This is a genomic window from Xanthomonas sp. LF07-6, from assembly GCF_034105445.1.
Classification (GTDB): domain Bacteria; phylum Pseudomonadota; class Gammaproteobacteria; order Xanthomonadales; family Xanthomonadaceae; genus Xanthomonas_A; species Xanthomonas_A sontii.
The window spans coordinates 1-47,038 of the sequence record NZ_JAXGGI010000022.1; the positions used below are offsets into that span (position 1 = coordinate 1).

The 47,038-nt window shown below is 70.1% G+C and carries 36 protein-coding genes and 1 tRNA gene; 16 read left to right on the plus strand and 21 right to left on the minus strand.

What is annotated here, in order from left to right; translation table 11 throughout:
* The first annotated feature begins 813 nt into the window (after positions 1 to 813).
* On the plus strand, positions 814 to 1,266 hold the full coding sequence (locus SLW56_RS20090; protein ID WP_320695376.1) for a hypothetical protein: 453 nt from the start codon (positions 814 to 816) through the stop codon (positions 1,264 to 1,266).
* 18 nt (positions 1,267 to 1,284) lie between these two features.
* On the opposite strand, the gene SLW56_RS20095 is transcribed toward SLW56_RS20090, so the two are convergent.
* From SLW56_RS20095 to SLW56_RS20105, 3 genes are read right to left on the minus strand one after another with little or no spacing between them, the layout of a single operon-like run.
* Entirely contained in the window at positions 1,285 to 1,839 is a 555-nt protein-coding gene (locus SLW56_RS20095) for a DUF4865 family protein (RefSeq protein WP_295915355.1), read from the minus strand.
* Positions 1,836 to 2,234 (minus strand): tautomerase family protein, encoded by a 399-nt coding sequence (locus tag SLW56_RS20100; RefSeq protein WP_267100430.1) that lies wholly within the window; start codon positions 2,232 to 2,234, stop codon positions 1,836 to 1,838. The genes SLW56_RS20095 and SLW56_RS20100 overlap by 4 nt, the downstream gene beginning before the upstream one ends.
* Positions 2,234 to 2,584, minus strand: coding sequence for a carboxymuconolactone decarboxylase family protein (locus SLW56_RS20105; RefSeq protein WP_267104043.1), 351 nt, complete (start codon positions 2,582 to 2,584; stop codon positions 2,234 to 2,236). The genes SLW56_RS20100 and SLW56_RS20105 overlap by 1 nt, the downstream gene beginning before the upstream one ends.
* 101 nt (positions 2,585 to 2,685) lie before the next feature.
* Here SLW56_RS20105 and SLW56_RS20110 point away from each other — a divergent pair, with 101 nt between their 5' ends.
* The gene (locus SLW56_RS20110) at positions 2,686 to 3,594 is read left to right on the plus strand and encodes a LysR substrate-binding domain-containing protein (RefSeq protein ID WP_320695377.1); all 909 of its coding nucleotides are present in this window, start codon (positions 2,686 to 2,688) and stop codon (positions 3,592 to 3,594) included.
* 150 nt (positions 3,595 to 3,744) lie between these two features.
* Here SLW56_RS20110 and SLW56_RS20115 read toward each other — a convergent pair whose 3' ends face one another.
* On the minus strand, positions 3,745 to 4,860 hold the full coding sequence (locus SLW56_RS20115; protein ID WP_320695378.1) for an acyltransferase: 1,116 nt from the start codon (positions 4,858 to 4,860) through the stop codon (positions 3,745 to 3,747).
* 203 nt (positions 4,861 to 5,063) lie between these two features.
* Positions 5,064 to 6,953 (minus strand): arginine decarboxylase, encoded by a 1,890-nt coding sequence (speA, locus tag SLW56_RS20120; RefSeq protein ID WP_295847726.1) that lies wholly within the window; start codon positions 6,951 to 6,953, stop codon positions 5,064 to 5,066.
* A 351-nt stretch (positions 6,954 to 7,304) separates the two neighbouring features.
* Between speA and speE the strand changes: the two genes are divergently transcribed.
* Both speE and SLW56_RS20130 read left to right on the plus strand, forming a co-directional pair.
* Entirely contained in the window at positions 7,305 to 8,156 is an 852-nt protein-coding gene (gene speE / locus SLW56_RS20125; protein WP_017908019.1) for a polyamine aminopropyltransferase, read from the plus strand.
* 252 nt (positions 8,157 to 8,408) lie between these two features.
* Positions 8,409 to 9,140, plus strand: a complete 732-nt coding sequence (locus SLW56_RS20130; RefSeq protein ID WP_295847729.1) for a hypothetical protein — start codon at positions 8,409 to 8,411, stop codon at positions 9,138 to 9,140.
* A gap of 162 nt (positions 9,141 to 9,302) precedes the next feature.
* Here the strand turns inward: SLW56_RS20130 and SLW56_RS20135 are convergent, their stop codons facing one another.
* Positions 9,303 to 9,641, minus strand: coding sequence for a P-II family nitrogen regulator (locus tag SLW56_RS20135; RefSeq protein WP_010341856.1), 339 nt, complete (start codon positions 9,639 to 9,641; stop codon positions 9,303 to 9,305).
* Between the two features lie 176 nt (positions 9,642 to 9,817).
* On the opposite strand from SLW56_RS20135, the gene SLW56_RS20140 reads away from it, so the two are divergent.
* Both SLW56_RS20140 and SLW56_RS20145 read left to right on the plus strand, forming a co-directional pair.
* Complete coding sequence (locus tag SLW56_RS20140) at positions 9,818 to 10,087, plus strand: accessory factor UbiK family protein (protein ID WP_017908021.1); 270 nt, start codon at positions 9,818 to 9,820, stop codon at positions 10,085 to 10,087.
* 13 nt (positions 10,088 to 10,100) lie between these two features.
* A complete protein-coding gene (locus SLW56_RS20145; RefSeq protein ID WP_152238803.1) occupies positions 10,101 to 11,624 on the plus strand; it encodes a YifB family Mg chelatase-like AAA ATPase in 1,524 nt (507 codons plus the stop codon).
* A 491-nt stretch (positions 11,625 to 12,115) separates the two neighbouring features.
* On the opposite strand, the gene SLW56_RS20150 is transcribed toward SLW56_RS20145, so the two are convergent.
* The 8 genes from SLW56_RS20150 to SLW56_RS20185 form a co-directional block, all read right to left on the minus strand.
* A complete protein-coding gene (locus SLW56_RS20150) occupies positions 12,116 to 13,159 on the minus strand; it encodes a lipocalin-like domain-containing protein (protein ID WP_267102970.1) in 1,044 nt (347 codons plus the stop codon).
* 111 nt (positions 13,160 to 13,270) lie between these two features.
* The gene (locus SLW56_RS20155) at positions 13,271 to 14,359 is read right to left on the minus strand and encodes a carotenoid 1,2-hydratase (RefSeq protein ID WP_226977771.1); all 1,089 of its coding nucleotides are present in this window, start codon (positions 14,357 to 14,359) and stop codon (positions 13,271 to 13,273) included.
* A gap of 398 nt (positions 14,360 to 14,757) precedes the next feature.
* A complete protein-coding gene (locus tag SLW56_RS20160) occupies positions 14,758 to 15,600 on the minus strand; it encodes an alpha/beta fold hydrolase (protein ID WP_267102971.1) in 843 nt (280 codons plus the stop codon).
* 542 nt (positions 15,601 to 16,142) lie between these two features.
* A complete protein-coding gene (locus SLW56_RS20165) occupies positions 16,143 to 22,415 on the minus strand; it encodes a YDG domain-containing protein (RefSeq protein WP_320695379.1) in 6,273 nt (2,090 codons plus the stop codon).
* A gap of 34 nt (positions 22,416 to 22,449) precedes the next feature.
* Positions 22,450 to 24,177, minus strand: coding sequence for a ShlB/FhaC/HecB family hemolysin secretion/activation protein (locus SLW56_RS20170; RefSeq protein WP_226975057.1), 1,728 nt, complete (start codon positions 24,175 to 24,177; stop codon positions 22,450 to 22,452).
* A 305-nt stretch (positions 24,178 to 24,482) separates the two neighbouring features.
* On the minus strand, positions 24,483 to 25,148 hold the full coding sequence (locus SLW56_RS20175; RefSeq protein WP_226977772.1) for a response regulator transcription factor: 666 nt from the start codon (positions 25,146 to 25,148) through the stop codon (positions 24,483 to 24,485).
* A gap of 75 nt (positions 25,149 to 25,223) precedes the next feature.
* On the minus strand, positions 25,224 to 27,272 hold the full coding sequence (locus tag SLW56_RS20180) for a sensor histidine kinase (protein WP_152237308.1): 2,049 nt from the start codon (positions 27,270 to 27,272) through the stop codon (positions 25,224 to 25,226).
* A 506-nt stretch (positions 27,273 to 27,778) separates the two neighbouring features.
* Positions 27,779 to 27,855, minus strand: a tRNA-Arg gene (locus SLW56_RS20185).
* Between the two features lie 257 nt (positions 27,856 to 28,112).
* Between SLW56_RS20185 and ubiA the strand changes: the two genes are divergently transcribed.
* Positions 28,113 to 29,015 carry a 4-hydroxybenzoate octaprenyltransferase gene (gene ubiA / locus SLW56_RS20190; RefSeq protein WP_267097737.1) on the plus strand — a complete coding sequence of 301 codons (903 nt, stop codon included), beginning with the start codon at positions 28,113 to 28,115 and terminating at the stop codon, positions 29,013 to 29,015.
* A 110-nt stretch (positions 29,016 to 29,125) separates the two neighbouring features.
* On the opposite strand, the gene SLW56_RS20195 is transcribed toward ubiA, so the two are convergent.
* Entirely contained in the window at positions 29,126 to 29,857 is a 732-nt protein-coding gene (locus SLW56_RS20195; protein WP_320695380.1) for a ComF family protein, read from the minus strand.
* Between the two features lie 49 nt (positions 29,858 to 29,906).
* On the opposite strand from SLW56_RS20195, the gene bioB reads away from it, so the two are divergent.
* The 6 genes from bioB to bioC all read left to right on the plus strand — a co-directional run bounded on the left by bioB (position 29,907) and on the right by bioC (position 35,746).
* On the plus strand, positions 29,907 to 30,950 hold the full coding sequence (gene bioB / locus SLW56_RS20200; protein WP_267085568.1) for a biotin synthase BioB: 1,044 nt from the start codon (positions 29,907 to 29,909) through the stop codon (positions 30,948 to 30,950).
* A gap of 101 nt (positions 30,951 to 31,051) precedes the next feature.
* Positions 31,052 to 32,257, plus strand: coding sequence for an 8-amino-7-oxononanoate synthase (gene bioF / locus SLW56_RS20205; protein ID WP_320695381.1), 1,206 nt, complete (start codon positions 31,052 to 31,054; stop codon positions 32,255 to 32,257).
* Positions 32,254 to 32,607, plus strand: a complete 354-nt coding sequence (locus SLW56_RS20210) for a hypothetical protein (RefSeq protein WP_017916790.1) — start codon at positions 32,254 to 32,256, stop codon at positions 32,605 to 32,607. The genes bioF and SLW56_RS20210 overlap by 4 nt, the downstream gene beginning before the upstream one ends.
* A gap of 49 nt (positions 32,608 to 32,656) precedes the next feature.
* Complete coding sequence (gene bioH, locus SLW56_RS20215) at positions 32,657 to 33,418, plus strand: pimeloyl-ACP methyl ester esterase BioH (RefSeq protein ID WP_017916789.1); 762 nt, start codon at positions 32,657 to 32,659, stop codon at positions 33,416 to 33,418.
* Positions 33,419 to 33,948: 530 nt separating this feature from the next.
* Positions 33,949 to 34,731 carry an SDR family oxidoreductase gene (locus SLW56_RS20220; RefSeq protein WP_267093368.1) on the plus strand — a complete coding sequence of 261 codons (783 nt, stop codon included), beginning with the start codon at positions 33,949 to 33,951 and terminating at the stop codon, positions 34,729 to 34,731.
* Positions 34,732 to 34,855: 124 nt separating this feature from the next.
* Entirely contained in the window at positions 34,856 to 35,746 is an 891-nt protein-coding gene (bioC, locus tag SLW56_RS20225) for a malonyl-ACP O-methyltransferase BioC (RefSeq protein WP_295928946.1), read from the plus strand.
* Here bioC and SLW56_RS20230 read toward each other — a convergent pair.
* Both SLW56_RS20230 and SLW56_RS20235 read right to left on the minus strand, forming a co-directional pair.
* On the minus strand, positions 35,714 to 37,228 hold the full coding sequence (locus SLW56_RS20230; protein ID WP_267097731.1) for a glycosyltransferase family 39 protein: 1,515 nt from the start codon (positions 37,226 to 37,228) through the stop codon (positions 35,714 to 35,716). The two genes, bioC and SLW56_RS20230, sit on opposite strands and share 33 nt — an antisense overlap.
* A 116-nt stretch (positions 37,229 to 37,344) precedes the next feature.
* Positions 37,345 to 37,773, minus strand: a complete 429-nt coding sequence (locus SLW56_RS20235; RefSeq protein WP_267086883.1) for a ketosteroid isomerase-related protein — start codon at positions 37,771 to 37,773, stop codon at positions 37,345 to 37,347.
* A gap of 350 nt (positions 37,774 to 38,123) precedes the next feature.
* Between SLW56_RS20235 and SLW56_RS20240 the strand changes: the two genes are divergently transcribed.
* A complete protein-coding gene (locus tag SLW56_RS20240; protein ID WP_043094302.1) occupies positions 38,124 to 39,014 on the plus strand; it encodes an N-acetylmuramoyl-L-alanine amidase in 891 nt (296 codons plus the stop codon).
* 452 nt (positions 39,015 to 39,466) lie between these two features.
* Here SLW56_RS20240 and SLW56_RS20245 read toward each other — a convergent pair whose 3' ends face one another.
* On the minus strand, positions 39,467 to 40,081 hold the full coding sequence (locus SLW56_RS20245; protein ID WP_017916239.1) for a YdcF family protein: 615 nt from the start codon (positions 40,079 to 40,081) through the stop codon (positions 39,467 to 39,469).
* Positions 40,066 to 41,025, minus strand: coding sequence for a pyridoxal-phosphate dependent enzyme (locus SLW56_RS20250; RefSeq protein WP_267097730.1), 960 nt, complete (start codon positions 41,023 to 41,025; stop codon positions 40,066 to 40,068). Before SLW56_RS20250 ends, SLW56_RS20245 begins: the two co-directional genes overlap by 16 nt.
* Before the next feature lie 164 nt (positions 41,026 to 41,189).
* On the opposite strand from SLW56_RS20250, the gene SLW56_RS20255 reads away from it, so the two are divergent.
* On the plus strand, positions 41,190 to 41,714 hold the full coding sequence (locus SLW56_RS20255; RefSeq protein ID WP_320695382.1) for a hypothetical protein: 525 nt from the start codon (positions 41,190 to 41,192) through the stop codon (positions 41,712 to 41,714).
* A 509-nt stretch (positions 41,715 to 42,223) separates the two neighbouring features.
* Positions 42,224 to 44,113: a tRNA uridine-5-carboxymethylaminomethyl(34) synthesis enzyme MnmG gene (gene mnmG, locus SLW56_RS20260; protein WP_267085562.1), complete on the plus strand. Its 1,890-nt coding sequence runs from the start codon at positions 42,224 to 42,226 to the stop codon at positions 44,111 to 44,113.
* Between the two features lie 347 nt (positions 44,114 to 44,460).
* On the opposite strand, the gene SLW56_RS20265 is transcribed toward mnmG, so the two are convergent.
* Both SLW56_RS20265 and SLW56_RS20270 read right to left on the minus strand, forming a co-directional pair.
* Positions 44,461 to 45,420: an alpha/beta hydrolase gene (locus SLW56_RS20265; RefSeq protein WP_267085561.1), complete on the minus strand. Its 960-nt coding sequence runs from the start codon at positions 45,418 to 45,420 to the stop codon at positions 44,461 to 44,463.
* A 269-nt stretch (positions 45,421 to 45,689) separates the two neighbouring features.
* The gene (locus SLW56_RS20270) at positions 45,690 to 46,547 is read right to left on the minus strand and encodes a PA4780 family RIO1-like protein kinase (RefSeq protein WP_267085560.1); all 858 of its coding nucleotides are present in this window, start codon (positions 46,545 to 46,547) and stop codon (positions 45,690 to 45,692) included.
* Between the last annotated feature and the right edge of the window lie 491 nt (positions 46,548 to 47,038).

Here is a 47,038-nt window from a genome sequence, read left to right on the forward strand (position 1 = left end):
GCTTCACCGGGAACGCCCCTGTCGCGGCTGAAGCCGCTCCTAACGGACACCTCCCAGGGGAGATGAGAGGTGCCCTGTCACGGTGCTGCCTGGCCAAGGACGACCGTAAGTGGCCGGACGCGGCGTCCGCCGCGCTGTGGTACGGTTCCAGGCGTCGCCAGCCTTCGCGCAAGCCTCCCGCTCGTTCACAGGAGTGCTTTGCGATGATCTCTCCCGCTTCGCTCGACCACGGCGTCTTCCGCTTCCGGGAGACATCGCCATGACCGACTTCGTCACCGATGCGGCGCAGCTGCAGGACTGCGTGGGCCGCCTGCCCGGTCCGCGCGACCTGAAGGTGATCGACCACCTGGACGCGCATGCGCTGCGCTGGCTGGCCGCCAGCCCCTTGCTGTTCGCCGGCGTCGCCGGCCAGCGCCTGGCATTGAGTGCGGGCAGCCGTGCACCCGGCTTCGCGCGCGGCGATACGCCGCATCTGCTGTCGATCCCGCTGCAGGCACTGGACACCGCCCACGCGCACGTCGGCGCCGGCTTCGGTTCGCTGTTCCTGGTGCCCGGATTAGGCGAAACCCTGCGGATCAATGGCCGCATCGCCGGCGACGACGGCACGCGCGTGTTCGTTGCCGTCGAGGAATGCTATCTGCACTGCGCCAAGGCCCTGCTGCGCGCCGACTGGTGGCACGCGGAGGCACAGACCAGCGCCACGCCGCCGGAGACGCCGGAAGGATTGCTCGCCAGTTGCCGACTGCTGATCCTGGCCACCGCCGATGCCGAGGGCCGCGTCGATGTCAGTCCGCGCGGGGATCGCGCGGGGCCTTGCTGCAAGCCCACCGCGACGCCTGGTGGTTCGCCGACCGGCCGGGCAATCGCCGCGTCGACAGCCTGGGCAACCTGCTGGCGCGGCCGCAGCTCGCGCTGCTGGCACTGCGCCCCGGCAGCGCGCGCTGCGTGTGCATCGAGGGGCTCGCCCGCCCCAGCACCGACGAGGCGATCCGCAACGCGCTCGCCGTCGATGGACGCGTTCCGCATCTGGCGGTGCGGGTGCTGCCGGCGCTCATGGAGGAGACGCACAGCCGCGCGCTCGGTCGTTTCGACCGTTGGCCGCCCGCCGCCATCGCACACGACCTGGACCCGCCGACGATCTTCCGCGACCACGTCCGGCTCAGCGGCGCGCGCGGCGCCCAGGCCACGCTGATGCGCGCGGCGGTCTCGGTGCCCGGCGTGGTGCGCAAAGGGCTGCAGGCCGACTACAAGAAGAACATGTACTGAGCATCCAACGCCACCGGCTCACCCGGCGGCGTCGGTCACGCCGGGCACGCTGAGGTGATGCACGGCATAGCAGTGCGCGGCGGCGTCTTCCGGCGGCAGATCGCGCCACAGATGAAAACGCAGCCGCGTCCATCCCTGCGGTTCGTAGCCGCACACCGTGGCCAGCACGCGTTCGTCAGGCACGTCCATGTCGGCGGTGTCGTTTCCGCAGGCAGGCGATGGCGCCGGAAGCGCGCGGGTGGCGTAGCGCGCCGAGCGCAGCGCCGCGGACGTCCACGCCGTACCGACCATCCACGCCTGCACGGTCGGGCGTCCGAAGGCCTCGCACAGCGCGGCGAACGCGGGGCCGGCGAGGAACGCGTGCATCGCCGCCGCATCGCGCCATAGATAGAACGGCGCATACAGGTTCTGCCGGCCGGGCAGCAGCGGATCGCTGCGATCGGCGACCAGGTAGGCCTTGAACTGCAGCCCCGGCAGCGTGTCGAGCAACGGGCCTTTGTCGGCGATGCGGCGGCGGATGATCGCCATGTCGTAGTCCGCCGGCAACGCGATGCTGTATTGCATGGCGATCATGCCGGCACTCCGCGGGCTGTGATGCCGGCGCGGCCGCCGCCGAACGACCAGTCCTGCGCCGCGGTGGTGACGATGGTGACCATCACGTCCTCCGGCGGAATTCCAGGCGCGATCGCCAGCAGCTCGACCAGGCGCCGATAGAACGCCTGCTTGCAGGCAGCGCTGCGTTCGCGGCCGGCGGTGATGGCGATCAGCACGAAACGATCCGAGCGCGGGCCGCCCAGGTAATGGCGGTCGAACACCAGTTCGTCCGGGTCGTGCTGATGGATGACCTGGAAGCAGTCGCCGGCCGGCACCTCGAAGGCGTCGTGCATGGCCTGGTAAAGGCTGGCCGACAGCGCACGCAGGTAGGCGGGCGCGTGGCCGCGCAGCAGCGAGATACGGGCGTACGGCATCAGCGCGGCTCCGTCATGGACGGCCGCGCCGCGGCAGCGGTGCGCAGCAACGGCAGCGCGGACGCCGCACACGGCCAGCCGGCGTAGAACGCCAGGTGGGTGATGGCCTCGGCCAGGGTGTCGCGGTCCAGACCGTTCTCCAGTGCGCGCGCCAGGTGCAGCGGCAACTGCTCCAGTCGCGACAGGGCTACCAGTGCCGCCACCGTGACCAGGCTGCGCTCGCGCGGCGACAGCCCAGGGCGCTGCCACATCTCGGCGAACAGCACCTCGTCGGTGAGGCGGGCGAAGGCCGGCGCGATGTCGCCGAACGCGGCCTGCGGGGAAGGAAACGGCGTGGATGGGCCGGACATCGGAAGGTCTCGCAGGGGGAACGGGCACAGCCTAGTCGCGCACAACCTTTCGAAAAATCGGAAAATATCGAAACGACCGTCCGGTAAATCAGGATCGACCGATGCGCCCCACCACCTTCGACCTCGACGCGCTGCGCAGCTTCGTCGCCGGCGTGGAGTTGGGCAGCTTCGCCAAGGCGGCCGAGCGCCGCGGGCGCTCCACCTCGGCGATCAGCGCACAGCTGAAGAAGCTGGAGGAGCAGGCCGGGCAGCCGGTGCTGCGCCGCCAGGGCCGCGGCCTGGCCCTGACCGAGGCCGGCGAAGCCTTGCTGGGCTACGCGCGGCGGCTGCTCGAGCTCAACGACGAGGCGGTCGTGGCCCTGCAGGACACGGCACTGCAGGGCTGGGTGCGGCTGGGGCTGCAGGAGGACTTCGGCGAGTACATGCTGCCGGACGTGCTCGGGCGTTTCGCCCGCGCCCACCCGCAGGTGCGGATCGAAGCGCGCATCGCCCGCCACCAGGAGCTGCTGGCGCGGGTGGAGGCCGGGCAACTGGATCTGGCCCTGGCCTGGGACTCCGGCGCGGCCTCGGCGCATCGGCAGGCGCAAGCGGCGTGGCCGCTGCGCTGGATCGCCGCAGGCGGCCGCAGCGCGCCGGACGTGGCCGACTGGAGCGGCGCGGCGCCATTGCCATTGGTGATGCTGGAAGCCCCCTGCCTGCTGCGCACGGCCGCGACCACCGCACTGGACCGCGCCGGCATCCCATGGCGCATCGCCTTCACCAGCGCCAGCCTCGGCGGCGTATGGGCGGCGGTCCGCGCCGGATTGGGCATCACCCTGCGCACCCCCGCCGGGGTGCCGGCCGGACTGGCCCTGCTCCCGCCCGGCGCCGGCGGCCTGCCAGCGTTGCCGGCGCTAGGGCTGAGCCTGCATCGCGTGGCCGCCGTGCCGCCGCCGGCGGTGGCGCGGCTGGCGGAGATCCTGCAACAGCGCCTGCAGGCGGCGCATGCAGCGCTGGTCGGGGATGGCTGAGACGTCCCGCGCGCTTACCTGCCGCCCTTGCAGGGCATCCTCCTGGCGATCAGGACGCCGGCGAGCATGTGGCGCCGCCGCTGGCCACGGTCTTGAAGGATTGCCATCGCTCTTCACCGGGACGTGCCGCGCGGATCGGAAACCGTGCGTTCAACCATGCGCGGTCGCGACAGCCGCGGCGCTGCGCCGCTCGCGCAGGCGCAGGAACGGCCGCTCCACCGCGTAGTGCAGGACAGCCGCGAACAGCAGCGCCATGCCGGCATAGACGGCGAAGGCGAGCGGTCCACGCCCGTCCAGCAGCGCGCCGAACCACGCCTGGGTCAGATGGAACGCCGCCTTGTGGCTCAGGTACAGGCTATAGGACACCGCGGCCAGCCAGGCCGCGCCCGGCACCCGGCAGCGCCCCAGCCATCCCTGGGTGGAGGCGCCGGCGCCGACCAGCAGCGCCAGTCCCAACGACAGCACCGGCCAGCCGATGGCATTGCCGAGCAGGCCGGTGCGGTCGCGGAACAGCCACATCGCCAGCGCACAGACCACGATGCCGGCAAGCGCCACGACGCTGGCGTTACGCTGCAGCCGCTGCCAGTGCTGCGGCCGGAAGGTCTTCAGCACTGCCAACGCCACCCCCGCCAGCAGGCCGTCCAGGCGGTTCCAGGTCGGATAGTAGAGATCCTCGATGAACCAGTTGCGCTGCAGCCCGGCACCGATGCGATCCAGCGCGCTGTCGTGCACCCAGATCGCACTGCGCAGGGCGATGCCGGCCAGCACCACGGCCACGCACAGCGCCACGAAACGCGGCGCCGATGGCCGCCGCAGCATCCACGCCGCCAGCAGCGGAAACACCAGGTAGAAGTGCTCTTCCACGCACAGCGACCAGGCATGCGAGAACGCCTGCTGGTTGGCGTAGTCGATGCCCAGGTTGAGGGTGAAACTGGCGAACAGCCACCACGGCGCGATCCCGGGCGCTTCGCGGAACCCGGGCCATGCCAGGTACAACGCCAGCACCACCGCGTACGCCGGCAGGATGCGGTAGGCGCGGCGCCGGTAGAACTCGCCGTAGCGCAGCGGCTCGCCGCGGGCCAGCGGCGCCAGCACCTGGCCGCCGATCAAAAAGCCGCTGAGCACGAAGAACAGATCCACGCCCATCCAGCCATAGCGCGACAGCCACTCCCAATCCGGGCCCAGCCCACCGACCACGAAGGAGTGGAACAACATCACCCAGACGATGGCGATGGCGCGCAGCAGGTCGAGGCCGGGATAGCGCATCGCAGGGGTTGGCGGTGGGGAGCGCGCAGCTTACTGGCTGCATCGCCGGTTGCGGCGGCAGCCGTCTATCGACGCCCAAGCGATCGCGCCTGGAAGATGCAAGCCGCGGCGCCAGACGGCCAACCCCAAGATTGCGTGCACGGGCGTACCCTCACCCCAACCCCTCTCCCGGGGGGAGAGGGGCTTGAGTGGGTCGCGCGCTGTCAGCCCAGCGGTTCGTCCGACAGGTAGGTGTAGCCGGTCAGGCCGGCCTCGAGCGCGTCGGCCAGTTCCGTGGCCTGCGCGGCCGGCAACTGCGCGGCGGCGACGCGTTCGGCGTAGGCGGCGCGCAGGTCGTCCAAGCGGTAGCCGACGTAGTCCAGCATCACGTCGGTGGTGTCGCCGCGGCGCTGCTGGGCGATGCGGTAGCCGTCTCCATCCACCGCCACTTCCACCGCGTCGGTGTCGCCGAACAGGTTGTGGATGTCGCCGAGGATCTCCTGGTAGGCGCCGACCAGGAAGAAGCCGATGCGGTAGCTTTCGCCCGGGCGCAGCGCGTGCAGCGGCAGCGAGCTGTCCAGGCTTTCGTTCTCGACGTAGGTCTTGACCATGCCGTCGGAATCGCAGGTCATGTCGCAGACCACGCCGCGCCGTGCCGGCGCCTCGTTCAGGCGTTCGATCGGCACGATCGGGAATACCTGGTCGATCGCCCACACGTCGGGAATCGATTCGAACACGCTGAAGTTGACGAAGTACTTGTCGACCAGGCGCTCGTTGAGCTCGTCCAGCACCGGGCGGTGGCTCTTTTCCTCGTGGCTCAGCCGGGCCCGCACGCCATGGGCGATGGCATAGAACAGGTCGTCGATGCGCGCGCGATGGGTCAGGTCGATCTGGCCCAGGGCGTAGCCGCTGAGGCCTTCGGCGTGGAAATGCTGCGCCTCCTGGAACAGTTCCACCGCCGGGCGCTGGTCCAGTTCGGCATGGATCTCGCGCAGGTGGCGAATAGCCGCCGGTTCGTCGTCGTGCGCGTCGGGCACGCGGCCTTCCGGCGCCTGCTCCACCTCGGACACGTTGGCGATCAGCACCGCGTGGTGCGCGGTCATCGCACGCCCGCACTCGGTGACGATGCGCGGCGGCGGCAGGCCGTGCTCCTCGCAGGCGCTGGCCAGCGGCTGCACGATGTTGCTGGCGTAGGAGTGCAGGCCGTAGTTGATCGAGCAGTAGCTGCGCGAGCGGGTGCCTTCGTAGTCGATGCCCAGGCCGCCGCCGACGTCGACGTGGCTGATCTTCGCGCCCAGCTTGGACAGCTCGACGAAATAGCGGGTGGCCTCGCGCATGCCGTTGGCGATGTCGCGCACGTTGGAGATCTGCGACCCCATGTGGAAGTGCAGCAGGTTCAGCGCGTCGGCGTATTCGGTGTCGCGCAGGGTCTTCCACAGGTCCAGCACCTGCCGCGGCGACAGCCCGAACTTGGCCTTGTCGCCACCGCTGTTCTGCCACTTGCCCGCGCCCAGCGAGGCCAGGCGCATGCGCACGCCCAGGCCCGGCTTCACGTCCAGCGCGCGCGCCTCCTCCAGCACCAGCTTCAGCTCCGACGGCTTCTCGATGACGATGAAGGTCTGCAGGCCGAGCTTGCGCCCGATCAGCGCCAGACGGATGTACTCGCGGTCCTTGTAGCCGTTGCACACGATCAGCCCGCCCGGACGCGACAGCGCCAGCACCGCCATCAGTTCCGGCTTGCTGCCCGCCTCCAGGCCGAAGCCCTCGCCCTGGTGGCTGGCCAGGGTGCCGGCCACGCCGCGGTGCTGGTTGACCTTGATCGGGTACACCGCGGTGTAGCCGCCGGCATAGTCCCAGTCGGCCTGAGCCTGGGCGAAGGCCGATTGCAGCTTGCCCAGGCGCTCGCCGAGGATGTCGGGGAAGCGCACCAGCATCGGCAGCTTGGCCCCGGCCGCGCGCGCGGCGTCCACCACCTCCGGCAGCGCGATCGCCACGCCGTCGGCGCCCTGCGGCCGCACCACCACCCGGCCGGCCGCGTCCACGTCGAAGTACCCGTCGGCCCAGTGCGGGATCGAATAGGTCTTGCGGGCTTGGTCGAGGGACCAATCGCTCATCGTGGCGGCTCGGCTGAGGGAAAAAGGGCGTGGATTGTAACCCCTGCTACGCGTGGGGTCCGTTACAATCCGCGCCGTTCCGACGCCCTCGGCTCCTGGTGGAGCCGGGCCGGGTTCGCGGGCGCCTGGCGTGGCTTGAGTGCGCGAGGCCGCGTCCGGAGGGTGCGGCGACAGCATCGGGTAGCTCGGCTGCACGTGCTGCGCCCGACCCTCATCCGGGGAGGTGTCGTAACAGCCTCGTGTGACCTGGCTGCATGAGGCTGCGCCCGACCCTCATCCGGCGCTTCGCGCCACCTTCTCCCGGGGGGGAGAAGGAAACGCTGCATTCTTTTTGCTTTCCTAGGACATTCCATGAGCGCCAACGACAACTGGTACATCGAACACTTCCAGCCCACCGGCTCGGCCATCGGCTACCGCATCACCGGCAAGCTGGACGAGGTGCAGTCGCCGTTCCAGAAGATCGAGATCTACGACACCACCGACTGGGGCAAGCTGATGGTGATCGACGGCGCGGTGATGCTGACCACACGCGACAACTTCTTCTACCACGAGATGATCAGCCATCCGGCGCTGTTCACCCACGCCGCGCCCAAGCGCGTGGTGATCATCGGCGGCGGCGACTGCGGCACCCTGCGCGAAGTGCTCAAGCACCCGGGCGTGGAAAGCGCCACCCAGTGCGACATCGACGAGCAGGTCACGCGCATGGCCGAGAAGTACTTCCCGGAACTGTGCGACTCCAACAACGACCCGCGCGCCGAGCTGCTGTTCGACGATGGCGTGGCCTACATGGCCAACTGCCCGGCCGGCAGCGTGGACATCGTCATCGTCGACTCCACCGACCCGGTCGGCCCGGCCGAAGGCCTGTTCAACAAGGCCTTCTACGAGAGTTGCTTCAAGGCGCTGAAGGACGACGGCATCCTGGTGCAGCAGTCCGAGTCGCCGCTGGCGCTGCTGGACCTGATCAAGGAAATGCGCACGGAAATGGGCAAGGCCGGCTTCGCCAGCTTCCACACCGTGCCGTTCCCGCAGCCGTGCTACCCGACCGGCTGGTGGAGCGTGACCATGGCGCGCAAGCAGGGCGGCTTCGACTTCCGCCAGGACGACGCCGCGGCCAAGCCGTTCGCCACCCGCTACTACAGCGCGCACCTGCACACCGGCACCCAGGTGCTGCCGCCGTTCGTGGCCGAGGCGCTGGGCGGCTAAGCCCCCGGTTCTCTTCGGCATCGGCGCGCGCCTGACGTGCGCCGATGCCGCGGATCGTCGGCGCTGTCGGGGCCCTCGGTAAGGCCGGCCCCCAACGCGTGCGCATCCGAATCGACAGGCGCGCTGCATCGCGCATGGCATCGCCTCGCCGGTTGCCGCGATCGCGCGCTGTAGGCGCCAAACGATGCCGCACGCCATGGCCGGCGCGTGCGACGATGCGCTGGCCTCCATCGCACACACCGCGAGCCTGCCATGCGCTCCCAGACGACGTCGCCGTGGACCCTGTGCGCGCTGGCCGCGATCGGCTTCGTCGTCGCCTGCGTCGCCCACGAAGCGGTAGGCCATGGCCTGGCCTGCCTGGGCAGCGGCGGCACCGTTCGCTGGCTCACGTCGGTGTACTTCCGCTGCCAGCCTGGGCAACCCTTCGTGGATGCCGCCGGGCCGCTGGCGAATCTGTGCGTGGCCGCAGTGTGCATCCTGGCGGCACGCCGCCGTCGCGCGGACACGCCGCGCCTGGCGCTCGCGCTGATCGCCGCCTTCAACGGACTGTGGGGCGCCGGCTACCTGCTGTTCTCCGCGGTCACCAATGACGGAGACCTCGCCTTCGTCCTGCGCGATCTCGCCCTGCAGCCGGCCTGGGCCTGGCGGCTGGGGATGGGACTGGCCGGCGCCTGGCTGTATCTGCAGGTGCTGCGCGCCATCGCCCCGTGGCTGCCGAAAGGCAGGCCAATGCTGGCGGCCTACGCCACTGCCGGCACGGTGGCCTGCGTGAGCGTGCTGTTCCATGCCGGGCCGGTGCTGCCGGCACTGCGCGAGGCGGCGCAGGAAGGCCTGTTGGCACCGATCGGCCTGGTGGTCGTTGCGCTGTCGCGCCGGTCGCGCGCGCCACTGCCGCTACCGTCCAGCCGCGCCACGGTCGTCGTGGCGGTGCTGGTGGTGGCGACGTTCTGGCTCACCCTCGGCCGCGGCTACGGCGGCGTCTGAGTCGGCGACTGACTCGCAGCGTGCCTGACCTATCCAACTGGCCCGCCACGCCTGTAGGGGCGGTTTCAGCCGCGACAGGTTCTATCGGGAACGCCCATCGCGGCTGAAACCGCTCCTACACGACACCATCCATGCCACGGCGATGCAGGCGCGGTGACTGCGTTACAGCGCGTCCGCGTCCAGTTCGCCGGTGCGGATCCGCACCACCGTGCCCAGGTCGTAGACGAACACCTTGCCGTCGCCGATCTTGCCGGTGGCGGCGGCCTTGACGATGGCCTCGACCACGCGCTCGACCTGATCCTCGCTGACCGCCACTTCCAGCTTCACCTTGGGCAGGAAATCGACCACGTACTCGGCGCCGCGATACAGCTCGGTGTGGCCCTTCTGCCGGCCGAAGCCCTTGACCTCGGTGACGGTGATGCCGGCCACGCCCTGCGCGGCGAGCGCCTCGCGCACGTCGTCGAGCTTGAACGGCTTGATCACGGCCATGATCATCTTCATGCGGCGTTCTCCAATCACAATGGCCTCAGGATAGCGCGGTTGCACGATCGACGGCCGTCGGGTTCAATGTCCGCGCGCCCCCAACGCCGGAATTTTCCGACAGCGCGCCGCGTCCGATCCCGATGGTCCCGACCTTTCCGGTGCCGCAATCTGACGCCACCTGCCGGAGCACAGCCATGATCGACCTCAACCATCTCGACGACCTCGCCCGCCGCCTCAGCGATCTGGTGCCGCCGGGCCTGCGCCAATCCCGTGACGAACTGCAGAGCACCTTCAAGAGCGCGCTGCAGGCCGGGCTGGGCAAGCTCGACCTGGTCACCCGCGAGGAATTCGAAGTGCAGCGCGCGGTGCTGCTGCGCACCCGCGAGAAGCTCGAAGCGCTGGAGCGCAGCGTCGCCGCGCTGGAAGCGGCACGCAGCGGGCAGTCGCCCAGTCCCACCGCCTGATCCACCCGCCACCATGAGCCTGGCGCTGGTGCACAGCCGTGCCCGCGCGGGGGTGCTTGCGCCTCCGGTTCGGGTCGAAGTCCATCTGTCCGGCGGCCTGCCGACCACGCAGATCGTCGGCCTGCCCGAGGCGGCGGTACGCGAATCGCGCGACCGCGTCCGCGCCGCCCTGCTCTGCGCGCAGTACGAGTTCCCGGCACGGCGGATCACGGTCAACCTGGCCCCGGCCGACCTGCCCAAGGAGGGCGGCCGCTTCGACCTGCCGATCGCGCTGGGCATCCTCGCCGCCGCCGGCCAGCTTGACCCGCAGGTGCTCGGCCAGTACGAATTCCTCGGCGAACTGGCCTTGACCGGCGAACTGCGTCCGGTCGACGGCGTGCTGCCGGCCGCACTGGCCGCCGCCCAGGCTGGGCGCACCCTGATCGTCCCGGCCGACAACGGCGCCGAGGCCGCGTTGGCGCAACACGTGCAGGCCTACACCGCACGCACCCTGCTGGAAGTCTGCGGCCTGCTCAACGGCAGCAAGACCCTGCCCGCGGCCACCGCGCCGCCCACGGTCGCCGCGCCCTTTCCCGACCTGAGCGACGTGCGCGGCCAGGCGCAGGCGCGGCGCGCCCTGGAGATCGCCGCGGCCGGGCATCACCACCTGTTGCTGATCGGCAGCCCCGGCTGCGGCAAGACCCTGCTGGCCTCGCGCCTGCCCGGGATCCTGCCCGCGGCCAGCGAAGCCGAGGCCCTGGAGAGCGCGGCCATCGCTTCGGTCAGCGGCCGCGGCGTGGATCCGGCACGCTGGCGGCAACGCCCCTACCGCGCACCGCACCACACCGCCAGCGCGGTGTCGCTGGTCGGCGGCGGCACTCATCCGCGCCCGGGCGAGATCTCGCTGGCGCACCACGGCGTGCTGTTCCTGGACGAACTGCCGGAGTGGAACCGGCATGCGCTGGAAGTGCTGCGCGAGCCGCTGGAATCGGGCCAGGTGACCGTGTCGCGCGCGGCGCGCAGCGCCGAGTTTCCCGCGCGCTTCCAACTGGTGGCGGCGATGAATCCCTGCCCCTGCGGCTGGGCCGGCGACCCCAGCGGTCGCTGCCGCTGCAGCGAGGACGCGGTGCGGCGATACCGCGCGCGCATCTCCGGCCCGCTGCTGGACCGCATCGACCTGCACGTGGAAGTGCCGCGGCTGCCGCCACAGGCGCTGCGCGCCGATGCCCCGCCCGGCGAAGCCAGCGCCACGGTGCGCGCCCGCGTCGAACAGGCGCGGCAACGGCAACAGCGCCGCGCCGGCCGGCCCAACGGCCAGCTCGGCCACAGCGAGACCCTGCGCGACTGCCGGCTGCAGCCGCACGATGAAGCGTTGCTGGAACACGCGATCGAGCGCCTGCGGCTGTCGGCGCGCTCGCTGCACCGTATCCTGCGCGTGGCGCGCACCATCGCCGACCTGGACGCCAGCGACGCCATCGCCACCGCGCACCTGACCGAGGCCATCGCCTACCGGCAACTGGATCGCGGCGAACCGGCCCCGGTGGCGCGTAGCGCCTAGGACCGCCGCCACCGCTGGTCTGTGGATCGAACGGATGCGGGCCATGTTGGAGCGCCGCCCGCACCACCTCCGACGCACTCACTCCTCTGCGAGCTTGAGCCGCAGGACGGTGGCCTGTCGTGTGGGTGCGGCTTCGGGGAACCGCCAATAACGACGGGAAGTAGTTTGCAGGAGCGGCTTCAGCCGCGACGGGGCCTTCCCGGCGAAGCCTGTCGCGGCTGACGCCGCTTCTACAAACGACCCGACCAATCCGCAGCCGGCGAACCCTCCCGCAGGAACGCGGCGGGCACCGCGCTCCTGCGGGATGGCGCGCGTGCCCCCTGGCGCGACGCTGCGCCTATCCCGCCCAACCGCGAGGCGGCGGCGGCCTCCTCGGGCCAATCGGCGCGGCCGTCGCCGCGCCGTGCACCACCGCTGCCCACGTCACACACACCGTTGTTCCAGGCGACTATCTCCGCCTGGAACAAGGTTGCTGCGATACGCCGCCTCGTTCAGGGCAGCGACGTGTACGGCTGTCGCCACGGATTGACTTCGACGTAGCTGCGGCCGGTCACGGCAGCGCCGTTGAGCGTGCCGACCACTTGCGAAGCGCCTTCCCAATACGTGCGGTGCCCGGTCCAGAGCATCTCCTGGTCGTCGACCAGCGGCGTGATGAGCAGGTTGCCTTCCGGCAGGATCACGTTCCACTTGGACTCGTAGGTGTAACCGGAGTTCGGACTCGTCCAGGTCGCCAGCCGTTGCAGATCCATCTGGTCGCCGGAGACGGGGGTCGCCACGCCCTTGGACACGCGCGTGCCGTACTTGTTGGTAATGGCGCCAGTGTTGGGGTCCTGAAGGTAATACAGCATGTACTGGGTGTCGTTATCCATCTGGATGGCGAACCAGTTCCAGCCGCCGCCGAAGAAGGAGCCGTTCTCGTCGGAGGCCATGCCTTTCACGAACCACTGCCGGTCCTGCCACGAGGTACCGATGATCTTGATCGGCACGCCGTTGTCGTAGACCGTGCCTTCGGTGTCCAGCGCCGTGGAAGAGTAGTACGCCGAGGTCTTGGCGATGGGACGGTAGTCCACCACGCCGTTGCCGTTATGCAGCACGAACGGCATGTCGCTGCTGGTCTTGAGGTCGATGGCGAAGCGCCCATCGCTCAGTGCGCCCTTGATCGCGTAATTCTGCTGCGACCCGCTGATCGACCAGCCGTTGTTGGCGAAGTTGAAAGAGCCCTTCTGATCGGGAATCTGATCGGTGACGACGCGCTCCTCCACCTTGTGCAGCTTGTTGTTCACGTCGGTGACCGCGAAGTGCCAGGAATAGGTGGCAGGCCCGGACCCGATCGGCCACAACTGGAACACGGTGACCTCGTAGCCGAATTCGCGCTGGGCGCCGCTGGGGTCCACGCCATACAGATGGCCGACGAAATACCACCATTCCAACTGACTGTGGTGCGGACCCTCGTCGCGCGGCAATTGCACCGGCGTGGGTTCTTCGAACACCTGCGCAGCCACGGGTGCGGACGAGAAGCCGCACGCGATGACCATGGCAGCAGCGAGCCAGCCGCGGAAGCGGCTAAACGTTTTTGTTGACAGACGCATTGTGATCCCCTGCAAGATGATGATGGATGTCGTACTGATTGGATGCGACTGGGCACTTCACGGCAGGACGCGCATCCCCCAATCCACGCCCCACGGGTTCATTTCGGCGAATGCCCTGCCGGTGATCGATTTCCCCGCCACCGTGCCGACCACCTTGGCAGGACCCTCGAAATAGAACTTCTGCGTGGCCGGCGCATACAGCTCGGCGTTCTGCAGCGTCGGCGTGATCGTGATCGCGCCGTCCGGCAAGGTGACCTTCCATTGCGCCGGATAGGTGTAGCCGGTGTTGGGGCTCGTCCAGCTGCCGATCCGTTCGAGCTTGAGCGCACTGGGATCGAGCGGGGTGTAGTGACCTTCGGCGGTCTTGACGGCGAGCGCCTGATCGACCGTACCGTCGCCCTTCATGAAGAAACTGATGTTGTATTGGCTGTTGTCGTCCAACGACACGCCGAACCAGGTCCACCCGCTGTTGGCGTCGCCCGGGATGCCGTTGGCCCATTCGTGGTCGTACCAGGAAGTGCCGGTGACCTTGACCGGCACGCCGTGATCCCAGACGGTGCCGCTGGTTGCATTGACGTTGAAGGAATAATACGGCGAGATGAATCCGCCATAGGTTTCCACGCCATTGGTTCCGTTCAAGGTCGGTTTCTGCAGCGCCTGGGTACTGAGGTCGATGGCATAATCCAGATCGACAGGCGCGGCCTTGGCATAATAACTGCCCATCGAACCGCCCATCTGGAAGCCGGCGACGTCCAGATCGAAACGATCCGTCGACGTGGTGAACGGCCCGGTCACCACCTGCTTCTTGAAACGGAAATCGCCGCGATCCAGATCCGAGATCGCGAAATGCGCGTCGTAGATCGGTGCGGTATTGGCGACACCAACGATCTGAAATACCACCATTTCATACGCGTATGAGTGTTTTCCCCCAGATGGATCGGTGCCGTCCAGAAAACCGGTCATGTACCACCATTCGGCCGGCTGGCGATGCGACGCTTCGTCGTGTGGGAGCGAGATGCTTGTTTCGATGGGTGGAAATGTCCCGATCGCCTGCGCGGACGCGGCGGGCGCAAGCAGCGTCGCGGGAAACGCGAGAGCGGCGATCGCGAAGGCATGCACGAGTTCGTGCATCCGAATCATTTTCATGACGGAATCCCCTGAGTAGCATTAAGTGAGTACCGACTGCAGCTGTCGGGCTTGCGTGGAACGCGATGACGTTTTGTGCAGTGCAGCGATGTCGCGTTCGATTCAAATCTATTGCCGCCGTTGTGGCTGTCAATGATTCAATTTTAAATTTTTCAATCCTGCAACGCAGGTCTCATCATGACAGCGCATGACGCTCAATCGGCGTCGGCGGCAGCGGGATTTATAACCAATTTCCGACAATCACCGCAGACGATGCGCAAATCGCAGAAAATTTCCCCATACTTATTTTCCGCAATGCGCACGGACGTTCCGTGCATAGAAATCCGCCGGTCACGCTTCCTGTCCAAATAATCGTCCAGTGCAAAATGTTCCACGCCGCGGCATCCGCGAGCAGAGCCTCAAAGCATCCGGTCGGCCGCGGCCACCGCATCGGCGATCAAGCCGTTGCAGCGGCGCGCATGCGTGAAGGTCATGCCATGGGAGGCGCCGGCGAGTACCTCATGGCGCACCTGCGGCAGCCAGGCCGCCAGGGCGGCGGCGTTGTCGCGGTACTGGGCCGGACTGCGTTCGCCGGCGACCAGCAACACCGGCATCGCCAGGGTGGCGGCCTGCTCGGGCCGGTACGCCGGCAGCACGTCGGCGATCTGCGGCACCAGGGTCTGCGCGTTGTCGCGAACCATCTGCCGAAAGCTTGCGCTGCTGCGCGCCCAGGCGCCGGGCTGGCTGACCGAATCGACGAAGCATTCCAGGCCGGCCTCCACCTGGCCACCCTGCAGCAACGCGATCGCTTGCGCGCGGACCGCCTGAACGTCGGCCGGCAGGCCCTGCCGCTGCGGGCCACCCGGATCGAACAGGGTCAGGCTGGCGATGGCATCCGGCCGCAACAGCGCCGCCTGCCAGGCCACGGCGGCACCACGGGAATGGCCGACCAGATGCACCGGCCGCGCTTCCTCGGCGATGAAGGCGGCGAGCTGCTGCGCATGCCAGCGCCAGCCGAACGCATGCCGCGACGCCGACGGCAGCCGCGGGTAGTACTGGCCCAGGCTCAGCGCGCTGAGCTGGAAGCGGTCGGCTAGGTCGCGCAGTTGTGGCGCCCAGTAGCGGTAGTCGCACAGGGCCCCATGCACCAGCAGCACCGGCGCGCCCTCGCCCACCCGCAGATAGGCCAGCGCATCGTCCGCGCCGAGCCGGCGGACGGCCGGCTTGGGCAGGGGCGTGCGCGAACTGCTCGTCGCGATCATGCGTGCGACACCGCGACTACCGCCAGCGACGCCGACAGCCAGCGGCCAACAACACCATCGCCGCGCAAGCAACACGCCGTTTGCGTCGAAAGGGAAGTGGGGAAGCGCTCGGCATCCCGATACGATAGCCGTATCGCCCCGGCGCGGCGACACTGCAGCGATGGGCGGCACAGCATCGCGCTGGCCGCGCGGCACACGCACCGGAACGGCGGCGGCAGCCTCCCACCCACAAGGCTGCCAGAGCACACTCCCGCATGAGGGCTTGTGCGACGCAGGGTCGCGCCGTGTCGCACCCTGCATGCATCAGGCAATGACACCTACAGAATGTGGCGCGTCCGCGGCGCGACGATGGCGAGGCGATGACCTTGATCTCACCGCAAGGGTGCTCCGCGCTTGCCACCATCGCACCGCGGACGCCGCTGCCTCCGCCTCAGGCGCATCACCCGCGCCGAGACGGTCGAACCCGGCCTGGCCTTTCCCCCGATCAGCCAGGCCGCCGGGACGCAGAGGCGGCAGCCACCCCTGTGTCCCTCGCCACTGCGTCAGTCGACGAAGCTCAGCACCAGCGCGCGCACCTGCTGCACCGACACGCCCGCCTGCTGTTTCAGCGCGCCGAGCGCGTAGGCGCTGAGCGTTTCGCGGTCCATGCGTGCGGCCGAACGCGGCGCCACCACGTGGAGCGTGCCGTCTTCCAGCAGGGACAGGCGCAGCGTAGCGTTCTCGTCCGCATCGACGGCCACACTGGTCTGGGCGCTGGCGCGGACGTTCTGCTGCAGGTTCGGTGCGGTCGGCGCGCTGCCGTCCAGCGGGTGCAGCGCCAGGCTGCTGCCCAGGTCTTCCACCCGCAGGCGGCCCAGCGCACGGCCTTCGCCGTCGAACACCGTCAGCACCGCCACTTCAGGCTGCGCCAGGGTCTCGCCACCGGTAGCGAGGCTCACGCCGGCACCGTTGCGCAGCACCTGCTCCATCGCCACATCGCCCGGGGCACCGCCGCGCTGGCCGGCACCCTGGCTTGCGGCGCCAGCACCGCCCTGGGCATCGGCGACGTTGCCTGCGCCGTTGCCACCGGCATTGGCGCCCGCCGAGCCGGTGGCACCGTCGGCCGCGGTGGTCCCGGTGCCCGTGCCGATCGCAGCGCCGACAGTGCCGCCGGCACCGCCCGAACCACCGGCGCCGCCGCCAAGGCCGCTGCCGCTGCCACCGGCGCCGCCACCCGATACCGTGCTGCCGGTGCCGGTCGGATCGAGCGAGGTTCCACCCAGCCGCGGTTGCGCCGATGCGCCCAGTTCCCCCATCGCGACGGCCGCTGCCGAAATCGCGCCCGCCGCCGTCAACGAATTGCCGTCGGCGGTGCCGCCCGGCTGCGTGCCGTTGCCCCCCATGCTCGGCTGCGAAACCGCGTCCACCGCGTTGCGGCCCGGCAGGTCCTCGATGCCGGCGACGGTCTGCTGACGCGCGTCGGTCAGGCGGTAGTTGCCAGCGTCGGCACCGCTCAGGGCCAGTGCGATCTGCACCGTCTTGCCCGCCGCGGCCGAGGCATTGTCGTACTGACCCCGACCCTGCAGCGCGACCTCGTCGCCAGCGACCACGCCACGCAGCGGCGGCAGTACCAGCACCGCGTCGCTGCCGCCGTCGAAGCGCTTGTCCAGCACGGCCACATTGCCGACGGTCAGTGCCTTCGCCGCCACGTCGCCGCGCGACTGCAGGCTGGTGTTGACCAGGCGATAGTTGCCGGCATCGCCACCGCGCAGGTCCGCGGTCACGTCCACGCGCTTGCCGGTGCCGGAGTTCTTGGTGTCGTAAAGGCCCTGCAAGATCAACGCCACGTCGTCCCCACCGACCGTGCCGACCAGGCCGCTGCTACCGACGGTGGCGGTCCGGTTGCCGTCGTACACCTTGGCGGTCACGCTCAGCGTGCCGGCGTCGATCGTCTTGGGCGTGATGTCGCCGCTGGACTGCAGGCGCGTCGCGAGCAACTGGTAGTTGCCGGCGTCGCCACCGCGCAAGCCCGCGGTCACGTCCACCCGCTTGCCCGTGCCGGCGTTCTTGTCGTCGTACTGGCCCTGCAGGACCAGTGCCACGTCGTCCCCGCTCAGCGTGCCGACCGGGTCGTTGCTGCCGACGTTGGCGGTGCGGTTGCCGTCGTACACCTTGGCCGTCACGCTCAGCGTGCCGGCGTCGATCGTCTTGGGCGTGATCGAGGCGGTACTGCCGCGCGGCGTCGAGGTGGCCACGTCCATGACGTAGTTGTCGGCATCGGTGCCGCCGAGTTGTGCGGCGACCACGACGCTCTTGTTGTCGCCGACGTTCTTGTCGACGAACGCAGCCTGGGTGGCGACGGACACATCGTCGCCGACGACGGCATTGCCGAGCGTGGCGTTGCGCACCTGCGCGCCGATCCCGCCGTCGTACACCTTGCCGGCGATGTCGACCGCCACCGTCAGCGTGCGCTTGGCGATGTCGGCATAGGCCGTGCTGTCGACCAGGTAGTTGCCTGCATCGTTGCCGCCGAGCGCGATGCCGGACACGGTGACCTGCTTGTTGACGCCGGCGCGCTTGTCGGCGAACACCGCGCCGGATGCACCGGCGAAGCGCACGTCGTCGCCGCTCACCACGCCGCTCAGGGCCGCCGACCCCAGGCTGGCGATTGTGGTGCCGTCGTAGACCTTGCCCTGGATCGAGCCGGCCCCCAGCTGCAGCGTCTTCTGGCTGATCGTACCGATGTTGGCACTGGCGCTGGTGCTGGCCAGACCGTAGCCGTACACGCGCACCGCGCCGTTGCCGGCGTGGTCCACGCTCAGGCCGTCGACGGTGACCGCCTTGCCGTGGCCGACGTTCTTGCTGTCGTAGTGCGCGGCGGTGCCGGTGACGACGACCGTATCGCCGTCGATCGCACCGCTGCTGGCCGTGTAGCCGATCCCGCCCAGTGCGGCAGCGGCATTGCCGTCATAGGTCTTGCTGGCTGCGCCGGTGAGGGCGACGGCAACGGTCGGAGCGACGCGGTAAAGGAAACCGCTGCCCGCATCCAGCACGGTGCTGCCGGTGCCGGCGTTGTACTGCTTGAACTGCGGCGTCAGACCGCCGCGGGTGTCATTGAGCGGCGAGATGGAATACACCAGCCAGCGGCCATTGCCGGTGCTTACGGCGCTGCTGCCTGCCTGATTGATGAAGTTGCGGCCGGCCGCCAGCAGCACGCCGGTCTGTCGCTGCGCGGCATTGCCCGCGCTCACCGCCTGTTGCAGCGTCAGGTCCGCGCTGGCGCCGGTCAGGCGCACGTCCACCGCGCCGGTGGAGGCGATGCCGGCGAGGCCATCGACACTGCCGACCAGCAGGCTGCCGTTGTTGCGGAAAGTCAGGTCGCCGCTCTGTGCCGCGATCGCGTTCACCAGGGTACTGGCGGAGGTCAGCGACACCGCGCCGCTGGAGCGCAGCGCCAGTGCCGCGGCGGTCAACGCGCCGCTGCCCTGGATGCCGGTGCCGGCGACGTCGTTGAGCGACAGCGTCTGCGCGGCGCTGATGCCGTGGTTCAGGCTCAGGCCGCCCTGCGCGGCGCTGAGATAGAGGCTGCCGCCGCTCACGCCGACGTCGTCGGTCTGCTGCAAACGACGCGCCTGCACCTGCATGCGGTTGCCGACGGCGACGTTGAACGCCCCCATCGTCACGTCGTTGCCCGACGCATCCACGCGCAACGTGCTCACGCCGTTGAAGCGCGACAGCATGCTGCCGCTCAGGACAGTGCTGCTGCCGCCGAACGCGAACGGGTTGCCGCCGGACACGGCGAAGGCCACGGTAGCTGCCGTCTGATTGCTCAGCGTGGTGCTGGCCCCATCGAAACCGGTGCCGGCAGTGGCGGCGAGGGTGGCGGCGCTGTTGTTGAAGTTGATCGCGCTGTTCAGGCCCAAGGTTCCTGTCGCGTTCAACCCCACCGTCCCGGTGGTGCCGGCGCGCACATTCAAGCCGGTCAGTGTGTCGGCGAGACCCAGGCCCCAAGTGGCGCTGGAACTGGCGATCTGGGTGGCGCCGCCCACGTCCAGCGCCAGCGTGGTGAAGTTGAAGGTACTGTCGCTGAGGGTGGCGCCAGCGCCGGCGGTGACCGCCAGTTTGGCCGCAGATACGCCGCCGTTGACTCCCAAGACGCGTTGGCCGCTCTTCAGGCTCACGGTGCTGGCGCCAGTGACGATGTCGCTGTCGAACACCAGGTCGCCGCCGTCGCTGCGGCCCACTTCCAGCGTGGCCGCGTTGACCTGGCCGATCGTCGCGTTGCTGAGCCCGGTGCCCAGATGCAGGGCGTTGGCCGCGGTCATCTGCCGGATCGTGACCTTGCCGTTGCCGCCGTTGGCGGTGACATGCTGGCTGAGGTTGATGGTGTCGCCGGTCAGGATCACGTCGCCGGTGCTGTTGCTGAGGCTGCCGGCGGTGATGTCCAGGGTCTTGTCGAGCAGTTCGAAGCTGCCGCTGGCGTTGAAGTTGTAGTTGCCGGAGACGCTGATGGTGCCGGTGCCGTCGGCGCGGCCGATGGTCAGGTTGCGGATGCCCGGCAACTTGTTCAGCGTCGCCGCAGAGGCGAAGCCGTTGGCGTCGCCCAGCACCATGTTGACCGAAGGGTCGTACGGCTCCAAGCGCATCGACGCGGTGCTGAGGTTGTTGAGAGTCGACGAGCCCCAGTCGATCTTGTTGGCGCGCAGCACCAGCACGCCACTACCGGTATCGAGATTGACCGGTACGTTGCCGAACACGATGTTGCCGCTGGTGTAGATGCTGGCGCCGCCCTTCATGGTGAAGGCGGTATCGATGTTGAAGTCGCCACTGGCGTCGATCAGGCCGTTGAGGATCTTCTCGCCGCTGGTGTAGCTGCCATCGGCCTTGAACAGCACGCGCCCGGCGCCGAGGGTCATGTTGGAGTTCAGTGTCACCGCGCCCTGCCCGGTGGACAGGTACACGTTGCCGCCATTGCTGAAGATCGGCGAGTTCAGGGTCAGGTCGCCGCCACCCATGTTGTCCGAGTCGCCCCAGATGCGCACGTAGCCGCCATTGGTGGTCAGCGCGCCGCTGACCGAGATGCCGTCGGCGCCGTACAGGGTGATCGAGCCGGCGCCCGGGGTACCGTTGCCGTTCTGGGTGACGTCGTGGGTCGGCAGCGTGCCGGGATTGGTGCCGGGGCCATGTGCGATCAGGTTGCCGATGCTGCTCAGGAAGCCGGTGTTGGTGCGTCCGCTCTGCATGTAGATGCTGCCGGTCCCGAACACTTCCACCGTATTGGTCGGATTGGCGAAGCTGATGGTGCCGTTGGTGTTCTCCAGACGCAGGCTGACATTGTTGGCCATGCTCAGGCGGCCGTTGCCGCCGTTCAGCGACAGGTCGCCGAAGGTGATGCCATTGTCGGCCACCAGCATCACGTTGGCGTTCTGCGCCTGCAGGTCCCGCACGTATACCGTGCTTCCGCCCAGGGAACCGATGCCGGTGCCGCCGCCTTGGATGCTGATGGTGTCCGGATCCAGCAGCAGGTCGCCCATCGCGCCGTTGGCCGCGCTGGCATCGGTGCGGCCGCTGTAGGCGAGTTGCTGCTTGCCGGAGACTTCGGCGCGGCCGCCGTTGCCGCCTTGCGCGCCACCGCGCACGGCGATGCTGCCGGCGAACCGGGTGTCGCCGTCGGACCAGACCACCGCTTCGCCGCCGTTGCCGCTGCTGCCGGCGCTGGCGTCGAGCGCGACGCTGGCATCGGCCTCCACGTGGGTGGCGTTACGCAACGCCGGATCGTGCCCCTGCCAACCGCCGCCGACGTGGATGGCGCCACCGCCGGTCGCGCCGCTGGCATCCAGGCGCGCGCCGCCGTCCAGGCGTAGCTGCTGGCCTAGCACGTCGATGCGGCCGCCCTGGCCGGTCGCCGAACTGGCGTCGAGGCGGCCGCTGACGTGGACCTGGCCGGCGTCGCCGCCGTCGAGCAGGATGCGACCGCCATGCGCGCCCAGCGAGGTCGCTTCGACCACGCCATCCATGTTGATGACGCTGGAGCGCAGCGCGCTGGCGCCGGCGGCGCTGAGCACCACGTTGTTGCCGCGGATGGTGCCGCTCTGCGCCAGTTCCGCCTTCAGCGCGTCCTGGGCGACCGCCAGCGACAGCAGGCCGTCGCTGCCGAAGTCCACCGCAACGCGATCGCCTGCGGCCAGGCCGACCCGGCCCGCCGCGATGCTGCCGGTGTTGCTCACCGCCGGCGCCAGCAATGCCACCACGCCGCCGTTGGCGCGGATCGCGCCGTCGTTGCGCACCGCGCCGGCCGCACCGCTGGCGACGAAGCGCGCGTGGCCGCCCAGGAAGTCGCTGTCGCTGATGCCAAGCGAGCTGACCAGCAGCCCGCCCACGTCCACCTGCGCGCCCTTGCCGAAGTACACGCCGTTGGGATTGACCAGCCAGACCTGGCCGTTGCCGCTCAGTTCGCCCAGCACCTGGCTGGGCGTACCACCGAGCACGCGGTTCAGCGCGATGGCGGTGCTGTCGGGCTGCTCGAAGCGCACGCTGGCCTGGTTGCCGATGTCGAAGCTGTTCCAGTTCAGGATCAGCCGCTGGCTGTCCTGATGCACGGTCAGGTTGGCGCCGTGCTGGTCCAGGTGCGCATTGCCGGCGGCGATCTGCGCGCCGTCGGGCAATGCGCCAGGATCCACGGCATAGGCCGACAGCGGCACGCTGCCGATGGCGATCGCGGCGGCGGCAGCGCGCACCACGGTGCCGCTGCGCTTGCCGCGGCGGCGGGAAATCTCGGCGGCGACCACGTAGGCGCCACGCAGTTCGTCCCAGATCAAACGGTAGATGTGATTCATGCGAATCGTCCTCAGAAGGCGTGGAGTGGCGGCGTCAGAAGCGCAGGCTGGCCTGCAGCCACAGGTAGTGGTCGTCGCGCAAGCCGTCGGCGTTCAGGCCGGCGGCGCTGCGGCCGGGGTTGTCGCCCAGCCGGTGCGCCCAGGCACCGCGCAGCGACCAGCGCTCGCCTTGCAGGTTCAGGCCGATACCAGCGCTGGACAGGTCATACGCATTGCCCGACCACGGCATCACCGATCCCGCCCACGGATCGATGTGCTGACGCACGTGGCCGTGATCGGCGAACAACAGCGCCTGCGCACGCACGTGCCTGGCGACGAGGAAATCGCGGCGCAGCTCGGCATTGACCAGCCAGCCGTTGTCGCCGCTGCCTTCGCCGACCGCATGCCCGCGCACCCCGGACGGGCCGCCGAGCAGGAACTTCTCCGATGAATCCAGGTTCTTGCTGGCGAACTGGCCATTGGCACCCACGTACAGACCCCAGTTGCTCAAGCCGCCCAGGCTCTGATTGCGCTCCACGCGCCAGACCAGCTTGTTGTAGCTGCCGCGGGTGCGCGCGCTCAGCCCGTCGGCGATGCGGTCGGCCGCGTTGTCCAACTCCACACGGCCGGCGACCCAGCCCAGGCTGGCGCCGAAGTAACCGCCGCCCCACCAACCGTCCCAGGCGTTGCCGCTGAGCATGGTGGTGAGCCGGTCCAGATTGCGCTCGCGCAGGACCTGGCCCAGCGCCTTGTCGACCAGCTCGCGACGCTCGGCGTCCATGCTGATCCACAGGCTGCGCTTGCGCGTGCGCAACAGCGGATAGCTGAGGCCGGCGCTGACGGTACGCGCGCTGCCGCGCAGGTCCAGCGGCTTGAACTCGGCGCCAACCGCGTAGTGCATCGACGAGGCGGCGACGTTGGCGCGCAGACCCGACGGGGTCAGGCCGATGGCGTAGTTCAGACCCAGCAGATCACTGCCGCTGCTGTGGCTGAGGTTCACGCCGAGCAGGTCCTCGTGCTCGAACGGCCGATTCACCGCGCCCCAGGCGCTGCTGCGCCACGCGCCGGTGTAGCGGTTGGCGAAGTTGTCCACGCTCGCGCCGCCGATCCACGCCGGCGCACTATCGGCACGGATCAGCAGGCGGCTGCTGCCGGGCTCGGCGCCCTTTTCCAGCGTCGCACGCGCGCTCACGCCTGGCACGTCGTTGATCAACAGCAGCGCGCGCTCCAACTGGTCGTTGCGCACCGGCCCTTCGGGCAAGGCCGCATCGGCGATGCCGGTCGCGCGGGCGCGCAGCGCGGCATCGTCGGACAGCACCTGCACGCGGCCGGGCGCGTTCTGCAGACGCCCGATCATGATCGCGATCTCCAGCTCGCCGTTGCTCAGGTCCTGCCGCGGCAGATAGGCGCGCGCCAGCAGATAACCCTGCGCCTGCAGCGCGGCACTGACCCGCTGCGCCAGCGCCTGCAACTGCGCGTGGGTCAGCGACTTGCCCAGCGCATCGGCAACCACCGCCTGCAGCGCCTGCGTGTCGATCGCGCCCTCGGCTCCGCTGAAGCGGACGCGGTCGATGCGTGCGCTGAAGCCGCCATCCGGCGCATCGGGCAACGGCGCCTGCAGCAACGCGGCCGCATCGTCGGCCGGCGGCTGCAACCGTTCCTGGCGCTGCTGCTGGTTGAGCAGCGAACCCGCGTCCGGCGGCGCCGTCTGCGCAAGAGCCAAATTGACAGCGAGTGGCAACGAGCCGAGGCCAAGAAGCTTGGCCAGCCGCGTGGTATTCATGCAATGTCCCCGTGTGGTGCGCAGAACGCGCCCTTGTTGATCGGCGCCATTCTGGAGATCACGAGGGTGTGAAAACTTACGAGTTCTGACACGCCCGCGTAACGTCAGAAGACCGCATACGCATCCCGCTCGCGCCGCAGAATTGCAGGCTTTTTCGGCGGATTTTTGGCGCACTCAAACGGTCGGCGCCCGGCACGCCACCCTCATCGGCGGCGGAATTCTGACGCGCATCGCCGGCGCCACAGCGTGCGCGCACTCGATTGCGCAAGATCGCCATCGCACGCTCGCCTTACGGTGTGGCGCAGTCACTCCACGCGCACGGGCTCGGTCGTCAGGTAGCCGCGCGCGTGCTCGGTGCGGATCGGCAGTTCTTGGCGGCAGGCGTCGCGGCAGCGCCGACGCAGCCGGCTGATCAAGGTGTCGAGGCGACGCTGGTCGAAGGACATCCAGTCCCAGCCCAGCGCCTCGGCCACCTCGCGGCGGCCGGCCATCTCGCCGGCGCGCACGGCCAGCACCCGCAACAGCGCGAACTCGCGCGCGCTCAGTTCCAGACGCGCATCCTCCGGCGTGTACAGGCAGCATTCGCTGGCGACCAGACGCCAGCCGCGCGGCAGCCGCCGCAACAGCGCACGCACGTGCGCCGCCAGTTCCGCCAGGCGCACCGGCTTGACCAGATAGTGGTCGGCCCCGTTCTCCAGGCCATGGATGCGGTCCTCGCTGGCACCGCGTGCGGTCAACATGATGATGCCGACGCCCGGGGAGGCGCTGCGCAGGCGCTCCACGATCTCCAGGCCATCGGCATCGGGGAGCCCGCGATCGAGGATCACCACGTCGAAGCGCAGCCCGGCACTTGCGGCGAAGAAGGCCGCGGCCGAGCCAGCGGATACCACGCGGTGTCCGGCGCCGACCAGATAACTCTGCAGTTCCTCGCACAGATCCACTTCGTCTTCGAGCAGACCGATCAATGCCATGTCAGCGTGCCTCCCCGGCGCGGCGGCGGCGCGCGACGCCATGCCGTGCGCCGCATGTGCGGTGCGTGCGCATGCTCACCGCCCCTCCGCGGCGACGGCCTGGGGCAGGCGCAGGCTGAAGGTCGCGCCGCGGCCGTCGCTGTCCAGGGTCAATTCGCCGCCCAATCGCAGGGCGATGCGCTTGACCAGGTACAGCCCCAGCCCCGCGCCGGCAGTCCCGCCGCTGCCGCTGCCGCGCGCGAACTTGCGGAAGATCCCGGTGTGCTCGTGCTGCGGAATGCCGGGACCCTGATCGGCGACGCCGAGGATCAGGGTCTGCGCCTGCGCCGTGGCCGTCAGCCGTACCGGTTGTCCCGGCCCGGAGTACTTCAGGGCGTTGCCCAACAGATTGTCCAGGGCGATCCGCAGCAGGCCGCGGTCGCAATCCACCCGCAGCGGCGCCTGCGCCAGTTCGACCCGCACGCGCTCGCGTGACGGATCGAGCGCGTCCAGCACCTCGTCGATGAGCGCGGGCAACGCAAACACCTCGCGCTTGAGCGCGCCTTCGTCCGAGAGCACCTGTTCATCGTCGAGGAAACGTTCGATCAACTCGGACATGCGCTCCACCGATCGCTGGATCTTCTCGATGCGGCGGCGTCCTGCCGGCTGCAGCGCGGTCTCCGTGTCCTGCAGCATCTGGCCACTGGCATGGATGATCGACAAGGGCGTGCGGAACTCGTGCGACAGCAACGTCACGAATTCGCGCTGCTCCTCGCGCAGCCGCTGCTCGGCGACCAGTGCCTGCCGCAATTGCGTCTTGCTTTCGCGCAGGCGCTGCTCGGTGGCCTGGCGCTGCACGATTTCCTCGGCCAGTTCGCGGGTGCGTTCGCGCACCTTGTGCTCCAGCGATGCCTCGGACTGCTGCGAGAGTTCCAGCGCCAGGGCCAATGCGTCTTGGCGCTGCTTCTCCAGCGCGTAGAAGCGTTGCGCGAAACTGAAGGTCAGCAACAGCAGGTGCAGGGTCAGGCCCACCGCCAGCGGCGCGCCATTGCGCAGCCACGGCGTGTTCGGCAGCAGGCCAAGGTTGATCAGGAAGCCGCGGAAGAATGCGATGTACAGCACCAGGAACGCCACCAGGTACAGCTTGGCCATGGCCTGGCCGCGCCAGCTCAGGTAAGCCGCCACCAGCAGCAGCAACGGTACGCTGACCAGGCTCAGCCCCTGCACGAACGGCATCACCGTGCCGAACCTGCCAAGCAGGAATCCGCTGCAGGCGACGCCGATCACCAGCCACACGAAGGTTTCGTAGGCGCGCGACAGCCGCGGGAAATGCGTGTGCAAAGCCATCAACCGCACGCTGAAGGACACGGCGATGGCCACGCTGAGCGCCAGCACCACGCCGAGTACGGTGTCGCCGCCATCGTGCGTGTCCAGACGAAAGAACGGGCCGACCAGGCCCCGGGTCTTGTACACGCTGTAGCCGCTGGTGGCGATGTAGGCGACATACCAGCGCACCGGCCCCACACCGCTGCGTCGCCAGATGAAGGTGCCGGCCATGCACAGCGCGAGGATGAAGCCCAGGAAGATGCTGTCCTGGCTGGCGGACAAGGCCTCGTGGGCGAGCAGCGCCTGCGGCTCCCACAGCTTCAGCGCCACCGTCATCGCGTTGCGCTCGGTCAGGCGCAGGTAGACCTCCGGATAGCGTCCATCCGGCGCTTCCAACTGGAACACCGGCGTCCGCAGCAGGTAGGGGTACTCGCGCTGCGACACGTCCTCGCCGCGGCGCAGTTCGCGGAAGCCACCGCCAGGCTGCGGCACGTATAGGCGCACGGTATCGGCCAGCGGCGCGTCCACCTGCAACATCAGCACCCGAGGCAGGCGGGTCATGCGATCCAGGCGCAGGCGCAGCCAGACCGCATCAGGGATGTAGCCGAGACTGAACTCCGGCGACGCCGGCTGCAGGTCGCCGCGCGCCGCCACCGCGTGCACGTCGAGCGTGCCGGCACGGTCGCGCAGCATCTGTACGTGCCCGTCCAGGGCAATGGAGCGGCGGCCCTGCTCGGAGACCGACTGGATCCCGCCGCACCCGCCAAGCAACAGGACGATCAGGAGCAACAGGGGCGTGAGCGTCGAGCGGCGGCGCATGAAGAACCCGGCGTTGTATCCGAACGTGTGCGTATGCAGGTGGCGGGCGTCACTGAAAGCACTGCGAGCGGCATCCCCATGCCGGCCCTGTGGCGGACACTACCCTGGCCGCTTCGAAATTCTACACAGGGAGACATGTAATGTGAAATTCATCAACCTATGACGTTGCGCAACACCTCGTTCCGTGCGTTCCGGCGCACGTCCCGTCTCCGAACACGCACGCAGCCAGTACCACGCCTGGCGCCCTGCTCGGACACCGCGCAGACGGCTCCAGCAGAGCACGCCGCGTACCATGCTTCTGGGAGCGGATGGGACGCTGACCAAGCGCTGGGACAAGGTCGGGGTCGCGCGGGCATGACGCATCGGCGCCACAGCGCCCGGCAGCGAGCAACGCATGCGTTCGCACGGCCGCAGGGCGGCGGAAGCGAAAGAGTAAAGAGGAGCCAGCGCAGATGGCGGACAGGACGCGGGCGATGCCAGACAGGATCGGCATGCACGGCGGGGGATGGCGCGCCCGGAGGGATTCGAACCCCCGACCAATGGCTTCGGAAGCCACTACTCTATCCGGCTGAGCTACGGGCGCAACGGACGCGCATTCTAACGGCATTCGTGGTCCGCGTCTCCCCCATTCGCACGGCCCGGCGACCGCGCGCGCCGTGGGCATGCGGCCGCCGCCGTCCGCTCACCGGCACCTTGCGTCGACATGCGGCGCGGCGGCCACCTCGCCGTGGACGCCTGGCGCCCGTCCGCGTCCTGCGGCGCTCGGCCAACCAACGCAGGACACGGCGCATCCACCTCCGCGACGCGCCGCCGGCACCACGCGGCTGCTACCCTTACGCGATGGGTTACGAACGCTACGAAACGCCTGCCGCGCTGCCGCCGCGCGCGCGCCTGGGCCAGTATTGGAAACTGCTGCGCGGCGACCGGCCGATCGGCGTGCTGCTGCTGCTGTGGCCGACCTGGTGGGCGCTGTGGCTGGCCGCCGATGGGATACCGCCGCTGTGGACCTTGTTCGTGTTCACCGCCGGGGTGTGGCTGACCCGCTCGGCCGGCTGCGTGATCAACGACTACGCCGACCGCTGGCTGGACCCGCAGGTCGAGCGCACCCGCAGCCGGCCGCTGGCCACCGGCGCGGTCAGCGGCCGCGAAGCGCTGGCGGTGTTCGCGGTGCTGATGCTGGTGGCGTTCGCACTGGTGCTGACCATGAACGCGCTGACCATCGGCCTGAGCGTGGTCGGGCTGTTCCTGGCCGCCAGCTATCCCTACCTGAAGCGCTACACCTACCTGCCGCAGGTCTACCTGGGCATGGCTTTCGGCTGGGGCATTCCGATGGCCTTCGCCGCGGTGCGCGGCGAGGTGCCGGCGCTGGGCTGGCTGCTGTACGCGGTCAATATCCTGTGGGCCACCGCCTACGACACCTGGTATGCGATGGTCGACCGCGAGGACGACCTGCGCGCCGGCTCCAAGTCCACCGCCATCCTGTTCGGCGAACTCGACCTGGTCATCCAGGGCGTGCTGTACGCGCTGATGTTCGTCGCTCTCGCCTTCGTCGGGCATCGCGCGGACCTGGGCGTGTGGTACTGGGCCGGGCTGGGCGTGGCGGCGTTGCTGGTCGTCGTCGAATTCCGCATGGCCCGGCACCGCGACCGCGCCGCGTGCTTCCGCGCCTTCCTGCACAACAACTGGGTCGGCCTGGCCATCTTTGCCGGCATCGCCGCGGCGCTGGCGCTGCGCGCCGGCTGACACCGACGCGGTTCGGCAGCCCGCTTCGGCGGCGCGCAACAAAACCCTGGCCACAGGCCACGCGATAGGCACGGGTCCGCCATGCGGTGCAGGCACAGCCGGTGCAGCGCTCACGGCACCCGCGCCACCACCCACGCATCGACCCGTTCCACGCCGGCACGGCGCAGCGCCTTTGCCGCGGCGTGCAGGGTCGCGCCAGTGGTCATCACGTCATCGATCAGCGCCACATGTGCCGGCAATACTGCCGAATCCGGCACCGCGAACGCGCCGCGCAGATTGCGTCGGCGCGCGCGGGCATCCAGTTCGGATTGCGCCTCGGTCGCCCGCACCCGCTGCAGGTCCAGGCACAGCGGCAGCGCCAGCGCACGCGCCAGTGGCCGCGCCAGTTCCAGCGCCTGGTCGTAGCCGCGCTGGCGCAGCCGGGCCGGATGCAGCGGCACCGGCAGCAGCGCCTGCGGCCGCGGCAAGGCCGCGCAGCGTGTCTGCAGCAATGCGGCGAGCAGGCGCCCGGCCGCCAGATCCTGGTGGAACTTGAAGCGGCGCAACAGGCCATCGACCGGCGCGGCGTACACGTAGGCGCTGGCGACCCGTTCCAGCAACGGCGGCCGACGCTGGCACGCGCCGCAGACCTGCTCGGCATCCAGCGCCGGCAGCGGCAGTGCACAGCGGCAGCAGGCCGCCGCATTCCATGGCAGGCCACCGCGACAGGCGGCACACAGGTCCAGGCCTGGCACACCTGGCTCGCCGCACACCAGGCAGCGTTCCGGCAGCAGGCGGCGCTGCAGCCAGCGCCAGCCGCCGTCAACCAAACCAGCCTTCATGAAGTTGACAGGACTTTGCATGCTCACCAGACTGCCCGCTTTCCCAGCCGCTGACCGTCAGGAAACCCCCATGTCCGCTGTCGTCCGACACGACTGGCAACGCCAGGAATTGCTCGCCCTGTTCGACCTGCCGTTCCCGGAACTGCTGCACCGCGCCGGCGCCGTGCACCGCGAACACTTCGATCCGGCGCAGGTGCAGGTGTCCACGCTGCTGTCGGTGAAGACCGGCGGTTGCCCGGAAGACTGCGCGTACTGCCCGCAGGCGCAGCGCTACGCCACCGGCGTGGAGGCGCAGAAGCTGATGAGCACCGAGGCGGTGCTGGACAAGGCGCGCCAGGCCAAGGCGGCCGGCGCCTCGCGGTTCTGCATGGGCGCGGCCTGGCGCTCGCCCAAGGACCGCGACATCCCGAAGGTGGCGGAGATGATCCGCGAGGTGAAGGCGCTGGGCCTGGAGACCTGCGCCACCCTGGGGATGCTCGACGGCACCCAGGCGCAGGCGCTGAAGTCCGCCGGGCTGGACTACTACAACCACAATCTGGACACCGCGCCGGATTTCTACGACTCGATCATCCACACCCGCCAGTACCAGGACCGCCTGGACACCCTGACCCACGTGCGCGACGCCGGCCTGAAGACCTGCTGCGGCGGCATCGTCGGCATGGGCGAGTCGCGCGACCAGCGCGCCGGCCTGCTGCAGGCGCTGGCCAACCTGCCGGTGCATCCGGACTCGGTGCCGATCAACCGCCTGGTGCAGGTCGCCGGCACCCCGCTGCACGGCACGGTCGAGCTGGATCCGTTCGAGTTCGTGCGCACGATCGCCGTCGCCCGCATCGCGATGCCGCGGGCGATGGTGCGGCTGTCGGCCGGGCGCGAGAGCATGAGCGACGAACTGCAGGCGCTGTGCTTCTGCGCCGGCGCCAACTCGATCTTCTACGGTGAGAAACTGCTGACCACCGGCAACCCGGACACCGAGCGCGACCAGGCGCTGTTCGCGCGGCTGGGGCTGCGGCCGATGCAGGTGATGGTGGATGCCGACGCGCACGACCATCCCGGCACCGTGCACGCGGACATCACCGCCCAGCCCACACCGGCGATCGCCGCCGCGCTGGTCTGAGCCTGGGGCGTCCGTCCGCCGATCCGGCCGTCCATCGCCGGCGGCGCCCGGCCCGGCCGGGGACGCGCTACGCTAGCCCGCCAGATGCCCGTCCCGCGCCCATGGCCCGTCCCGACCTGCACGACCGCATCCAGTCCGCGCGCGCCTTGCGCGAAGCGCAGGGGCGCCTGCGCGTGCGCCGCAGCGTCGGCCGCCGCGACGGCGTGCGCCTGGAAGTGGACGGCCGCTGGCTGACCGGCTTCTGCAGCAATGACTATCTGGGCCTGGCGCAGCAGTTCGAAGTGGTCGCCGCCCTGCAGGACGCCGCCGCGCGCGAGGGCGCCGGCGCCACCGCCTCGCACCTGGTGTGCGGCCACCACGCGCTGCACGAGACGCTGGAACGCGAGATCGCCGACTGGCTCGGCTATCCGCAGGCGCTGCTGTTCGGCAGCGGCTTCATCGCCAACCTGGCGGTGCAGCAGGCGCTGCTGAGCGAGGAAGAGGACGTGTGCGTGCAGGACCGGCTCAACCACGCCAGCCTGCTCGACGCCAGCCGCCTGGCCGGCTGCCGCCTGCGTCGCTACCCGCACCTGGATGCCGAAGGCGCGATGCGCCAGCTCAAGCACGCCGCCGACGGCGCGGCGATGCTGGCCACCGATGGCGTGTTCAGCATGGACGGCGACGTCGCCCCGCTGCGCTCGCTGGCGCTGGTGGCGCGCACGCAACAGGCGCTGCTGTACGTGGACGACGCGCACGGCGTCGGCGTGGTCGGCCCGCAGGGGCGCGGCAGCGTCGCCGAGGCCGGGCTGGGTGTCGACGACGTTCCGCTGCAACTGGTGACCCTGGGCAAGGCACTGGGCGGCTACGGCGCCGCAGTGGTCGGCGATACCACGCTGATCCGGCATCTGGCCGAAACCGCGCGGCCGTATCTGTACACCACCGCGCTGCCGCCGGCGCAGGCCGCGGCCTCGCTGGCGGCGGTCAAGCTGGCGCGGCGCGACCAGTGGCGGCGCGAGCGGCTGGTCGAGCTGATCGCCCTGTTCCGCGGCGGCGCCCGCCGTCATGGCCTGGAGCTGATGGCCTCGGACACGCCGATCCAGCCGCTGCTGTGCGGCGAGGAGCGCACCGCACTGGCGTGGTCGGCGGCGCTGGAACAGGCCGGCTACCTGGTCTCGGCGATCCGCCCGCCGACCGTGCCGGAGGGCAAGTCGCGGCTGCGCGTGACCCTGTCGGCGCTGCACACGCCGGCGCAGGTGCAGGCGCTGCTGGATGCCCTGGCGCTGGCCCGCGATCGCGTGGCCGCGCACTCGCCCGGCGTGCCGGCGTGAGCGCGACCGGCCTCGCCGCGCGACGCGCGGTGTGGGACGCGCTGGCCGAGCTGTACCTGGACGATGCGGTCGACGCGCGGCATGCGCAGATCGCCGCGGTACTCGCCGCCTCGCCGTTCGCCACCGACACGCTGTGGCAGATGCTGCGCGAGGACGTGCATCCGCGGCTGGCGCCGAACCTGCTGACCACGGCTGGCGCCTGGCAGGGCATCGACGGCGACTGGCTGAGCGCGGCGATCCAGCAGCGCCGTGGTGCGCATCGCGTGTCCGCCTGGCGCACCCGCGACTATCCGCGCCGACAGTGGCGCCTGCTGCTGCCGCAGGTGCTGGCGCAGCGCGCGGCGCACTGACGCGGCAGCCGACGCTGCCTTTCCTGTTCCTTCGCAACGACGGACGACGATGCATATCGACACCCTGGGGCAGGGCCCCGATCTGGTCCTGCTGCACGGCTGGGCGTTGAACGGCGGCATCTTCGCGCCCTTGGTCGAGCGCCTGTCGGCGCAGTACCGCCTGCACTTGGTGGACCTGCCCGGGCACGGCCACAGCCGCGGCGACGACACGCCGCTGGCATTGCCGCACGTGGTCAGCGCGATCGCCGCGGCCACGCCGCCGGCCGTGTGGCTGGGCTGGTCGCTGGGCGGGCTGTTCGCGCTGCACGCCGCCGCCACGCAACCGCAGGTGCGCGGGCTGGCGATGCTCGCGGCGACGCCGCGCTTCGTACGCGGCAGCGACTGGCCGCACGCGGTGGAGCCGCAGGTGTTCGAACAGTTCGGCCGCGATCTGGCCGAAGACTATCGCGGCACCCTCGAGCGCTTCCTGGCGCTGGATACGCTCGGCTCGGCGCACGCGCGCGCCGAACTGCGCACGCTGCGCGAGGCGCTCGACGCCCGCGGCGCGCCCGACCCGCACGTGCTGCAGGACGGCCTGACCCTGCTGGAACGCACCGACCTGCGCCGCGCCCTGCCCGGCCTGCGCGTGCCCAGCCTGTGGATCGGCGGCCAGCGCGACCGCCTGGTCCCACCCGCAGGCATGGAGGCCGCCGCGGCGCTGGCGCCGAACGCGCGCGCGCTGATCGTCGCCGGTGGCGGCCACGCCCCGTTCCTCGGCCATGCCGATACGGTCGCCGAGGCGCTGCGTGGATTTATGGCGACGCTGGACTAGCGGCGTCGCGCCGCGCGTTCCACGGTGCTGTCGTAGCAGCGGCTTCAGCCGCGACACGCCCGTTGCGTCGGGTCGCGGCTGAAGCCGCTCTACAAGCGCTTGCGTCGAGCCCGCCGGGTGCACTGTGGGAGGGACTTCAGTCCCGACGCATTGCGCCATCGGAAAGCGCACACCGTCTCGCGCGTCGCACGCTGCATGACAGTTGACTCCCACAAGGCATCACGCGACCCGCACCGACGTCAGAAAGGCGCAAGCGGCTCCGCCGTGGGACTCAACTGTCGTGCCGCCGCGACAAGCGAAGCCGGAAGCCGACCGACACCCTCCGTCGTCGGGACTGAAGTCCCTCCCACAAGGATGCCGGCCACCCGTGTGGGAGCGACTTCAGTCGCGACGCAGGCAGCAAAACGCTGCGCAGCGAAGCCGCTCCTGCACCTGCCGTACGTGCCAGTGTCCTCAACGTCGCGGAGCGAGGCTGGCCGCCACTGCGCCGATGTCCGATCATCGCGGTTCCTTCGAACGAGAACGCAAGCATGGACCTTGGAATCGCCGGCAAATGGGCGCTGGTCTGCGCCGCGAGCAAGGGGCTGGGACTGGGCTGCGCGCAGGCGCTGGCCCGCGAAGGCGTGCATGTGGTGATCGTGGCGCGCGGCCAGGCCGCGCTGGAGGCGGCCGCGGCGCAGCTGCGCGCGCTCGATGGCGGTGGCGAGGTGGTCGCGGTGGCGGCGGACATCGCCACCGAGGCCGGCCGCGCCGCCGCATTGGCCGCCTGCCCGCAGGTCGACATCCTGATCAACAACGCAGGCGGACCGCCGCCCGGCGATTTCCGCGACTGGGAACGCGAGGACTGGCTGCGCGCGCTCGACGCCAACATGCTGGCACCGATCGCGTTGATCCGCGCCACCGTCGATGCGATGCAGGCGCGCGGCTTCGGCCGCATCGTCAACATCACCTCGGCCGCGGTGAAGGCGCCGATCGACAGCCTGGGGCTGTCCAACGGCGCGCGCGCCGGCCTCACCGGCTTCGTCGCCGGGCTGGCGCGGCGCACGGTGGCGCACAACGTGACCATCAACAACCTGCTGCCCGGGCAGTTCGACACCGACCGGCTGCGCGGCAACATCGCCCACGCCGCGCAGCGCGAGGGCATCGATCCCGCCGACCTGGCCGAACGCAAGCGCCGGCAGATTCCGGCCGGGCGCTTCGGCACCGCGGAAGAGTTCGGCGCGGCCTGCGCCTTCCTGTGCAGCGCGCAGGCCGGCTACCTGAGCGGGCAGAACCTGCTGCTGGATGGCGGCAGCTATCCGGGGACGTTCTGAGAAGCCGGGAGTGGGGATTGGGGAGTGGGGATTGGTAAGCCGAGATTGGCGACGCGTGCGCAGAACGCGGTGATGCAGGTGGCGCTGCTGGCCGCGGCACAACGCGGGCGGCGATAATGCGCGGATGGATCCTTCCGCGTTCGACTCCCAGCACATCCGCCGCGCCTTCGCGCGTGCCGCCGCCAGTTACGATGCCGCCGCGGCGCTGCAGCGCGAGGTGCAGGGGCGCTTGCTGGAATCGCTGGACTACCTCGGCGACCGCGTCCCGCAGGTGGTGCTGGACGTGGGCAGCGGTCCGGCGCATGCCGCCGCGGCGATGAAGAAGCGCTGGCCGCGCGCGCAGGTGATCGCGCTCGACCAGGCGCTGCCGATGCTGCAGCAGGCCAAGCGCCAGGCCGGCTGGTGGAAGCCGTTCGGCCGCGTCTGCGCCGATGCGCGCGCGCTGCCGCTGGCCGAGCACAGCGTCGATGTGATCTTCAGCAATCTGTGCCTGCAGTGGGTCGAGGACCTGCCGGCGGTGTTCGCCGGATTCCGCCGCGTGCTGCGCCCCGGCGGCCTGCTGCTGTGTTCCAGCTTCGGCCCGGACACCCTGATCGAACTGCGCGAGGCCTTCGCCCAGGCCGACCGGACCACGCCGCACGTGAGCCGCTTCGCGCCGATCGCGCAGTTCGGCGATGCGCTGATGCTGTCGGGCTTCCGCGATCCGGTGCTGGACCGCGACGTGTTCAACCTGACCTATCCGGACCTTGCCGCGCTGATGCGCGAACTGCGCGCGATCGGCGCCACCAACGCGCTGCAGGCGCGCCGCCACACCCTCACCGGCCGCGGCCGCTTCGCCGCTGCCGCGGCGGCCTACGAGCCGCTGCGCGGCGCCGACGGCACCCTGCCCAGCACCTGGGAAGTGATCTACGCGCACGCCTGGGCGCCGCCGCCGGGCGCGCCGATCCGCGAGGGCGGCGGCGAGATCGCCGCGGTGCCGCTGTCAGCGATCCCGATCCGCCGCCGCGGCGACTGAGCCGGGCAGCACCCGGAACAGCACCCGACCCTGGTAGGGCGTGCCCAACACCTGCGCCTGCGCCCCCTGCGCGGCGATGCGCGCGGCGACCTGCGGCCAGGCCTCCTGCTTGCACACCCACACCCGCCCGGCGCGCGGTTGCCGCAACACCGTGAGCAGATCGGCGTCGTATTCGGGACCGAAACGCGGCGCGTCGCGCACTGGGTCCAGGCGGATCTTGCGTACCTGCGCGCCCAGCTCCAGGCGCAGGCCGTAACGCGCCATGTCCTCGACGAACACCACTTCGCGCACCGGCGCATCGGCGCGCTGCGCGATCGCCTGCGCCCAGGCGCCGGCATCCTTGTGCGTGGGCAGCAGCGCCACGGCCAGTTCGAGCGCCAGCAGCAATCCGCACCAGCCCAGCAGCCACGGCCAGCGCCACGGCGCCCGGCCCTCCTGCGCGCGCTGCCACGCCGCCAGCAACGCCAGCGGCACGAACAGCGGCAGCACGTACAGCGGCAGCCGTGAGCGCGATAGGCACAACACCAGCAGCGGCAGCAGCAGCCACAGGGTCAGCAGCAGCGGCGCGGCCTGCTGCAGGCGCAACGCCGGATCGCGCCACCACTGCCGCAGCTGCCGCGGCAATTGCCAGGCCCAGCGCGCCAGCGCCGGCGTCCACGGCAGCGTGCCCAGGACCAGGATCGGCGCATACGCCACCGCCCAGCCGTACCACTGCGCGTTGCGCCCGAACGCATCGCTGGCCACGCGCTTGACCACCTCGTCGCCGACGAAGTACTGCAGCAATCCGGGATGGCCGTGGATCACCGCCAGGTACCAGGGCAGCGCCAGCACCACGAACAGGGCGATGCCGGAGAGCTGCAGCGCGCGCCGCGGCGGCCCCGGCGTCACCGCGTTGAACAGCAGCAGCGCCGGCAGCGGCAGCAGGCCAGGCGGACCCTTGGTCATGAACGCCAGGGCGAAGCCGGCCCACATCGCCGCGATCCAGCGCTTGCCCTGTCCGGGCGGATGCGCCCGCGCTTCGACGAAGGCCCACACCGCCAGGGTCTCGCAGGCGGCGAGCAGGAAGTCGGTGGAAATCCATTGCGCCGCGCCGAACGGGGCCAGCATGGTCGCGTACAGCAGCGCCGCCTGCGCCGGCAGCTCAGGGCGTTCGGGAAACAGCCGCGCGGCCAGGCGCCACACCAGCAGCACGCACAGCAGGTAGGACAGCGCCGACGGCAACCGCGCCGCCCAGGGCGACGGCCCGAACACGGCGACGCTGGCGGCGATCGCCCAGTAGGTCAACGGCGGCTTGGTCCAGTGCGCCACGTCCTCGCTGCGGCGGGGCGTGAGCCAGTCGCCGCTGTGCAGCATGTTCAGCGCGACATTGGAGTAGCGGCCCTCGTCGGCATCCCAGATGCCGCGGGCGCCCAGCAGGGCCAGCGCGAGGGTGCAGGCCAGCAGCGCCACCGCGACGGCCGGGGAACGAAGCAGCGCGCGCATCGGCAGTCCTCTCGGTCGACGCGGCGACCTTAGTCACCGCGCCTGTGGCCGCAGATGACGGCCGGCGGACAGTTGTGCGACAGCGCGAACGCGCCGGCCTCAGGCCGGCGCGTGGCTCAGGCGGAGACCTGCGCGATCCAGTCTTCCAGGTTGTAGTAGTTGCTCACCCGGGCGATCCTGCCGTCGCGGATGTCGAAGAACGCCCCGCCCGGCAGCACGTAGCGCTGGCCGCGCGCCTCCGGCAGGCCGGTGTCGGTGTGGTGGTATTCGCCATGCACCACGTACTCGGCGGCGGCACGGCCGCCGTCCTGCGCGGCCAGCACCACGATATCGTGCAACTGCTCGCGGTAGCTGGCGTTCATGCGCTGCAGGAAGGCGGCGAAGACCTCCTTGCCGGTCTCGCGCGCGCCCTGGTTGAGATCGTGGGCGACATCGTCGGTGAGCATGCCCAGCATGCCGTCCCAGTCGCCGCGGTTGAACGCGGCGTAATAGGCCTGCACCAGGGCGATGGCCTGGTCCTGCGCAGGAACTCCGTGGTTGCTCATGGCTGCCTCCCTCGGGCCGTGGAAAGGCCCATCATACGGCGCGGCACAGCCCTGCGGCGGGCAGCCACCGGCGGCGGCGATGGAGGCACTGGACCTTCTGCAGCCGCAAGCGCCAACGGGGTCGGACACAGCGCGCCAGGCCCGCGATCTTTCGCGACTCGGGACGGCACTGCCACGGGGGGGGCACCAAGGCTGCGCGCGCGCTGCGTGGGCGCGCTCCATCAGCCGCGCAGTGCGCGCCTGTTTTGGGCGCCGCCCCATGGGAGCGCCTCCGATGCGACGGCAAACTCGCTTGCACATCCCTCGCAGTCGACACACCCGGCGCTGCGCAACCAATCGGAGGAGTGTGCATGTCTCGCACTGTGGTCCTGTCGCTGTCGCTGTCGCTGCTGCTCGCTGGCTGCTCGTCTGTCCGCTCACCGCCCCAGACTCCAGCCACTGCGGCACCATCGCCCCCGACACTCCTGGACCGCGGCAGTTACGACGTATCGGTGCAAACGCCCTCCCTGGCGCAAAACGAACGCGTCCGTTTCATCGTCCTGCATTACACCGCGCTCAATGACGCCCGTTCACTGAAGGTGCTGTCAGGCCCGGATGTCAGCGCCCATTACCTGGTGCCGGCGCGCCCGGCGCTGGTGGATGGAAAGCCGGTCGTCCTGCAACTGGTGGCCGAACAGAAACGGGCGTGGCACGCTGGCGTGAGCGCCTGGAATGGCCGCAGCAATCTGAACGATACGTCCATCGGTGTGGAGATCGTCAATCTCGGCTTTGCACAGGGCAAGGCCGGCAATCGGCAGTGGTACGCCTTCGCGCCGGAGCAAGTCGCCGCGCTGGTGCCGCTGCTCAACGACCTCATCACCCGCTATGGCATCGCACCGCAGAACGTGCTCGGCCACAGCGACGTGGCGCCCCTGCGCAAGTACGATCCAGGTCCGCTGTTCCCCTGGGAAATGCTCGCCCGGCACGGCATCGGCGCATGGCCGGACCAGGCGAACGTGCGCCGCTACCTGGCCGGGCGCGATCCCAATGCGCCCGGCGATGTACTCGCGCTGCAGCGGGCGCTCAAGCGTTATGGGTACAACGAGGTGAGTGTCGACGGGCGTTGGAGCGGAAAACTGCAACGCATCGTCGCCGCGTTCCAGATGCACTTCAGGCCACGCAAGACCAGCGGCATCATCGACGCTGAAACCGAGAGCATCGCCAACGCCCTGGTCGTCCAGTACGTCGACCCGGCATGGTGAGCGAGCTGGCTCGCATCCGCGGGTCGGCGCGCGCAACGCCAAGACATGCAGGAACCGCGCGCGTGCGACGACCGCGATCCAACGAAGCGCCTGCACGCCGATGACCGTCAGGTCGTGACGAAAGCGCTGTTGTAGCGTCGTCGCCTGCAGCGGCCTCGACCCGGCATCGCCGCTGGTTCGACGGATTCACCCTCGATCTCCGCCGGGATCCCTGCTCGTCCGCCGAGACGCACAGCGGCCCTGCTCCGCGATGTGCGCCCTTGCACGGCCGTGATCGCGCCCGGCCAGATGCAGGCCATGGCGCGGCTGCATGACGTGCGCGGCCCGCATGGGCCGCGCGCCGGCCTCGCCATCACCTCGTGTACGCGACCGTTGCGGTGGCGATTGATCCGGGTGCGCTCGGCAGCGGCCGGCGCCAGGGAATGCGCCGTTGCGTACCGCACCCCGCAGGTTCAGGCGCCGGGGACCACCAGGTCGCGATGGAAGAAGTACAGCTCCTGCAGCAGGAAGCGCCAGCGGGTCTGGAAGCTGCGGAAACGGCTGCTCGGGGTCGACGACGCCAGGGCGTCGATCTGCAGTTCCTGGCACAGCCGCAGCGCCCGTGCCATGTGCAGCGGATCGCTGACCACGATCACCCGGTGCAGGCCGTGTTCGCGCATCAGCCGCCGCGCCTCGATCAGGTTCTGCCGGGTGGTGCGCGACACCGTCTCGATCAGGATCGCGTCGGCCGGCACGTCGTGGCGCAGCGCGTAGCGCCGGGCCACCTGCGACTCGGCGAAGCGCGCGCCGTTGCCGAAGCCGCCGGTGAAGATCAGGGTCGGCGCGTAGCCGCGCTGGTACAGGTCCAGGCCGTGGCGGATGCGCTCCTCGAACACCGGCGACGGCTTGGCGTCGTAGGCCGCGGCGCCGAGCACGATGATCGCGTCGGCCGGCGCCGCCTGGTCGCGGTCGCCGACCCAGACGATGTAGATCGCCACGCCCAGCAGCCACAGCCCCAGCAGCGCCGCCAGGCGCACCAGCCAGCGCAGCCAGCGGAAGCCGCCCCGCGCGCTCATGCCGCGCCCCATGGCAAGGCGTCCAGGTCGACGTTGCCGCCGGACAGGATCACCCCGACCCGGCGCCCGGCGAAACGCGCCGGCTGTGCCAGCACCGCCGCCAGGGCGATCGCCGAGGACGGCTCCACCACCTGCTTGAGCACCTGCCACAGCAGCCGCATCGCCGCCACGGTCGCCGCGTCCTCCACCACCAGCACCTCGGCGTGGCCGTGCAGCAGGGCGAAGTTGGGTTCGCCGAGGGTGCCGCGCAGGCCGTCGCAGAGCGTGTCCGGGACCATGTCCAGGCGGCGCTCGCCGGCCGCCAGCGAGCGCGCGGTGTCGGCGGCGCCGGCCGGCTCGGCCAGCAGCAACTGCGCCTGCGGCGCCCGCGCCGACAGCGCCAGGCGGCTGCCCGCGGCCAGGCCGCCGCCACCGACCGGCACCACCAGCAGGTCCAGCCCGCCGCTGGCGTCCAACAGTTCCAGCGCCGCGGTGCCCTGCCCGGCGATCACCGCCGGATCGGCATAGGGATGCACCAGGGTCGCGCCGGTATCGCGCTGCACCTGGGCGCACAGCGCCTCGCGCGCGGCGATGCTCGGCGCGCAACGCCACAGCGTGGCGCCGTGGCGGGCGATGTTGGCGAGCTTGACGGCGACCGCCCCCTCCGGCACCACCACATGGCAGCCGATGCCGCGGGTGCGCGCGGCCAGGGCCAGCGCCGCGCCATGGTTGCCGGAGGAATGGGTGACCACCCCGCAGGCCGCCTGCGCCGGGTCCAGCGCCCACACCGCGTTGCAGGCACCGCGGAACTTGAACGCGCCACCGCGCTGCAGGTGTTCGGCCTTGAAGTACAGCTGCGCGCCGGTGGCGGCATCCAGCGCCCGCGAACGCAGCACCGGGGTTGGCCGCGCGTGCGCGGCAATGCGTGCGGCGGCCGCCAGGACGTCGCCGAACTCGGGCAGAAAACGTGAGACCATGCGCGAAAGGGTAGCGTATCGTCGCCAACGTGCAGCGCCCGCGACCCGCGCCGGTTCGCCGTCGTTGCGCGCAACTTAAGCGTTCAAGTGCAGCCGATGAAGTTAAGGGGGGATTCAATGCCACGGACCGAACCTGTCAGCCAGCCTGCTGGAGGGCAAACGCCATGAAACTGCGCCTGATCTGCGCCGCTGGACTGCTGGCCGCACTGGGCGGCTGCGCCACCTACGATTACGCCGGAGGCGGCGAGGGTGGCTACTACCGTGGCGCCCCGTCGGTCGAATACCGCTACCCGGCCGGCTACTCCGAGTACTACTCGCCCTACGGCGCGGTGCCCTACTACGGCTACGGCCCGTCCTATTACGGCTACTACGGGTACGGCGTGCCGTATTACTACTACCGTGGCTACGATGGCCCGCGCCACCGCCCGCCACCGCGTCCGCGGCCGGACGACGGCGGCTCGCCGCCGCCGCCGCCGCCGCCGCCCAGCGTGGGGGGTCGGGTACCGACGCCTTGGCGCGACATGGACCGCCTGCGCCGTCCGGACGCGCTCAATTCGGCACCGCGGCCGCAATCGATGCAGCCGGCCCGGCCGGCGATGCAGCGGCCCGAGGGCATGCAGCGCCCGCCGGCGCCGCGCCCCGGCAATATGGGTCGCAGCAATGGGACACGTCGCACACTCGAACCCTAAGAAAGGGCTTGCGTTCGCCTGTCCCAGCACGCACTCTACGTCCTACGGGGTGACCGCCTGCGTCGCTTTATGACCCGAAGGGGTCGACCCCACCGTCTATGTCGATGTCCGACAGGGAAATCTGGATCCCCCCTGTTCCGGCCCTGTCGGGCGTCGGCGCCTCACAACGAAAAGCCCCGGTCCGCCGGGGCTTTTCGCGTTGGGGCCTTGCCATTGCTGGCGTGGCGCCGGCGACCGGCGAAAAACGGGCATAAAAAAGGGCCGGTAGTCCCCCGACTACCGGCCCCCAGCTCCCCCAACGTGCGCGTGACTGGCCCCTGTTCCAATTCCAGTCATACGCCCCTGACGCATTGCCACGTTGGGTGCAGTGGGAATATCTGCAGATTGCGTGCCAACTTGAGGCCCGGATCCGCAATTTGTGATGCAACCGCTAAAATTCCTGTTCACACCCTGGGCGACGTCCCGTGTCGCCCCCTGCCGCCGGCCCCGCGCCGGCCGACGAGACCCCGATGAGCGATTCCTTCTACCGCCATGACGTGATCGTGATCGGCGGCGGCCATGCCGGCACCGAGGCGGCGCTGGCGTCCGCGCGTGCCGGCGCGCGCACCCTGCTGCTGACCCACAACGTGGAGACGGTGGGGGCGATGAGCTGCAACCCGGCGATCGGTGGCATCGGCAAGGGCCACCTGGTCAAGGAGATCGACGCGCTGGGCGGGGCGATGGCCCACGCCGCGGATCTGGCCGGCATCCAGTGGCGGACCCTCAATGCCTCCAAGGGCCCGGCGGTGCGCGCGACCCGCTGCCAGGCCGACCGCAGCCTGTACCGCAGCGCGATCCGGCGCCTGGTCGAGGCGCAGCCGAACCTGACCGTGTTCCAGGCCGCGGTGGACGACCTGGTGATGGACGGCGAGCGCGTGCGCGGCGTGCTGACCCAGACCGGGCTGCGCTTCGAGGCCGCGGCGGTGGTGCTGACCGCCGGCACCTTCCTGGCCGGCAAGATCCACATCGGCCAGACCCAGTACGCCGGCGGCCGCGCCGGCGATCCGCCGGCCACCGCGCTGGCGCAGGCGCTGCGCGACGGCCGCTTCGGCGTGGACCGGCTCAAGACCGGCACCCCGCCGCGCATCGACGGGCGCAGCCTGGACTATGCGGCGATGGAGGAACAGCCCGGCGACGATCCGCTGCCGGTGATGTCGTTCCTGGGCGAGGTGGCGCAGCATCCGCGCCAGGTCTCGTGCTGGATCACCCACACCACCGAGCGCACCCACGCCATCATCCGCGGCGCGCTGGACCGCTCGCCGCTGTACACCGGCCAGATCGAGGGCATCGGCCCGCGCTACTGCCCCTCGATCGAGGACAAGGTGGTGCGCTTCGCCGAGAAGGCCAGCCACCAGATCTTCGTCGAGCCGGAAGGCCTGGACGTGGTCGAGATCTACCCCAACGGCATCTCCACCTCGCTGCCGTTCGACGTGCAGCTGGAGCTGGTGCGCTCGATCCGCGGCTTCGAGCGCGCGCACATCACCCGCCCCGGCTACGCCATCGAGTACGACTTCTTCGACCCGCGCGGGCTCAAGGCCTCGCTGGAGACCAAGGCCATGCCCGGGCTGTTCTTCGCCGGCCAGATCAACGGCACCACCGGCTACGAGGAAGCCGCCGCGCAGGGCCTGATCGCCGGCCTCAACGCCGCGCGTCAGGTGCGCGGCCTGGAACCGTGGTCGCCGCGCCGCGACCAGGCCTACATCGGCGTGCTGATCGACGACCTGATCACCCACGGCACCAGCGAGCCGTACCGGATGTTCACCAGCCGCGCCGAATACCGGCTGCAACTGCGCGAGGACAACGCCGACGCGCGCCTGACCGGCATCGGCCACGAGTTGGGCATCGTCGACGAAACGCGCTGGGCGCGCTTTCAGGCCAAGCAGGAGGCGGTGGCGCGCGAGAACGAGCGCCTGCGTGCGCTGTGGGCGACGCCGGGCAACGCGCTGGGCCGCGAGGTCGCGGCGACGCTGGGCGTGGCGGTGAGCCGCGAGACCACCGTGCTGGACCTGATCAAGCGCCCGGAGCTGGACTACGCCGCACTGATGCGGGTGCCGTCGCTGGGCCCGGGCGTAGCCGACGCGCAGGTGGCCGAACAGGTGGAGATCGGCATCAAGTACGCCGGCTACCTGGACCGCCAGCGCGACGAGATCGCCCGCCAGCAGCGCCACGAGGACACCCCGATCCCGGCCGCGTTCGACTACGCGCAGGTGCGCGGCCTGTCGGCCGAAGTGCAGCAGAAGCTCGAGCGCGTGCGCCCGCAGACCGTGGGCCAGGCGCAGCGCATCCCCGGCATGACCCCGGCGGCGATCTCGCTGCTGCTGGTGCACCTGGAGCGGGCGCGGCGCAGCCGGGTGGCGTGATCGGTCGCGAACGCGCATCGCGCGCAGCACCCCCACGCAGGAGCGGCTTCAGCCGCGACCTGGGCGTGTCGGCAATGCCCCGTCGCGGCTGAAGCCGCTCCTTTGTTTTTCCCTTCTCCCCTCCGGAGAAGGTGCCCCGAAGGGGCGGATGAGGGTACGGATGGTGCACTAAGGTCCGGAGGCGGCGCTGCGCTCCCGGACCCTCACCCCAACCCCTCTCCCGGGGGGAGAGGGGCTTTGACTACGGAAGCCGACGCATCCGCGCGACTGGCACATGGTTCCAGACGAAGCAGCGCGTGCCAGCGCCGGTGGCGATTGCCGGGAGGGGGTACCCACTGCGGTTGCACTCACTCCTGCGTGGCCACCGGCAGCAGCCGCTGGCGCAGCAGCAGCGCGGCCAGGTCCAGGGTTTCGCCGGCCACGCGCATCACCCTGCCCATGTTGATGAAGCCGTGGATCATGCCGGGGTGGACGCGCACCAGGGTTTCCACACCCGCCTCGCGCAGGCGCTGCGCGTAGTGCAGGCCTTCGTCGTGCAGCGCGTCGCGGTCGGCGAGCACCACCAGCGCCGGGGCGACGCCGGCCACGTCCGGCGCCACCACCGGGGAGATGCGCCAGTCCGATGCCAGCGACGGGTCCGGCAGCAGCTGGCGGTCGAAGTAGCGCATCGCCGCTTCGGTCAGCGGCGGGATGCCGGCGTTGTGCACGCGCGAGGGAAAGGGATTGTCCGGGCGTACGTCGGTCAGCGGATAGATCAAGATCTGGCAGCGCAGGGCGATGCCGGCATCGCGTGCGGCCAGTGCGGCGCTCGCCGCCAGGGCGCCGCCCATGCTGTCGCCGGCGATGGCCAGGCGCTGCGGATCGGCGCCGACCTCGGCCGGGTGTGCGGCCAGCCAGTGCACCACCGCGATCACGTCCTCGATGCCAGCCGGCGCAGGATGTTCGGGCGCCAGCCGGTAGTCCACCGCCAGCACCTGGCAGCCGGCGCGTGCGGCCAGTTGCCGGCACACGTCGTCGTGCGAATCGAGGTCGCCGACCACGCCACCGCCACCGTGCGCGTAGAGGCAGGTCGGCGCCGGGCTAGCGTCGAGGCCGTGCGGGCGGTACAGGCGCAGCGGAATCGGCGCGGCCGGACCCGGCGCCTGCAGGTCGCGGACCTCGGCCATCTCCACGCGTGGGAAACCGAATTGCGCGGCGACGCCGCGCATCATCGCCCGCGCCTGGGGCAAGGGCAGTTCCTCCATCGGCGGCTGCCCGGACTGCTGGGCCTGGGCGAAGAAACGCACGACGTCTGGATCGAAATACATGGGTGGCCCTCCCGGGGCGGCTGCGCAAGCGGCGTCGGGCGGATTGTTATTCTCGATAACCATTTCCGCAAATAAGCGAACCGGAACGCCGATGCGCGGTAGCCGACGGGTCAGCGGCAGGCGGCCGATCGTCATGGCGCGGATGCGCGTGCAATCCAGGCGCGGCGAGGCATTGCGCAGCTTGGAGCACGCGCTGGCGACGGGCGCGCACGCGGTGCCGCCACATTGCGGCGCAGCATGGACTTGCGCGCCGCGTGCCGGAACGCGGCTCAGTCGTCCTGCGCGGCGGCTTCGCGGCCCTGCTGGCGGATGATGGCTTCCTGCCGCGCGTCCTCGATCGAGGCGCGCACCGCGCGCACGTCGGCGCGACGGGTGTCGAAGGTGAAGCGGCCGGTGAGCACGCTGTCCGGGCGCAACGTGCCCTTCTCGTACAGCGCCCACATCTCCTCGCCGTAGTGGGTGGCGTTGAGCTCGGGCGCGAAGCGGCCCAGGCAGTCGCGCAGGTTGTGCACGTCGCGCAGCAGCATGCTGCGGGCGGCGTTGTTGCCGGCGGCGCTGACCACCTGCGGGAAGTCGATCACCACCGGGCCGTCGGCGGCGACCAGCACGTTGTATTCGGACAGGTCGCCATGGACCAGGCCCAGGCACAGCATCTTCACCACGTCGCCGACCAGCTGCGTGTGGAAGGCGCGCGCCTGCTCCGGTTCCAGTTCCACCTCGCCCAGGCGTGGCGCGCTCTGCCCGTCGGCATCGGTGACCAGGTCCATCAGCAGCACGCCGTGGAAGTAGCCGCGCGGCTGCGGCACGTGCACGCCGGCGTCCATCAGCTGGTACAGGGTGTTGGCCTCGGTGTCCTTCCACGCGGCTTCCTGCTCGCGGCGGCCGAACTTGCTGGCCTTGCCGATCGCCCGCGCCTGGCGGCTGCCGCGCACCTTGCGCCCTTCCTGGTACTGCACGCGGGCCTGGAAGCTGCGCTGCGCCATGTCCTTGTAGACCTTGGCGCAGAGCACGTCGTCGCCGGCCTGGACTACGTAGACCGCAGCCTCCTTGCCGCTCTTGAGCGGGCGCAGCACGCCGTCGATGACGCCATCGTCGATCAGCGGCTGCAGGCTCGGGGGGATCTTCATCGGGTGCGGCGTACCTGGAGTGAGTCGCCGCGATTATGGCCCAAGGCTGGCGTGGTGCCCGGCGTGCCGGTGCGGCATCGACGGTGTCGCCAACGCGCCAAAGATACGTACGGAGCGGCTTGCGGCCTGTGCGACGAACGATTGGGCGGCGCGGCGGCGCCCGGCATTTGTCTACGACGGCCGCCGAGGTGTACCGCCGCGTTCAGCTATCGAGACGGTGGCACAGGGCTGTCGTGTTGCGTGCGGCGCGGGCACGCGCGAGGCGTTGCCTGGTTGGATGGCTGGATAGGCGTTCGACTGCCGTCGCGTCGGGACTGAAGTCCCTCCCACAGGAAGCGCCTCCCGCACTGGGAAACAGGGCGTCGCATGCTTGCGCACGGTCAGGTTCCGTCATGAAGACGGCAGTACGGCGGCTGCCGTTTTGGTTGCCACGGGGATGTCGCATAGGGCCTCGCCTTGGTCGACGGTTGGACGGCGTCCAACTGTCCTGC

Coding starts and splice junctions, on each gene's coding strand:
- SLW56_RS20145 (WP_152238803.1), top strand. CDS start 10,101: ATGAGCCTGGCGCTGGTGCACAGCCGTGCCCGCGCGGGGGTGCTTGCG.
- SLW56_RS20220 (WP_267093368.1), top strand. CDS start 33,949: ATGGACCTTGGAATCGCCGGCAAATGGGCGCTGGTCTGCGCCGCGAGC.
- bioC (WP_295928946.1), top strand. CDS start 34,856: ATGGATCCTTCCGCGTTCGACTCCCAGCACATCCGCCGCGCCTTCGCG.
- SLW56_RS20235 (WP_267086883.1), bottom strand. CDS start 37,773: ATGAGCAACCACGGAGTTCCTGCGCAGGACCAGGCCATCGCCCTGGTG.
- SLW56_RS20105 (WP_267104043.1), bottom strand. CDS start 2,584: ATGTCCGGCCCATCCACGCCGTTTCCTTCCCCGCAGGCCGCGTTCGGC.
- bioH (WP_017916789.1), top strand. CDS start 32,657: ATGCATATCGACACCCTGGGGCAGGGCCCCGATCTGGTCCTGCTGCAC.
- SLW56_RS20170 (WP_226975057.1), bottom strand. CDS start 24,177: ATGAATACCACGCGGCTGGCCAAGCTTCTTGGCCTCGGCTCGTTGCCA.
- SLW56_RS20155 (WP_226977771.1), bottom strand. CDS start 14,359: ATGAAAATGATTCGGATGCACGAACTCGTGCATGCCTTCGCGATCGCC.
- SLW56_RS20135 (WP_010341856.1), bottom strand. CDS start 9,641: ATGAAGATGATCATGGCCGTGATCAAGCCGTTCAAGCTCGACGACGTG.
- speA (WP_295847726.1), bottom strand. CDS start 6,953: ATGAGCGATTGGTCCCTCGACCAAGCCCGCAAGACCTATTCGATCCCG.
- SLW56_RS20265 (WP_267085561.1), bottom strand. CDS start 45,420: ATGTATTTCGATCCAGACGTCGTGCGTTTCTTCGCCCAGGCCCAGCAG.
- SLW56_RS20095 (WP_295915355.1), bottom strand. CDS start 1,839: ATGATCGCCATGCAATACAGCATCGCGTTGCCGGCGGACTACGACATG.
- SLW56_RS20100 (WP_267100430.1), bottom strand. CDS start 2,234: ATGCCGTACGCCCGTATCTCGCTGCTGCGCGGCCACGCGCCCGCCTAC.
- bioF (WP_320695381.1), top strand. CDS start 31,052: ATGGCCCGTCCCGACCTGCACGACCGCATCCAGTCCGCGCGCGCCTTG.
- SLW56_RS20115 (WP_320695378.1), bottom strand. CDS start 4,860: ATGCGCTATCCCGGCCTCGACCTGCTGCGCGCCATCGCCATCGTCTGG.
- SLW56_RS20150 (WP_267102970.1), bottom strand. CDS start 13,159: ATGGTCATCGCGTGCGGCTTCTCGTCCGCACCCGTGGCTGCGCAGGTG.
- SLW56_RS20140 (WP_017908021.1), top strand. CDS start 9,818: ATGATCGACCTCAACCATCTCGACGACCTCGCCCGCCGCCTCAGCGAT.
- SLW56_RS20130 (WP_295847729.1), top strand. CDS start 8,409: ATGCGCTCCCAGACGACGTCGCCGTGGACCCTGTGCGCGCTGGCCGCG.
- SLW56_RS20245 (WP_017916239.1), bottom strand. CDS start 40,081: ATGGGGCGCGGCATGAGCGCGCGGGGCGGCTTCCGCTGGCTGCGCTGG.
- bioB (WP_267085568.1), top strand. CDS start 29,907: ATGTCCGCTGTCGTCCGACACGACTGGCAACGCCAGGAATTGCTCGCC.
- SLW56_RS20160 (WP_267102971.1), bottom strand. CDS start 15,600: ATGATCGCGACGAGCAGTTCGCGCACGCCCCTGCCCAAGCCGGCCGTC.
- SLW56_RS20270 (WP_267085560.1), bottom strand. CDS start 46,547: ATGAAGATCCCCCCGAGCCTGCAGCCGCTGATCGACGATGGCGTCATC.
- SLW56_RS20165 (WP_320695379.1), bottom strand. CDS start 22,415: ATGAATCACATCTACCGTTTGATCTGGGACGAACTGCGTGGCGCCTAC.
- SLW56_RS20250 (WP_267097730.1), bottom strand. CDS start 41,025: ATGGTCTCACGTTTTCTGCCCGAGTTCGGCGACGTCCTGGCGGCCGCC.
- mnmG (WP_267085562.1), top strand. CDS start 42,224: ATGAGCGATTCCTTCTACCGCCATGACGTGATCGTGATCGGCGGCGGC.
- speE (WP_017908019.1), top strand. CDS start 7,305: ATGAGCGCCAACGACAACTGGTACATCGAACACTTCCAGCCCACCGGC.
- SLW56_RS20175 (WP_226977772.1), bottom strand. CDS start 25,148: ATGGCATTGATCGGTCTGCTCGAAGACGAAGTGGATCTGTGCGAGGAA.
- ubiA (WP_267097737.1), top strand. CDS start 28,113: ATGGGTTACGAACGCTACGAAACGCCTGCCGCGCTGCCGCCGCGCGCG.
- SLW56_RS20255 (WP_320695382.1), top strand. CDS start 41,190: ATGAAACTGCGCCTGATCTGCGCCGCTGGACTGCTGGCCGCACTGGGC.
- SLW56_RS20240 (WP_043094302.1), top strand. CDS start 38,124: ATGTCTCGCACTGTGGTCCTGTCGCTGTCGCTGTCGCTGCTGCTCGCT.
- SLW56_RS20195 (WP_320695380.1), bottom strand. CDS start 29,857: ATGCAAAGTCCTGTCAACTTCATGAAGGCTGGTTTGGTTGACGGCGGC.
- SLW56_RS20110 (WP_320695377.1), top strand. CDS start 2,686: ATGCGCCCCACCACCTTCGACCTCGACGCGCTGCGCAGCTTCGTCGCC.
- SLW56_RS20180 (WP_152237308.1), bottom strand. CDS start 27,272: ATGCGCCGCCGCTCGACGCTCACGCCCCTGTTGCTCCTGATCGTCCTG.
- SLW56_RS20230 (WP_267097731.1), bottom strand. CDS start 37,228: ATGCGCGCGCTGCTTCGTTCCCCGGCCGTCGCGGTGGCGCTGCTGGCC.